The 44,879-nt window shown below is 70.3% G+C and carries 38 protein-coding genes and 1 pseudogene; 29 read left to right on the top strand and 10 right to left on the bottom strand.

From position 1 onward, the window contains the following. Nucleotides 1-148 precede the first annotated feature (148 nt). From ACWCRB_RS29235 to nusB, 3 genes are read left to right on the top strand one after another with little or no spacing between them, the layout of a single operon-like run. The gene (locus ACWCRB_RS29235) at nt 149-1,243 is read left to right on the top strand and encodes a M24 family metallopeptidase (protein WP_450998885.1); all 1,095 of its coding nucleotides are present in this window, start codon (nt 149-151) and stop codon (nt 1,241-1,243) included. A gap of 60 nt (nt 1,244-1,303) precedes the next feature. Next, a complete protein-coding gene (gene efp / locus ACWCRB_RS29230) occupies nt 1,304-1,870 on the top strand; it encodes an elongation factor P (RefSeq protein WP_053744664.1) in 567 nt (188 codons plus the stop codon). A gap of 2 nt (nt 1,871-1,872) precedes the next feature. Beyond that, nucleotides 1,873-2,313 carry a transcription antitermination factor NusB gene (gene nusB / locus ACWCRB_RS29225; protein WP_450998884.1) on the top strand — a complete coding sequence of 147 codons (441 nt, stop codon included), beginning with the start codon at nt 1,873-1,875 and terminating at the stop codon, nt 2,311-2,313. 245 nt (nt 2,314-2,558) lie between these two features. Here nusB and bldD read toward each other — a convergent pair whose 3' ends face one another. After that, entirely contained in the window at nt 2,559-3,059 is a 501-nt protein-coding gene (gene bldD, locus ACWCRB_RS29220) for a transcriptional regulator BldD (RefSeq protein ID WP_450998883.1), read from the bottom strand. A 265-nt stretch (nt 3,060-3,324) separates the two neighbouring features. On the opposite strand from bldD, the gene pyrR reads away from it, so the two are divergent. The 14 genes from pyrR (at nt 3,325) to ACWCRB_RS29150 (ending at nt 20,119) form a co-directional block, all read left to right on the top strand. Beyond that, nucleotides 3,325-3,906: a bifunctional pyr operon transcriptional regulator/uracil phosphoribosyltransferase PyrR gene (gene pyrR, locus ACWCRB_RS29215; RefSeq protein WP_369032028.1), complete on the top strand. Its 582-nt coding sequence runs from the start codon at nt 3,325-3,327 to the stop codon at nt 3,904-3,906. Between the two features lie 89 nt (nt 3,907-3,995). Further along, nucleotides 3,996-4,973 carry an aspartate carbamoyltransferase catalytic subunit gene (locus tag ACWCRB_RS29210; protein WP_450998882.1) on the top strand — a complete coding sequence of 326 codons (978 nt, stop codon included), beginning with the start codon at nt 3,996-3,998 and terminating at the stop codon, nt 4,971-4,973. A gap of 5 nt (nt 4,974-4,978) precedes the next feature. After that, nucleotides 4,979-6,265 (top strand): dihydroorotase, encoded by a 1,287-nt coding sequence (locus ACWCRB_RS29205; protein ID WP_450998881.1) that lies wholly within the window; start codon nt 4,979-4,981, stop codon nt 6,263-6,265. Then, nucleotides 6,262-6,837, top strand: coding sequence for a PH-like domain-containing protein (locus ACWCRB_RS29200; RefSeq protein WP_450998880.1), 576 nt, complete (start codon nt 6,262-6,264; stop codon nt 6,835-6,837). The genes ACWCRB_RS29205 and ACWCRB_RS29200 overlap by 4 nt, the downstream gene beginning before the upstream one ends. Then, complete coding sequence (gene carA / locus ACWCRB_RS29195; protein ID WP_450998879.1) at nt 6,834-7,976, top strand: glutamine-hydrolyzing carbamoyl-phosphate synthase small subunit; 1,143 nt, start codon at nt 6,834-6,836, stop codon at nt 7,974-7,976. The genes ACWCRB_RS29200 and carA overlap by 4 nt, the downstream gene beginning before the upstream one ends. Then, complete coding sequence (gene carB, locus ACWCRB_RS29190; RefSeq protein ID WP_450998878.1) at nt 7,969-11,277, top strand: carbamoyl-phosphate synthase large subunit; 3,309 nt, start codon at nt 7,969-7,971, stop codon at nt 11,275-11,277. Before carA ends, carB begins: the two co-directional genes overlap by 8 nt. A 64-nt stretch (nt 11,278-11,341) precedes the next feature. Next, nucleotides 11,342-12,451, top strand: coding sequence for a quinone-dependent dihydroorotate dehydrogenase (locus ACWCRB_RS29185; RefSeq protein WP_450998877.1), 1,110 nt, complete (start codon nt 11,342-11,344; stop codon nt 12,449-12,451). Then, nucleotides 12,448-13,293 carry an orotidine-5'-phosphate decarboxylase gene (pyrF, locus tag ACWCRB_RS29180; RefSeq protein WP_450998876.1) on the top strand — a complete coding sequence of 282 codons (846 nt, stop codon included), beginning with the start codon at nt 12,448-12,450 and terminating at the stop codon, nt 13,291-13,293. Before ACWCRB_RS29185 ends, pyrF begins: the two co-directional genes overlap by 4 nt. 276 nt (nt 13,294-13,569) lie before the next feature. Next, complete coding sequence (locus ACWCRB_RS29175; RefSeq protein WP_003977346.1) at nt 13,570-13,893, top strand: integration host factor; 324 nt, start codon at nt 13,570-13,572, stop codon at nt 13,891-13,893. 36 nt (nt 13,894-13,929) lie between these two features. After that, a complete protein-coding gene (gmk, locus tag ACWCRB_RS29170) occupies nt 13,930-14,523 on the top strand; it encodes a guanylate kinase (RefSeq protein ID WP_450998875.1) in 594 nt (197 codons plus the stop codon). Nucleotides 14,524-14,561: 38 nt separating this feature from the next. After that, the gene (rpoZ, locus tag ACWCRB_RS29165; protein WP_006382157.1) at nt 14,562-14,834 is read left to right on the top strand and encodes a DNA-directed RNA polymerase subunit omega; all 273 of its coding nucleotides are present in this window, start codon (nt 14,562-14,564) and stop codon (nt 14,832-14,834) included. 132 nt (nt 14,835-14,966) lie between these two features. Further along, nucleotides 14,967-16,169, top strand: a complete 1,203-nt coding sequence (gene coaBC / locus ACWCRB_RS29160) for a bifunctional phosphopantothenoylcysteine decarboxylase/phosphopantothenate--cysteine ligase CoaBC (RefSeq protein WP_450998874.1) — start codon at nt 14,967-14,969, stop codon at nt 16,167-16,169. A 292-nt stretch (nt 16,170-16,461) separates the two neighbouring features. After that, the gene (gene metK, locus ACWCRB_RS29155; protein WP_450998873.1) at nt 16,462-17,670 is read left to right on the top strand and encodes a methionine adenosyltransferase; all 1,209 of its coding nucleotides are present in this window, start codon (nt 16,462-16,464) and stop codon (nt 17,668-17,670) included. A gap of 256 nt (nt 17,671-17,926) precedes the next feature. Beyond that, complete coding sequence (locus tag ACWCRB_RS29150; protein WP_450998872.1) at nt 17,927-20,119, top strand: primosomal protein N'; 2,193 nt, start codon at nt 17,927-17,929, stop codon at nt 20,117-20,119. Nucleotides 20,120-20,416: 297 nt separating this feature from the next. On the opposite strand, the gene ACWCRB_RS29145 is transcribed toward ACWCRB_RS29150, so the two are convergent. After that, nucleotides 20,417-20,977, bottom strand: a complete 561-nt coding sequence (locus ACWCRB_RS29145; protein ID WP_450998871.1) for a hypothetical protein — start codon at nt 20,975-20,977, stop codon at nt 20,417-20,419. 213 nt (nt 20,978-21,190) lie between these two features. Between ACWCRB_RS29145 and fmt the strand changes: the two genes are divergently transcribed. Then, a complete protein-coding gene (gene fmt, locus ACWCRB_RS29140; protein WP_450998870.1) occupies nt 21,191-22,126 on the top strand; it encodes a methionyl-tRNA formyltransferase in 936 nt (311 codons plus the stop codon). Nucleotides 22,127-22,232: 106 nt separating this feature from the next. Beyond that, nucleotides 22,233-23,651: an RsmB/NOP family class I SAM-dependent RNA methyltransferase gene (locus tag ACWCRB_RS29135; RefSeq protein ID WP_450998869.1), complete on the top strand. Its 1,419-nt coding sequence runs from the start codon at nt 22,233-22,235 to the stop codon at nt 23,649-23,651. A 15-nt stretch (nt 23,652-23,666) separates the two neighbouring features. Here ACWCRB_RS29135 and ACWCRB_RS29130 read toward each other — a convergent pair whose 3' ends face one another. From ACWCRB_RS29130 to ACWCRB_RS29120, 3 genes are all read right to left on the bottom strand, one after another. Beyond that, a complete protein-coding gene (locus tag ACWCRB_RS29130) occupies nt 23,667-24,569 on the bottom strand; it encodes an AraC family transcriptional regulator (protein WP_450998868.1) in 903 nt (300 codons plus the stop codon). Nucleotides 24,570-24,706: 137 nt separating this feature from the next. After that, nucleotides 24,707-25,372 carry a hypothetical protein gene (locus ACWCRB_RS29125; protein WP_450998867.1) on the bottom strand — a complete coding sequence of 222 codons (666 nt, stop codon included), beginning with the start codon at nt 25,370-25,372 and terminating at the stop codon, nt 24,707-24,709. 172 nt (nt 25,373-25,544) lie between these two features. Further along, entirely contained in the window at nt 25,545-27,689 is a 2,145-nt protein-coding gene (locus tag ACWCRB_RS29120) for an MMPL family transporter (protein ID WP_450998866.1), read from the bottom strand. A 134-nt stretch (nt 27,690-27,823) separates the two neighbouring features. On the opposite strand from ACWCRB_RS29120, the gene rpe reads away from it, so the two are divergent. Both rpe and ACWCRB_RS29110 read left to right on the top strand, forming a co-directional pair. Further along, nucleotides 27,824-28,510 carry a ribulose-phosphate 3-epimerase gene (gene rpe, locus ACWCRB_RS29115; RefSeq protein WP_450998865.1) on the top strand — a complete coding sequence of 229 codons (687 nt, stop codon included), beginning with the start codon at nt 27,824-27,826 and terminating at the stop codon, nt 28,508-28,510. Between the two features lie 93 nt (nt 28,511-28,603). Continuing rightward, nucleotides 28,604-29,647: a sugar-binding transcriptional regulator gene (locus ACWCRB_RS29110; protein WP_105975490.1), complete on the top strand. Its 1,044-nt coding sequence runs from the start codon at nt 28,604-28,606 to the stop codon at nt 29,645-29,647. Between the two features lie 78 nt (nt 29,648-29,725). On the opposite strand, the gene ACWCRB_RS29105 is transcribed toward ACWCRB_RS29110, so the two are convergent. Together ACWCRB_RS29105 and ACWCRB_RS29100 are read right to left on the bottom strand one after the other, a co-directional pair. Continuing rightward, on the bottom strand, nt 29,726-30,661 hold the full coding sequence (locus tag ACWCRB_RS29105) for an MMPL family transporter (RefSeq protein ID WP_450998889.1): 936 nt from the start codon (nt 30,659-30,661) through the stop codon (nt 29,726-29,728). A 141-nt stretch (nt 30,662-30,802) separates the two neighbouring features. Then, nucleotides 30,803-31,954: pseudogene (locus ACWCRB_RS29100) on the bottom strand (MMPL family transporter); the annotation flags it as partial. Nucleotides 31,955-32,140: 186 nt separating this feature from the next. Between ACWCRB_RS29100 and ACWCRB_RS29095 the strand changes: the two are divergent. Both ACWCRB_RS29095 and ACWCRB_RS29090 read left to right on the top strand, forming a co-directional pair. Continuing rightward, nucleotides 32,141-32,557, top strand: a complete 417-nt coding sequence (locus tag ACWCRB_RS29095) for a barstar family protein (protein ID WP_450998864.1) — start codon at nt 32,141-32,143, stop codon at nt 32,555-32,557. A 169-nt stretch (nt 32,558-32,726) separates the two neighbouring features. Beyond that, complete coding sequence (locus ACWCRB_RS29090) at nt 32,727-34,169, top strand: GuaB1 family IMP dehydrogenase-related protein (RefSeq protein WP_450998888.1); 1,443 nt, start codon at nt 32,727-32,729, stop codon at nt 34,167-34,169. Between the two features lie 84 nt (nt 34,170-34,253). On the opposite strand, the gene ACWCRB_RS29085 is transcribed toward ACWCRB_RS29090, so the two are convergent. Both ACWCRB_RS29085 and ACWCRB_RS29080 read right to left on the bottom strand, forming a co-directional pair. After that, nucleotides 34,254-34,700 (bottom strand): hypothetical protein, encoded by a 447-nt coding sequence (locus tag ACWCRB_RS29085; protein WP_450998863.1) that lies wholly within the window; start codon nt 34,698-34,700, stop codon nt 34,254-34,256. Between the two features lie 133 nt (nt 34,701-34,833). After that, complete coding sequence (locus tag ACWCRB_RS29080) at nt 34,834-37,617, bottom strand: AAA family ATPase (RefSeq protein ID WP_450998862.1); 2,784 nt, start codon at nt 37,615-37,617, stop codon at nt 34,834-34,836. A gap of 198 nt (nt 37,618-37,815) precedes the next feature. Between ACWCRB_RS29080 and ACWCRB_RS29075 the strand changes: the two genes are divergently transcribed. After that, entirely contained in the window at nt 37,816-38,268 is a 453-nt protein-coding gene (locus ACWCRB_RS29075) for an Lrp/AsnC family transcriptional regulator (protein ID WP_369032054.1), read from the top strand. Nucleotides 38,269-38,358: 90 nt separating this feature from the next. Here ACWCRB_RS29075 and ACWCRB_RS29070 read toward each other — a convergent pair whose 3' ends face one another. Beyond that, entirely contained in the window at nt 38,359-39,111 is a 753-nt protein-coding gene (locus ACWCRB_RS29070) for a GntR family transcriptional regulator (protein ID WP_450998861.1), read from the bottom strand. 212 nt (nt 39,112-39,323) lie between these two features. On the opposite strand from ACWCRB_RS29070, the gene ACWCRB_RS29065 reads away from it, so the two are divergent. The 5 genes from ACWCRB_RS29065 (at nt 39,324) to ACWCRB_RS29045 (ending at nt 44,766) form a co-directional block, all read left to right on the top strand. Beyond that, complete coding sequence (locus tag ACWCRB_RS29065) at nt 39,324-40,481, top strand: ABC transporter substrate-binding protein (RefSeq protein WP_450998887.1); 1,158 nt, start codon at nt 39,324-39,326, stop codon at nt 40,479-40,481. Then, entirely contained in the window at nt 40,478-41,374 is an 897-nt protein-coding gene (locus tag ACWCRB_RS29060) for an ABC transporter permease (RefSeq protein ID WP_450998860.1), read from the top strand. Before ACWCRB_RS29065 ends, ACWCRB_RS29060 begins: the two co-directional genes overlap by 4 nt. Beyond that, nucleotides 41,362-42,177: an ABC transporter permease gene (locus ACWCRB_RS29055; protein ID WP_450998859.1), complete on the top strand. Its 816-nt coding sequence runs from the start codon at nt 41,362-41,364 to the stop codon at nt 42,175-42,177. Before ACWCRB_RS29060 ends, ACWCRB_RS29055 begins: the two co-directional genes overlap by 13 nt. A 5-nt stretch (nt 42,178-42,182) precedes the next feature. Beyond that, nucleotides 42,183-43,241: an ABC transporter ATP-binding protein gene (locus ACWCRB_RS29050; protein ID WP_450998858.1), complete on the top strand. Its 1,059-nt coding sequence runs from the start codon at nt 42,183-42,185 to the stop codon at nt 43,239-43,241. Between the two features lie 82 nt (nt 43,242-43,323). Continuing rightward, a complete protein-coding gene (locus ACWCRB_RS29045; RefSeq protein ID WP_450998886.1) occupies nt 43,324-44,766 on the top strand; it encodes an HAD-IA family hydrolase in 1,443 nt (480 codons plus the stop codon). The last annotated feature ends 113 nt before the right edge of the window (nt 44,767-44,879 follow it).

Here is a 44,879-nt window from a genome sequence, read left to right as displayed (position 1 = left end):
GCCGTGGCGGGGGTTCGGGGGCGGCAGCCCCCGAGGATGGGACGGGTAGGGGCGGCGGGGGCGAAGAAAGTCTGCGGTCGTGTCCAGGTGCCGCCCACTCGGCCCTCTCCGACCGGCGGCCAGCCGTTCGCGCTCTTACGCTCGGGGCATGTCAGAGGTGTACGCGGCGCGTCGAGCGCGGCTTCGGGAGCGGTGTCACGCGGGTGGTAGCGCGGGGGCGCTCGTCTCCCGTGCCGCCAATGTGCGGTACCTCGCGGGCGCGGCCCCGCAGGGAGCCGTACTGCTGCTGGGAAAGCGTGAGGATCTGCTCGTGTGCGCGGGGGCCGTCGAGGGTGGCCGCTCCGACGAGGCACTGCGCGTGCACGCACTGTCCGTGCCGGGCGGTGACCCGGCCGTCGCCGCCGCGGATCTCGCTGCCGCTCAGGGCGCTGAATCCCTCGCCGTCGAGGAGCATCACCTGACCGTGGCCCGGTATCGGGCCATCGGGTCCGTCGCGCCCAGGCTGCGGCTTGCCGACCTTGGTGGCGCCGTCGAGCAGCTCCGGGTGGTGAAGGACGAGGAGGAGATCGCCTGTCTGCGGATCGGCGCCGAGATCGCCGACCAGGCGCTCGGCGAGTTGCTGGAGTCCATCCTCGTGGGGCGTACGGAGCGGCATCTCGCCCTCGAACTGGAGCGGCGGCTCGTCGATCACGGCGCCGATGGGCCCGCTTTCGCCACCGCCGTTGCAACCGGGCCGAATTCCGGTCGCAGGGGGCATCGGCCCACGGATCGGCGGGTGGAGGAAGGCGACTTTCTCTCTGTTTGTCTTGGCGCCGTCTATCGCGGCTATCGCTGCGAGATCGGCCGTACGTTTGTCATCGGCACCTCGCCCGCCGACTGGCAGATCGAGCTGTACGACCTCGTCTTCGCAGCCCAGCGGGCCGGACGCGAGGCCCTGGCACCCGGCGCCGCCTACCGTGACGTGGACCGTGCGGCACGCCAGGTGCTGGACTCCGCGGGGCATGCGGACCGCCTTCCGGACCTCACCGGACACGGTGTCGGACTCGAAATCGAGGAGGACCCGCAGCTCGCCCCCGCAGCCATGGGTAAACTGGACGCTTGCGTGCCGGTCACCGTCGAACCGGGGGTCCACCTCCCGGGCCGGGGCGGTGTCCGGATCGATGACACGCTCGTCGTACGCCCCGAGGCGGACGGCGGACCCGAGCTACTTACCATCACGACCAAGGAACTGCTCGCGCTCTAGCCTTGAAGCTGTCGCGTCTGCCCCGGGGTCGTCCACGTCAGTCCAGGAGATTCCGCAACCGTGGCTTCCACGAACGACCTCAAGAACGGCCTGGTGCTCAAGCTCGACGGGGGCCAGCTCTGGTCCGTCGTCGAGTTCCAGCACGTCAAGCCCGGCAAGGGCCCGGCCTTCGTGCGCACCAAGCTGAAGAACGTGCTCTCCGGCAAGGTCGTCGACAAGACGTTCAACGCCGGTGTCAAGGTCGAGACGGCCACTGTCGACAAGCGCGACATGCAGTTCTCGTACATGGACGGCGAGTACTTCGTCTTCATGGACATGGAGACGTACGACCAGCTCATGGTGGACCGCAAGGCCGTCGCCGACGCCGCCAACTTCCTGATCGAGGGCTTCACCGCCACGGTCGCGCAGCACGAGGGCGAGGTGCTCTTCGTCGAGCTGCCGGCCGCCGTCGAGCTGGTCGTCCAGGAGACCGAGCCCGGTGTCCAGGGCGACCGCTCCACCGGCGGCACCAAGCCCGCCACGCTGGAGACCGGCCACCAGATCCAGGTCCCGCTCTTCATCACCACCGGTGAGAAGATCAAGGTCGACACCCGTACGAGCGACTACCTCGGCCGGGTGAACAGCTAACCGTGGCTGCCCGCAACACGGCCCGCAAGCGTGCCTTCCAGATCCTCTTCGAAGGCGACCAGCGCGGGGCCGATGTCCAGAGGGTCCTCGGGGACTGGATCCGGCTCTCCCGGGCCGACACCCGCCAGCCCCCGGTCAGCGAGTACACGATGCAGCTCGTCGAGGGGTACGCGCAGCACGCGAAGCGCATCGACGAGCTGATCTCGCAGTACTCGGTCGGCTGGACGCTCGACAGGATGCCGGTCGTCGACCGCAACATCCTGCGCCTCGGTGCCTACGAGCTGATCTGGGTCGACGAGACCCCGGACGCCGTCGTCCTCGACGAGATGGTGCAGCTGGCGAAGGAGTTCTCGACGGACGAGTCGCCCTCGTTCGTCAACGGCCTCCTCGGCCGCTTCAAGGACCTGAAGTCCTCGCTGCGCCGCGACGGCGACGAGGTCTGAGCCGCACGGCACACGCACACGGACGAACGCCGGTGGGCCCCAGCGACACACAGCTGGGGCCCACCGGCGTTCCGTACGGCGTTCGTGCGGCTTCGTAAGGCCAGGAGGGGCGCTGGGAAGTCCCGTGGCATCCGGGTGCCTGCGTGGTCCCCGAAGCCCGGAGAACGCCGTCGGGGTGGCCCGAACCCGTAGGTTCCGGCCACCCCGGCGGCACGTTTCTGCTCAACGGCTGAAGGCCGTCGGGCTCAGCCCTCCTCGTGGGAGACGGCGCGGCGCGCGTCCGCGTTCAGTACGCCCCAGCTGATCAGCTGCTCGGTCAGGACCGAGGGCGACTGGTCGTAGATGACGGCGAGGGTGCGCAGGTCGTCCTGGCGGATCGACAGCACCTTGCCGTTGTAGTCGCCGCGCTGCGACTGGATCGTCGCGGCATAGCGCTGCAGGGGGCCCGCCTTCTCGGTCGGCACATGGGCCAGCCGCTCAAGGTCGAGGACGAGCTTCGGCGGCGGCTCGGCGGCCCCGCCCGGCGTGGTGCCCGGCAGCAGCTCCTGCACGGGAACCCCGTAGAAATCCGCCAGCTCGGCGAGGCGCTGTACGGTCACGGCACGATCGCCGCGCTCGTACGAACCGACCACGACCGCCTTCCAGCGTCCCTGGGACTTCTCCTCGACACCGTGGAGGGAAAGGCCCTGCTGGGTGCGGATCGCCCGGAGCTTGGCCCCGAGCTGTTTGGCGTATTCGCTGGACATATAGCTCCCGGACACAGTGTCGACGTGCGGACGAGCCGCGCGGCTGGTGACTCACTGTGAGGTTACGCAGCGTTACTCTTCCCCGTCAAGCCGAACGGGTCGGCCCGGCTCCTCCACGGTGGGCGACATGCGGTTACGGCAGACGGGTGACGTATGGCGCCAGTGGGGTGAACAGGGATGTTGCGTGGACTGGTACCGTGGTTGGCGCAATTCCGACGTCCTTTAATGATCCGTCCTGTGAGGCGGAGAAGGAGGTCCGTTTCCTATGGACTCTGAGCAGGACAAGCAGCAGTACGAGGCCGACGCACGGCCCGTTCTGGAAGCCCCCGACATCGCGCGGGTGCTGACCCGCATCGCCCACGAGATCGTCGAACGCGCCAAGGGCGCCGACGACGTGGTGCTCCTCGGCATCCCGACCCGGGGCGTCTTCCTCGCCCAGCGGCTCGCCGCCAAGCTCGCGGAGATCACCGACCGCAAGATCCCGGTCGGCTCCCTCGACATCACCATGTACCGCGACGACCTGCGCATGCACCCGCCGCGCGCGCTGGCCCGTACGGACATCCCCGGTGACGGTCTCGACGGCAGACTCGTCGTCCTCGTCGACGACGTGCTCTTCTCCGGCCGCACCATCCGCGCCGCCCTCGACGCCCTGAACGACATCGGGCGCCCGCGCGCGGTGCAGCTCGCGGTCCTCGTCGACCGAGGCCACCGCGAACTGCCCATCCGCGCCGACTACGTCGGCAAGAACCTCCCCACGTCGTTGCGGGAGACGGTCAAGGTCCAGCTCGCCGAGGAGGACGGTCGGGACACCGTCCTGCTCGGTGCGAAGCGGACCGCCCAGCAGTAGCACGCGCGCGTGCGGCCCCGCGCCGTACGCCCCTTCGCGATGCCCCTGCCTGCCCGGAATCTCCTGAACTTCCTTACGGAGCCTGAAAGATGCAGCGTCATCTCATCTCGGCCGCCGACCTCACCCGCGACGACGCCGTCCTGATCCTCGACACCGCCGAGGAGATGGCCCGGGTCGCCGACCGGCCGATCAAGAAACTGCCGACCCTGCGCGGCCGTACCGTCGTCAACCTCTTCTTCGAGGACTCGACGCGGACCCGGATCTCCTTCGAGGCCGCCGAGAAGCGCCTCTCCGCCGACGTCATCAACTTCACCGCCAAGGGGTCGAGCGTCTCCAAGGGCGAGTCCCTGAAGGACACCGCCCAGACCCTCGAAGCCATGGGCGTCGACGCGGTCGTCATCCGGCACGGCGCCTCCGGGGCCCCGTACCGGCTCGCCACCTCCGGCTGGATCGACGCGGCCGTCATCAACGCCGGCGACGGGACGCATCAACACCCGACGCAGGCGCTGCTGGACGCCTTCACCATGCGCCGTCGGCTCGTCGGCCGGGACGCGGGCATCGGCCAGGACCTCGCCGGCAAGCGGATCACCCTGGTCGGCGACATCCTGCACAGCCGCGTCGCCCGCTCCAACGTCGACCTGCTGCACACCCTCGGCGCCGAGGTCACCCTCGTCGCCCCGCCGACCCTGGTGCCGGTCGGCGTCGAAGCCTGGCCCTGCGAGGTCTCGTACGACCTGGACAGCACCCTTCCGAAGTCCGACGCGGTGATGCTGCTGCGCGTGCAGCGGGAGCGCATGAACGCCGCGTTCTTCCCGACCGAGCGCGAGTACTCGCGGCGCTACGGTCTCGACGGCGACCGCATGGCGCGGATGCCCGAGAACTCCATCGTGATGCACCCCGGGCCGATGGTCCGCGGTATGGAGATCACCGCCGAGGTCGCCGACTCCGAGCGCTGCACGGCGATCGAACAGGTCGCCAATGGTGTCTCCATCCGGATGGCCGTGCTCTATCTGCTGCTCGGCGGCAACGAACCCGCCGTCACCCACACCCGTACCGAGGAGAAGTAAGACACATGGGCAAGATCCTTATTCGTGGTGCGCGGGTGCTCGGCGGCGAGCCGCAGGACGTCCTGATCGACGGCGAGACCATCGCCGCTGTCGGTGCCGGGCTGTCCGAGGAGGGCGCCGAGGTCGTCGAGGCCAGCGGCAAGGTGCTGCTCCCCGGGCTCGTCGATCTGCACACGCATCTGCGGGAGCCGGGGCGCGAGGACTCCGAGACCGTGCTGACCGGGACCCGGGCTGCGGCGAGCGGTGGGTTCACGGCCGTGTTCGCCATGGCCAACACCTTCCCCGTCGCCGACACCGCCGGTGTGGTCGAGCAGGTCTGGCGACTGGGCCGGGAGCACGGCTACTGCGACGTCCAGCCCATCGGGGCCGTCACGGTCGGGCTTGAAGGCAAGAAGCTTGCTGAGCTGGGCGCCATGCACGAGTCCGCCGCCGGGGTCACCGTCTTCTCCGACGACGGCAAGTGCGTCGACGACGCCGTGATCATGCGGCGCGCCCTGGAGTACGTGAAGGCCTTCGGCGGGGTCGTCGCCCAGCACGCGCAGGAGCCGCGGCTGACCGAGGGCGCCCAGATGAACGAGGGCGTCGTCTCGGCCGAGCTGGGGCTCGGGGGCTGGCCCGCGGTCGCCGAGGAGTCGGTCATCGCGCGCGATGTGCTGCTCGCCGAGCACGTCGGGTCCCGCGTCCACATCTGCCATCTGTCGACCGCAGGGTCCGTCGAGATCGTCCGCTGGGCCAAGTCCCGGGGCATCGACGTCACCGCCGAGGTGACCCCGCACCACCTCCTGCTCACCGACGAGCTGGTCCGGACGTACAACCCGGTCTACAAGGTCAACCCGCCGCTGCGCACCGAGCGCGATGTGCTGGCCCTGCGCGAGGCGCTCGCCGACGGCACGATCGACATCGTCGCCACCGACCACGCCCCGCATCCGCACGAGGACAAGGACTGCGAGTGGGCCGCCGCCGCCATGGGCATGGTCGGCCTGGAGACCGCGTTGTCAGTGGTCCAGGAGACGATGGTGGACACCGGACTCCTGGACTGGGCGACCGTCGCCGACCGTATGTCCTTCGCCCCCGCGCGCATCGGGCGGGCGACGGGCCACGGCCGCCCCGTCTCGGCAGGTGAGCCCGCCAACCTCACGCTCGTCGACACGGCATACCGTGGGTCCGTGGACCCCGCGGGCTTCGCCTCCCGCAGCCGCAACACCCCGTACGAGGGCCGTGAGCTGCCGGGCCGTGTCACGCACACGTGGCTCCGGGGCAAGGCCACGCTCGTCGACGGGAAGCTCGCGTGACATCACTGCCGGATTTGACGTACATCGCCGCCGAACAGAAGTCGGCCGAGGTGACCGACTGGGCCGCCCGGGTGGGCTGGCTGGTCGGGCTCGCGCTCTTCGTCGCGCTCATCTACTGGCTGATGCGCGAGGGCTGGAAGTGGCGCGGCACGCTCCAGGGCGACCTGCCCGAGCTGCCTGACGCGCCGGACGAGCCCGGTGAGGCGAGACTGACGATGAGCGGGCGCTACCACGGCTCCACCACCGCGGGGCAGTGGCTGGACCGCATCGTGGCGCACGGCCTCGGCACCCGCAGCCGGGTCGAGCTGACGCTGACGGATGCGGGACTGGACGTCGTACGCCCCGGGGCGGCCGACTTCTTCGTCCCCCTGGATGCCCTGCGCGAGGCCCGGCTCGACAAGGGGATCGCCGGCAAGGTCCTCACCGAGGGCGGCCTGCTGGTCGTCACCTGGGCGCACGGCGAACGGCTGATCGACTCCGGGTTCCGCTCCGACACCGCGGCCGAGCACAACGAGTGGGTCCGCACCCTGAACCAGATGATCAACAAGACGGAAACGGAAGGCGCACGATGACGACCTCCACCAGGGGAGCCAGCAAGGCTCCCGCCGTACTCGTCCTGGAGGACGGCCGGATCTTCCGCGGCCGTGCCTACGGGGCCGTGGGGGTGACCTTCGGAGAGGCCGTCTTCTCGACCGGCATGACCGGCTACCAGGAGACCCTCACCGACCCGTCGTACCACCGCCAGGTGGTCGTCATGACCGCCCCGCACGTCGGCAACACCGGCGTCAACGACGAGGACCCCGAGTCGGGGCGCATCTGGGTCGCGGGCTATGTCGTACGGGACCCCGCGCGCGTGCCCTCCAACTGGCGCTCGCAGCGATCCCTCGACGAGGAGCTGCGCAAGCAGGGCGTGGTCGGCATCTCCGGCATCGACACGCGCGCGTTGACGCGTCATCTGCGCGAGCGCGGCGCCATGCGCGTCGGCATCTTCTCCGGCAACGCGCTGCCCGACGACGGCACGATGCTCGCCGAGGTCCGCCAGGCCCCCGAGATGAAGGGCGCCGACCTCTCGGCCGAGGTCGCCACCAAGGAGACGTACGTCGTCCCCGCGATCGGCACGAAGAAGTACACGGTCGCGGCCGTCGACCTCGGCATCAAGGGCATGACCCCGCACCGGATGGCCGAGCGCGGCATCGAGGTGCACGTACTGCCCGCCACGGCGACCGTGGAGGACGTGTACGCCGTCAACCCCGACGGGGTGTTCTTCTCCAACGGGCCCGGCGACCCGGCCACCGCGGACCACCCGGTCGCCGTCATGCAGGCCGTCCTGGAGCGCGGTACGCCGCTCTTCGGTATCTGCTTCGGCAACCAGATCCTCGGGCGGGCGCTCGGCTTCGGCACGTACAAGCTGAAGTACGGCCACCGGGGCATCAACCAGCCCGTCCAGGACCGTACGACGGGCAAGGTCGAGGTCACCGCCCACAACCACGGCTTCGCCGTCGACGCACCGCTCGACAAGGTCTCCGAGACGCCGTTCGGGCGCGCCGAGGTCTCGCACGTCTGTCTGAACGACCAGGTCGTGGAAGGCCTCCAGCTGCTCGACCGGCCCGCGTTCAGCGTCCAGTACCACCCCGAGGCGGCAGCGGGCCCGCACGATGCCGCCTACCTGTTCGACCGCTTCACCGCACTGATGGAGGGCCAGCGTGCCTAAGCGCACCGATATCCAGTCCGTCCTGGTCATCGGCTCCGGCCCGATCGTCATCGGCCAGGCCGCCGAGTTCGACTACTCCGGCACCCAGGCCTGCCGCATCCTGCGCGCCGAGGGCCTCCGGGTCATCCTGGTCAACTCCAACCCGGCGACGATCATGACCGACCCGGAGATCGCCGACGCCACCTACGTCGAGCCGATCACCCCCGAGTTCGTCGAGAAGATCATCGCCAAGGAGCGCCCGGACGCCCTCCTGCCCACCCTGGGCGGTCAGACGGCCCTGAACACCGCGATCTCCATGCACGAGCAGGGTGTCCTGGAGAAGTACGGTGTCGAGCTGATCGGCGCCAACGTCGAGGCGATCAACAAGGGCGAGGACCGAGACCTCTTCAAGGGCGTCGTCGAGGCCGTCCGCGCGAAGATCGGGCACGGCGAGTCCGCCCGCTCGGTCATCTGTCACTCCATGGACGACGTCATCGCGGGCGTCGAGACGCTCGGCGGCTACCCCGTCGTCGTCCGGCCCTCCTTCACCATGGGCGGCGCCGGCTCCGGCTTCGCGCATGACGAGGAGGAGCTGCGCCGCATCGCCGGCCAGGGCCTGACCCTGTCTCCGACCACCGAGGTGCTCCTGGAGGAGTCCATCCTCGGCTGGAAGGAGTACGAGCTGGAGCTGATGCGCGACAAGAACGACAACGTCGTCGTCGTGTGTTCCATCGAGAACTTCGACCCCATGGGCGTGCACACCGGCGACTCGATCACCGTCGCGCCCTCGATGACGCTGACCGACCGCGAGTACCAGCGCCTCCGCGACATCGGCATCGCGATCATCCGCGAGGTCGGGGTCGACACCGGTGGCTGCAACATCCAGTTCGCGATCAACCCGGACGACGGCCGCATCATCGTCATCGAGATGAACCCGCGCGTGTCGCGTTCCTCGGCCCTCGCGTCGAAGGCGACCGGCTTCCCGATCGCCAAGATCGCCGCCAAGCTCGCCGTCGGCTACACGCTCGACGAGATCCCGAACGACATCACGGAGAAGACCCCGGCGTCCTTCGAACCGACGCTCGACTATGTGGTGGTGAAGGCTCCGCGCTTCGCCTTCGAGAAGTTCCCGTCCGCCGACTCCACCCTCACCACCACCATGAAGTCGGTCGGCGAGGCCATGGCCATCGGCCGCAACTTCACCGAGGCCCTCCAGAAGGCGCTGCGGTCGCTGGAGAAGAAGGGCAGTCAGTTCACCTTCGTCGGCGAGCCCGGCGACAAGGGCGAGCTGCTGGCCGAGGCCGTCCGGCCGACCGACGGGCGCGTCAACACCGTCATGCAGGCCATCCGCGCGGGCGCCACGCCCGAGGAGGTCTTCGACGCCACGAAGATCGACCCGTGGTTCGTCGACCAGCTGTTCCTGATCAAGGAGATCGCGGACGAGCTGGCGGAGGCCGAGCGGCTGAACCCCGAACTCCTGGCCGAGGCCAAGCGGCACGGCTTCTCCGACCAGCAGATCGGCGAGATCCGGGGCCTGCGCGAGGACGTCGTGCGCGAGGTACGGCACGCGCTGGGCGTGCGCCCGGTGTACAAGACGGTCGACACGTGCGCCGCCGAGTTCGCGGCCAAGACGCCGTACTTCTACTCCTCGTACGACGAGGAGACCGAGGTGGCGAGCCGCGAGAAGCCGGCCGTCATCATCCTCGGCTCCGGCCCCAACCGCATCGGCCAGGGCATCGAGTTCGACTACTCCTGTGTCCACGCCTCCTTCGCGCTGAGCGACGCGGGCTACGAGACCGTGATGGTCAACTGCAACCCCGAGACCGTCTCCACGGACTACGACACCTCCGACCGCCTGTACTTTGAGCCGCTGACGCTGGAAGACGTGCTGGAGATCGTCCACGCGGAGACGCTGGCCGGCCCGGTCGCGGGCGTGATCGTGCAGCTCGGCGGGCAGACCCCGCTGGGCCTGGCGCAGGCCCTCAAGGACAACGGCGTACCGGTCGTGGGCACCCCGCCCGAGGCCATCCACGCCGCCGAGGATCGGGGCGCCTTCGGCCGCGTCCTCGCGGAGGCCGGCCTCCCGGCCCCCAAGCACGGCACGGCGACGACGTTCGCCGAGGCCAAGGCCATCGCCGACGAGATCGGCTACCCGGTCCTCGTACGCCCGTCGTACGTCCTCGGCGGGCGCGGCATGGAGATCGTGTACGACGAGACCCGGCTGTCGTCCTACATCGCCGAGTCGACCGAGATCAGCCCCTCCCGGCCGGTCCTGGTCGACCGCTTCCTCGACGACGCGATCGAGATCGACGTCGACGCCCTGTACGACGGCGAGGAGCTGTACCTCGGCGGCGTCATGGAGCACATCGAGGAGGCCGGTATCCACTCCGGCGACTCGGCGTGCGCCCTGCCGCCGATCACGCTGGGCGGCTTCGACATCAAGCGGCTGCGGACCTCGACCGAGGCCATCGCGCGCGGGGTCGGCGTCCGCGGTCTGATCAACATCCAGTTCGCGCTGGCCGGCGACATCCTGTACGTCCTGGAGGCCAACCCGCGCGCGTCCCGTACGGTCCCCTTCACCTCGAAGGCGACCGCGGTGCCGCTGGCGAAGGCCGCCGCCCGGATCTCGCTCGGCGCGACCGTCGCCGAACTGCGGGCCGAGGGACTTCTCCCGGCGACCGGCGACGGCGGCGAACTGCCGCTGGACGCGCCGATCTCCGTCAAGGAGGCCGTCATGCCCTGGAACCGCTTCCGGGACACTTCAGGGCGGGGCGTCGACACCGTGCTCGGCCCGGAGATGCGGTCCACCGGCGAGGTCATGGGCATCGACTCCGTCTTCGGTACGGCGTACGCCAAGTCGCAGGCCGGGGCGTACGGCCCGCTGCCGACGAAGGGGCGCGCGTTCATCTCGGTCGCCAACCGGGACAAGCGTTCGATGATCTTCCCGGCGCGTGAACTGGTCGCCCACGGCTTCGAGCTGCTGGCCACCTCCGGCACGGCCGAGGTCCTCCGGCGCAACGGCCTCAACGCGAAGGTCGTCCGCAAGCAGAACGAGGGCACCGGTCCGAACGGCGAGAAGACCATCGTCCAGCTCATCCACGACGGCGAGGTCGACCTCATCGTCAACACCCCGTACGGCACCGGAGGCCGCCTCGACGGCTACGAGATCCGTACGGCCGCCGTGGCGCGCTCCGTGCCCTGCCTGACGACCGTCCAGGCGCTCGCCGCGGCCGTCCAGGGCATCGACGCCCTCAATCGGGGTGACGTGGGAGTGCGTTCACTCCAGGAACACGCCGAACATCTGACCGCGGCCCGCGACTAGCAGCCCTGAGGGGGACACCGGAAACGGTGTCCCCCTCTTCATGAGGTTCATGAGGGACACCATCATGTACAAGCTTTTCTTCCGTCTGGTCTTCACCCGGATGGACCCCGAAGAGGCCCACTACCTCGCCTTCCGCTGGATCCGCCTCGCCGCCCGCGTCCCCGTCCTGCGGACCGTCGTCGCCGCCGCCCTCGCGCCCCGGTACGAGGAACTGCGCACCGAGGCCTTCGGGCTGCGGATGCACGGCCCCTTCGGGCTCGCGGCCGGCTTCGACAAGAACGCGGTCGCGATCGACGGGATGTCGATGCTCGGCTTCGACCACGTCGAGATCGGCACCGTCACCGGCGAGCCGCAGCCAGGCAACCCCAAGAAGCGGCTGTTCCGCCTTGTGCCGGACCGCGCGCTCATCAACCGCATGGGGTTCAACAACGAGGGTTCGCTGGCCGTGGCGGCCCGTCTGGCGACCCGTGAGGCGGTCTTCCGGACCGTCGTCGGCGTCAACATCGGCAAGACCAAGGTCGTCCCCGAGGGCGAGGCCGTCGCCGACTACGTGAAGTCGACCGAGCGGCTCGCCGAGTACGCCGACTACCTCGTCGTCAACGTCAGCTCGCCCAACACGCCCGGGCTGCGCAACCTCCAGGCCACTGAGGCGCTGCGCCCGCTGCTCAGCGCCGTCCGCGAGGCCGCCGACCGCACGGTGACCTCGCGCCGGGTCCCGCTGCTGGTGAAGATCGCGCCCGACCTCGCCGACGAGGACGTGGACGCCGTCGCCGACCTCGCCGTCGAACTGGGCCTGGACGGGATCATCGCCACGAACACCACCATCGCGCGCGAGGGACTCGGTCTGACCTCCGACCCCACCCTGGTGAAGGAGGCCGGCGGCCTGTCCGGCGCACCCCTGAAGGCACGCTCCCTGGAGGTGCTGCGCCGCCTCTACGCGCGCGTGGGCGACCGGATCACCCTGGTGGGCGTCGGCGGCATCGAGAACGCCGAGGACGCCTGGCAGCGCATCCTCGCCGGTGCCACCCTCGTACAGGGCTACAGCGCGTTCGTCTACGAGGGCCCCTTCTGGGGCCGCACCATCCACAAGGGGCTCGCCGCCCGCCTCCGTACGAGCCCGTATGCCACGCTCGCCGACGCGGTCGGCGCCGACACAAGGAAGAAGACGGCATGACAGTCCTGGAACCCTTCGGCGCCCGGCTGCGCCGCGCCATGGACGAGCGCGGCCCGCTCTGCGTCGGCATCGACCCGCACTCCTCGCTGCTCCTCGACTGGGGGCTGAACGACGACGTCGCCGGTCTGGAGCGGTTCAGCCGCACCGTCGTCGAGGCGCTGGCCGGCCGGGTCGCGGTGCTCAAGCCGCAGAGCGCGTTCTTCGAGCGGTTCGGGTCGCGCGGGATCGCCGTACTGGAGAAGACGGTCCAGGAGGCGCGGGAGGCCGGCGCCCTGGTCGTGATGGACGCCAAGCGCGGTGACATCGGCTCCACCATGGCCGCGTACGCCGCCGCCTTCCTGGAGAAGGGCGCCCCGCTGTTCTCGGACGCGCTCACCGTGTCGCCGTATCTCGGCTACGGCTCGCTGAAGCCGGCGGTCGAGCTCGCGCGGGAGAGCGGCGCGGGCCTGTTCGTGCTGGCGCTGACCTCCAACCCCGAGGGCGGTCAGGTGCAGCACGCCGTCCGCGAGGACGGGCTGAACGTCGGCGCGACCATGCTGGCGTACCTCGCCGCGGAGAACGCGGGGGAGCGGCCCATGGGGTCCTTCGGGGCAGTCGTCGGGGCCACGCTCGGTGACCTCTCGTCCTACGACCTCGACATCAACGGACCTCTCCTCGCGCCCGGAGTCGGTGCCCAGGGAGCGACCCCGGCCGACCTTCCCGGGGTGTTCGGGGCTGCCCTGCGCAACGTGGTTCCGAACATCAGCCGAGGTGTTCTGCGTCACGGTCCCGAACTCGTCGCTCTGCGGGACGCGTCGGACCGGTTCGCCGACGAGATCCGGGCCGCAGTGGCCGCCACCTGAGCATTCGCACAGTTCGGCGGAGTCCTCCGATGAGTGACTCCGGGTCGCCTTGAGACTGAATACTTTCTCAAATCAGGGGCAGTATGCCTGAAATATCCGACCTGCCGAAGGCTGACCAGGACTTTTCCGCTGTTCTCGCTGACTCTGGCGGCCTTGGCCGCTAGTCTCCGACCAGAGCCAACGAGCAAGTGTGTTGTTCGTAGCTCACCAGGTGAGGGGCGACTAGGTTCCTCACCGGTCCGTATCCGACAGTTCGACATCCGAGGTGACGTAGGCGTGGCTCTTCCGCCCCTTACCCCTGAACAGCGCGCAGCCGCGCTCGAAAAGGCCGCCGCGGCTCGCCGGGAGCGGGCCGAGGTCAAGAATCGACTCAAGCACTCCGGCGCCTCCCTTCACGAGGTCATCAAGCAGGGCCAGGAGAACGACGTCATCGGCAAGATGAAGGTCTCCGCCCTGCTCGAATCGCTCCCGGGCGTGGGCAAGGTCCGCGCCAAGCAGATCATGGAGCGACTCGGTATCTCCGAGAGCCGCCGAGTGCGTGGCCTCGGGTCCAACCAGATCGCCTCCCTGGAGCGCGAGTTCGGCAGCACCGGCTCCTGAGTCCTGGCACCCCGGGATTCCTGGAATAATCGCCGCATGGCTGCAACATTCCGGGGGACGACCCCCGAGCCCCCGGACGTACGTCCGCGGCTGACCGTGCTCTCCGGCCCTTCGGGGGTCGGCAAGAGCACGGTCGTCGCCCATATGCGCAAGGCACACCCCGAGGTCTGGCTCTCGGTGTCGGCGACGACCCGAAAGCCACGCCCCGGCGAGAAGCACGGCGTCCACTACTTCTTCGTCACCGACGAGGAGATGGACAAGCTGATCGCCAACGGCGAACTCCTGGAGTGGGCCGAATTCGCCGGCAACCGCTACGGCACGCCGCGTGCGGCCGTGCTGGAGCGGCTGGAGTCCGGCGAGTCGGTCCTCCTGGAGATCGACCTCCAGGGCGCCCGGCAGGTCCGCGAGTCCATGGCTGACGCCCTGTTGGTGTTCCTGGCTCCGCCCTCCTGGGAGGAGCTGGTGCGCAGACTGACCGGGCGGGGCACCGAACTGCCCGAGGTGATCGAGCGCCGCCTGGACGCGGCCAAGATCGAACTGGCTGCCGAGCCCGAGTTCGACGAGACCCTGGTCAACACCTCCGTCGAGGATGTAGCGCGCGAGCTGCTAGCCTTGATGGAAGTTGTGTGATCGTTTCCGATCCCATCCCACCTTTCGGAAGGCAGAGCGTGTCCTCTTCCATCTCCACGCCCGAGGGCATCATCAACCCTCCGATCGACGAGCTCCTCGAAGCCACCGACTCGAAGTACAGCCTGGTGATCTACGCGGCCAAGCGTGCCCGCCAGATCAACGCGTACTACTCGCAGCTCGGCGAGGGCCTCCTTGAGTACGTCGGTCCGCTCGTCGACACCCACGTCCACGAGAAGCCGCTCTCGATCGCCCTGCGTGAGATCAACGCGGGTCTGCTGACGTCCGAGGCCGTTGAGGGCCCCGCGCAGTAGTATTTTCAACTTTCGGTTGTTTTATCCACAGGCCCGACAGCGCGACTGTCGGGCCTGTGGTGTGTCATAGACGCGTACCGAGTCGGGTGTCGGGTCGAGTATCGAGCCGCGTATCGAGTCAGGGGAGGCCCGGTGGGCAAGCCGAAGGTCGTACTGGGGGTCAGCGGCGGCATCGCCGCGTACAAGGCCTGTGAGCTGCTGCGGAGGCTGACGGAGTCGGGCCATGACGTCAGGGTCGTGCCCACCGCCTCGGCCCTGCACTTCGTCGGCGCCGCCACCTGGTCCGCGCTCTCCGGCCACCCCGTCTCGACGGAGGTCTGGGACGACGTCCAGGAGGTTCCGCACGTCCGCATCGGCCAGCAGGCGGACCTGGTGATCGTGGCCCCGGCGACGGCCGACATGCTTGCGAAGGCGGCCCACGGCCTCGCCGACGACCTGCTGACCAACACCCTCCTCACCGCCCGGTGTCCCGTCGTCTTCGCCCCCGCCATGCACACGGAGATGTGGGAGCACCCGGCCACCCAGGAGAACGTGGCGACACTGCGCCGCCGCGGCGCCCTCGTCATCGAACCCGCCGTCGGGCGTCTCACCGGCGTCGACACGGGCAAGGGGCGGCTGCCCGACCCGGCCGAGATCTTCGAGGTCTGCCGCCGTGTGCTGGCCCGTGGTGTGACGGAACCCGACCTGGTCGGCCGGCACGTCGTCGTCAGCGCCGGTGGCACCCGCGAGCCCCTCGACCCCGTCCGCTTCCTCGGCAACCGCTCCTCCGGCAAACAGGGGTACGCCCTCGCCCGTACGGCAGCCGCCCGGGGCGCCCGGGTCACCCTGATCGCCGCGAACACCGGCCTGCCGGACCCGGCCGGCGTGGACGTCGTACCCGTGGGGACGGCCGTCCAGCTGCGCGAGGCCGTGCTGAAGGCGGCCGCGGACGCCGACGCGGTGGTGATGGCCGCGGCGGTCGCCGACTTCCGACCGGCGGTCTACGCGACAGGCAAGATCAAGAAGAAGGACGGCGCGGACCCGGAACCCGTCGCCCTCGTCCGGAATCCGGACATTCTCGCGGAGATCTCGGCCGACCGCGCCAGAGCCGGCCAGGTGGTCGTCGGCTTCGCGGCCGAGACGGACGACGTCCTCGCCAACGGCCGTACGAAGCTGCGGCGCAAGGGATGCGACCTGCTGGTCGTGAACGAGGTGGGGGAGCGCCGGACCTTCGGTTCCGAGGAGAACGAGGCCGTAGTACTGGGCGCCGACGGCAGCGAGACCCCCGTGCCGCACGGGCCGAAGGAGGCATTGGCCGAGATCGTGTGGGACCTGGTTGCCGTCCGCCTGAAGTGAATGGTTCATTCGGGCGGCGGCGGATCGCACAGAGCTCTCGTGTCCCTCCGTATCCGTCCGTATCCCCTCGACTGCCCTTCCCACCTCGTACTTCGGGGCGTGGCGGCCCTGGCGTTCAGCCCTCATGATTGGGCAGAATGCCCGTGCCGCAGGTCACAGCGCTTCCGAGAGGCGAGACGGAGGGGCCGTTGGCCGAGTGCGACCGATAAACTGTTCTTGGACGGCACCGGGCGCAGCTCCCGAGCCGTCCGCCAATGATCAGCCAGCAGCCGCTGCAACCTCAGGGAGCGTTGTGTCCCGTCGCCTTTTCACCTCGGAGTCCGTGACCGAAGGTCACCCCGACAAGATCGCTGACCAGATCAGCGACACCATTCTCGACGCGCTTCTGCGCGAAGACCCCACGTCCCGCGTCGCCGTCGAGACGCTGATCACCACAGGCCTGGTGCATGTGGCCGGCGAGGTCACCACCAAGGCCTACGCGCCCATCCCGCAACTGGTGCGCGACAAGATCCTGGAGATCGGCTACGACTCCTCGAAGAAGGGCTTCGACGGCGCCTCCTGCGGTGTGTCCGTGTCGATCGGCTCGCAGTCGCCGGACATCGCGCAGGGCGTCGACACGGCGTACGAGCAGCGGGTCGAGGGTGACGAGGACGAACTCGACAAGCAGGGCGCCGGCGACCAGGGCCTCATGTTCGGCTACGCGACCGACGAGACCCCGGAGCTGATGCCGCTCCCGATCCACCTCGCGCACCGTCTCTCGCGCCGCCTGTCCGAGGTCCGCAAGAACGGGACGATCCCGTACCTGCGCCCCGACGGCAAGACCCAGGTCACCATCGAGTACGACGGCGACAAGGCGGTCCGGCTGGACACCGTCGTCGTCTCCTCGCAGCACGCGAGCGACATCGACCTGGACTCCCTCCTCGCCCCCGACATCCGCGAGTTCGTGGTCGAGGTGGAGCTGAAGGCGCTTCTCGACGACGGCATCAAGCTGGAGACCGAGGGCTACCGTCTGCTGGTCAACCCCACCGGCCGGTTCGAGATCGGCGGCCCGATGGGCGACGCGGGCCTCACCGGCCGCAAGATCATCATCGACACGTACGGCGGCATGGCCCGCCACGGCGGCGGTGCCTTCTCCGGCAAGGACCCGTCCAAGGTCGACCGTTCCGCCGCCTACGCGATGCGCTGGGTCGCGAAGAACGTCGTCGCCGCCGGCCTTGCCTCGCGCTGCGAGGTCCAGGTCGCGTACGCGATTGGCAAGGCCGAGCCGGTGGGCCTGTTCGTGGAGACCTTCGGTACGGCCAAGGTCGACGCCGAGAAGATCGAGGCCGCGATCACGACGGTCTTCGACCTGCGCCCGGCCGCGATCATCCGCGACCTCGACCTGCTCCGCCCGATCTACGCCCAGACGGCGGCGTACGGCCACTTCGGCCGTGAGCTGCCCGACTTCACGTGGGAGCGGACGGACCGGGTGGAGGCGCTGCGGAAGGCTGTCGGCCTGTAGAGCTTGTAGCGACCGACTGTTTGTCGAGGCCCGGCGTCCTGTTGAGGGGCGCCGGGCTTCGGCGTGCCGGGAAATGGATGGCGGGGGTGGGTTCCGGGTTCGTAAGGTGGCGATCTCCCGGTGCGCAGGCCGCGGTTGCTTCGGTGGAGTGCGTCCCTTGGACGTGCGGTGATTCTGGAATTTCGTGCCGCTGCCGACTTGATCTCGGGAGTTCGGGCGCCGCCCGTTGTCAGTGGCGTTTGGTAAAAATGCAAGCGTGAGCAGCGAGAACGGGCAGGGGAGCGGTGGGGCGGACGAGGCCCGGGGTGCCGAGGGGGCGCCGCCCGAGCAGCTTGCGTTGATTCGGGAGAGTGTGCGGCAGGCCAAGGCGCCGCGGGCCAAGCCGCGGACCTGGCGGGGGGCCGCGCTGGCCAAGGAGCTGCCCGTCGCTCGGGTGCTGGTCGACAAGGGTGTGCTGCATCTCGACCGGTACTTCGACTATGCCGTGCCCGAGGAACTGGACGCCGAGGCACAGCCCGGGGTGCGGGTGCGGGTCCGGTTCGGGGCCGGGCGGCATCGGGTGCGGGACGGGCGGCGTGAGGGTGGGGGGCTCATCGACGGGTTTCTCGTCGAGAGGCTTGCTGAGTCCGACTACTCCGGGCCGCTGGCCGCGCTGGCGCAGGTCGTGTCGTCCGAGGTGGTGCTGAGTGAGGAATTGCTTTCGCTTGCCCGGGCCGTCGCCGACCGGTACGCGGGGAGCCTCGCCGATGTGCTGCAACTGGCCGTACCGCCGAGGAACGCCCGGGCCGAGAAGGCGTCCTCTCCGGAGGCTCTGCCCGTGGGTGGGGTGCCGGATGCCGGGTCCTGGGGGCGGTACGACCGCGGGGGCGCGTTTCTTGAGGCGCTCGCCTCCGGGGGTGCGCCGCGTGCGGTGTGGAACGCGCTGCCCGGGCCGGAGTGGAGCGGGGAGCTGGCGCGGGCGGTCGGCGCGACTCTCGCCTCCGGGCGCGGGGCGCTCGTCGTCGTGCCGGACGGGCGTGCCGTCGCGCGGGTCGACGCTGCGCTGACCGCCCTGTTGGGGGAGGGACGGCACGCCGTGCTCACCGCGGACGCCGGGCCGGAGAAGCGGTACCGGGAGTGGCTGGCCGTGCGGCGGGGGGCCGTACGGGCCGTGGTGGGGACCCGGGCCGCCATGTTCGCGCCGGTCCGGGATCTGGGGCTCGTCGCGATCTGGGACGACGGGGACGACAGCCACAGTGAGCCGCACGCCCCGCAGCCGCATGCGCGTGAGGTGCTGTTGCTGCGGGCCGCGCAGGACAAGTGCGCCTTTCTGCTCGGGAGTTGGAGCTGCACGGTGGAGGCCGCGCAGCTCGTCGAGAGCGGCTGGGCCCGGCCGCTGGTCGCTGCGCGCGAGCAGGTGAGGGGGGCCGCTCCGCTCGTGCGGACCGTGGGGGACGGGGATCTCGCCCGGGACGAGGCCGCCCGGGCCGCACGGCTGCCTACCCTCGCCTGGCAGGTCGTGCGGGACGGGCTGAAGCACGGGCCGGTGCTGGTGCAGGTGCCGCGGCGGGGATACGTACCGAGGCTGGCTTGCGCCCGGTGTCGGGAACCCGCTCGGTGCCGGCACTGCGCCGGGCCGATGGAGGCGCGGGACGCCGGGGCGCCGTGGTGCGTGTGGTGCGGGCGGGAGGAGACCGGCTGGCACTGTCCGGAGTGCGGCGGGTTCCGGCTGCGGGCGCAGATCGTGGGCGCGCGGCGGACCGCCGAGGAGCTGGGGCGGGCGTTTCCGGCTGTGCCGGTGCGGACGTCCGGGCGTGAGCACGTGCTGGACACGGTGCCGGGGGCGCCGGCGCTCGTCGTCAGCACGCCCGGCGCGGAGCCGGTCGCCGAGGGCGGGTATGCGGCGGCCCTGCTGCTGGACGGCTGGGCGATGCTCGGGCGGCCCGATCTGCGGGCCGGGGAGGATGCACTGCGGCGGTGGATGGCTGCGGCGGCGCTCGTGCGGGGGCAGGGGGTGCGGGGGGAGGGGGCGCCCGGGGGGACGGTCGTCGTGGTTGCCGAGCCCACCTTGCGGCCTGTGCAGGCGCTGGTGCGGTGGGACCCCGTGGGGCATGCGGTGCGGGAGCTGGCGGAGCGTGCAGAGCTGGGGTTTCCGCCGGTGTCCCGGATGGCGTCCGTGTCCGGGACGGCGGAGGCCGTCGCGGGCTTCCTGGCTGCCGCCGAACTGCCGGGTGACGCCGAGGTGCTGGGGCCGGTGCCGTTGCCGGTGACTGCGGTTGGCCGACCGCGGCGGGTGGGGGCGCCGCCCCCCGGGGAGGAGTGGGAGCGGGCGCTGGTCCGGGTGCCGCCGGGTAGCGGGGCTGCCCTGGCGGGCGCCCTGAAGGCGGCTCAGGCCGCGCGGATGGCTCGGGCGGGGCGGGGTGGGGAGGAGAGCGTGTGGGTGCGGATTGATCCGCCTGATATCGGGTGAGGGGTGGGTTCTTTGGGTTCTTTGGCTGCGGGCCGGTGGGGGCTTGTCGCGCAGTTCCCCGCGCCCCTGAAAGACGTGCGGTTCCGGTGTTTCGAAGGAAGCGCAGTTCCCCGCGTCCCTGAAAGGCGTGCGGTTGCGGCGTTTCGAAGCGCAGGTCTTCGCGTCCTGAAAGGCGTGCGGTTCCCCCGTGACCCGGGGTGAGGTGAGGGTCGGTCAGGGTGGCCTGGCTCCCGCATGCCGCTGCCCTCCCGGGTGCGGTCGGGAGGGCAGCGGCAGGGGGTGGGGTGGTGGTTCGGGTCAGCCGTTTCGGGGGCCCGGGAAAGCTGTCGGGCGTACCTCGTCGCGCAGGGTTGGGCTGCCTGCTGTCGGCTGGGTCGGCATCGAGCGGGCCGCGGGGACCGTCGGGACCGTGGGGAGGGCTGTGCCTACACCGGTGACCGTGGCGACGCCCACCGTGCGGGTGCCCGAGGTCTCCGTGGCGCGTTCGGCGTCCGCCGCTGCCTGGGCGGCTGCGCGGCGGGCGCCGTAACGGCGGTGGACGGCCTGCTTGGTGACCCCGAGCGCGGAGCCCACCGCGTCCCACGAGAAGCCGAGTGAGCGGTCGAAGTCCACGGCGGCCGTGACCAGGGTTTCGACGCTGTCCCGCAGCTCCTGGGCGAGGCGGACGGTCGGGGCGGGGGCGCGTCCGTAGACGACGAAGCCCGTGGAGGGGCCGGAGCGGCGCGGGCGGTAGACATTGCCCAACTGGGCGGTGAGGGTGCGCAGTGCGTCCACCTGCCGGCGGACCCGCTCGATGTCCCGCACCAGCAAGTGCAGGCTGGCCCGAGCCTGGGCGTCGTGGGTTGCGTGGTCGGCCATGAACAAGCCTCTCGAACCGGCGTTGAAAAGGAAGGGCCGCGCGGTGTGCGGCCCGTTTTGGTCAACTCTTTCTTGACCAACGCGATTTTGCGTGAGTGGTCACGCTGCGGGGGCGTAGGGGCATATGCGTACGCCCCCCAGGGCTTGACGCCGTGCGGTCATAGACTGGTGCGCTGCACGCACGACCCCCGTCCGAGAGGCCCCCGCCCACCCATGAAGCTCGTCTTCGCTGGTACCCCTGAGGTCGCCGTTCCCGCCCTGGATGCCCTGATCGGGTCGGAACGGCATGAAGTGGTCGCCGTCGTCACCCGGCCCGACGCTCCCGCCGGGCGGGGCCGGAGGCTGGTCGCCAGTCCCGTGGCCCAGCGGGCCGAGGAGGCCGGGATCGAGGTGCTGAAGCCCGTCAAGCCGCGGGACGAGGCGTTCCTCGCGCGCTTGACGGAGATCGAGCCCGACTGCTGTCCCGTCGTCGCGTACGGCGCCCTGCTGCCCCGCGTCGCCCTCGACATCCCCGCCCACGGCTGGGTCAACCTGCACTTCTCGCTGCTGCCCGCCTGGCGTGGTGCCGCGCCCGTACAGCACTCGATCATGGCCGGCGACGAGATCACCGGAGCCTCCACCTTCCTCATCGAGGAGGGCCTCGACTCCGGCCCCGTCTACGGCACCGTGACCGAGACGATCCGGCCCACCGACACCAGCGGCGACCTGCTGACGAGGCTCGCCTTCGCCGGCTCCGGGCTGCTGGCCGCGACCATGGACGGTATCGAGGACGGCACGCTGAAGGCCGTACCGCAGCCCGCCGACGGCATCACCCTCGCGCCGAAGATCACCGTCGAGGACGCCCATGTCGACTGGTCCGTGCCCGCCCTCCGGGCCGACCGGATCGTGCGCGGATGCACTCCCGCGCCCGGTGCCTGGACGGTGTTCCGGGGCGAGCGGCTCAAGCTCATCCACGTCACGCCCGTGCCCGACCGCACGGATCTCGCGCCCGGTGTGCTCTCCGTCGGCAAGAACAACGTGTACGTCGGTACCGGGTCGTACGCCGTCGAGCTGCTGTGGGTGCAGGCCCAGGGAAAGAAGCCGATGCGCGCCGCCGACTGGGCACGCGGCGTGCGGATCGCCGACGGCGAGGTGCTCGGCGGCGCCTGAGCCGTTCTTGCGGCCCTGTTCCCGCGCGGTATCGCGAGAATCGGGTCCGCCCCGCACGACGTACGCTGGAAAACCGCACCCTTTCCCATATCCGGAGCACCTTTTCGTGAGCGAGCAGCCCCGTCGGCCCCAGAAGCCCGGCAAGCCCTACCGTCGGCCCAAGAAGGACCCCGTCCGCATCCTCGCCTTCGAGGCGCTCAGGGCCGTCGACGAGCGGGACGCGTACGCCAACCTGGTGCTGCCGCCGCTGCTGCGGGCGGCCCGGGCGAAGGGGGACTTCGACGGGCGGGACGCGGCTCTCGCGACCGAGCTGGTGTACGGGACGCTGCGCCGGCAGGGGACGTACGACGCCGTCATCAGCGAGTGTGTCGACCGGCCTCTGCGCGAGGTCGATCCGCCGGTGCTCGATGTACTGAGCCTCGGTGTGCATCAGCTGCTCGGGACGCGGATCCCGACGCACGCCGCCGTGTCCGCCTCCGTCGAGCTGGCCCGGGTCGTGCTCGGCGACGGGCGGGCCAAGTTCGTGAACGCCGTGCTGAGGAAGGTCGCCCAGCACGATCTCGACGGCTGGATCGAGCGGGTCGCGCCGCCCTACGACGAGGATCCCGAAGACCACCTGGCCGTCGTGCACTCGCATCCCCGGTGGGTCGTCTCCGCCCTGTGGGACTCCCTGGGCGGTGGCCGCGCCGGGATCGAGGAACTGCTCGCCGCCGACAACGAGCGGCCCGAGGTCACCCTGGTCGCCAGGCCCGGGCGGTCCACCACCGAGGAGCTGCTCCGCGAGGAGGCCGCGGTGCCGGGGCGCTGGTCGCCGTACGCCGTGCGGCTCGCCGAGGGCGGGGAACCCGGGGCCATCGACGCCGTACGGGACGGGCGTGCGGGCGTGCAGGACGAGGGCAGTCAGCTCGTCGCACTTGCCCTGGCCAATGCTCCGATCGACGGGCCCGACCGTGCCTGGCTCGACGGGTGTGCCGGGCCGGGCGGCAAGGCCGCGCTGCTCGCCGCTCTCGCCGCCGACCGGGGCGCGCTGCTGCTCGCCTCCGAGAAGCAGCCGCACCGGGCCGGGCTGGTCGCGAAGGCGCTGGCCGGCAATCCCGGGCCGTACCAGGTCGTCGTCGGGGACGGGACCCGGCCGCCGTGGCGGGCCGGCAGTTTCGACCGGGTGCTGATGGACGTGCCGTGCACCGGGCTCGGGGCGCTGCGCAGACGGCCCGAGGCGCGCTGGCGTCGGCGGCCCGAGGACCTGGACGGCTTCGCGCCGCTCCAGCGCGCGCTGCTCACCACCGCGCTGGAGTCGGTCCGAGTCGGCGGGATCGTCGGCTACGCCACCTGCTCACCGCACCTCGCCGAGACCCGGGCCGTCGTCGACGACGTGCTCAAGCAGCACCAGCACGCCGACCTCCTCGACGCCCGGCCCCTGTTGGAGGGCGTGACCGACCTCGGCGACGGTCCCGACGTACAGCTGTGGCCGCATCTGCACGGGACCGACGCCATGTATCTGGCGATCGTCCGCCGGACCGGGTGACCCGGCCGGGCGGGGCTACCGGGGGAGCCGTTCGCGGTAGGCGAGGGGTGATTCGCCGTAGTGGCGTTTGAAGGCGCGGGACAGATAGAGCGGGTCGTTGACGCCGATCCGGGCGGCGATCTCGCCGACGGTCAGCTCGGTGAAGCGCAGCAGGCGTGCGGCCTCCAGCATCACCCGCTCGGTGATCAGCACCCTTGGCGGGCTGCCCGTGGCGCGTGACAGCGTGCGCCACAGCGCGCCGGGTGTGACCCCCAACTCGTCGGCGTAGTGGCCGACTTCGTGATGCCGTGTGAAGTCGCGTTCGAGCACCTTCCGGAAGCGCCGGTGGAACACGACGTCGGACTCGTCCTGCCCGTGCTCCTGCGGCCGGTCGTGCTCGTGCCAGCGCTCGACCCACAGGAGCAGGGACAACAGGAGATGGCGGTGCACGTCGGCGCTGCGGGTGTCCGTGGGCCGTCGGGTCTCCTCGGCGAGTGCGTGGATCACGGCGCCGACGCGTGCGGCGTCTTCCGCGGGTACCTCGATGGCCGGGACGGCGCTCCCCGTGAACAGCCACTTCAGGTTCGCGGAGGAGGCCGGTCCGTCGTGCAGCAGCTCGTCGCCGAAGCAGACGATCGCGCCGGACAGGTTCCGCCCCTGCTCGAAGTGGTGGATCTGGCCGCGTTCGACGAGCATCACCGTGTTCGGGCCGACGACCGCGCGCTCGCCGTCCAGGAGATGATGGCCGGTTCCGCTCTCCGTCCAGATCAGCTCGTGGAACGCGTGCCGATGCGGGCTGGGGACCGGACACGCCGTGCAGACGAAGCTGGCGTTCTCGAACTGCGTCACGTGGAGCGTCGGATGGGTCACCGGCATGTGGTCGACCGGCAGTTGGCGGACGTGACGGCCGGAACGGCTGTTGCGGCTGTGCGAAGGCACGGCGGGTACGGCGGGCACTGAGGATACGGCGGACTGCGACTCGGCGGTCAAGACGGGACGCTCCTGCGATCGGCCGTCGGCCGCGGTGGCCGACGGTACGACCACGGTACGGCGCCACGCCCCGGTGCCGACGGGGCTCACTCCGCGAAGACGTACTGCTCGACGACCAGACCCCTGTCCCGCCTGGCGAAGGTGACCGTCCGCCCGCCGAGGGCGGTGCCGTGGACGGCGCAGCTCCAGCCCGGGTACACGCCGGCGGCGCGGCGGAGACCCTCGTCGTCGGGGTTGGTGAGGGTGAGTGAGGGGCGCGCGGCGGGCCGGGGTGTCTCCTCGGCGGACAGCTCCCGCATGAAGAGGATCTCGCGGACGATCTGGCCGCCCCGCCACTGCGCGACGGTCGCCATCCGGACCCCCATGCTGGGGATGCCGCCGATGGTGGCCGTCCAGTCGCCCCGCGCCACATTGGGCCGGTGGGTGACGACGAGGGCGTCGGGGGCCTCCACCTGGAACTGGTGCATGGCCTCGATGTGCGGCTCGACGCCATCGGTGCGCACCCCGCCCCACTCCACGACGACATCGGCGGCGTGGTAGTGCCGCTGCATGTCCATGTCCTTGTTGTTCCAGGCGACGAAGTCCGCGATGTGGAAGTCCTTCGTGTTCGCCAGCTCCAGCTGGAACCGGCTCCAGCCGCCCGACGACGTGGGTGACGTGGCCGCCGCCGGAGTGGCGAGCGCGGGGACGGCGAGCGCGGGAACGCCGACCGCCGCGGCGCCGATCAGTCCCCTGCGAGTGATGTCTGCCATGGCCTACTCCTGGGTCTCGAACGCGTGTCGAAGGGCGAGGAACCACCCTTCGGCCCTCGCTCTGGCCCCAGCTTCAGCCGGTCGGGTCCGGCCCACCATGGACGAAGATCGCCGATGCATGGACGTTTCCTTCTCGTGCTTGATGGCTTGAAGAGTCAAGTCAGACATCAGGTCAAGATCGGTCGGCTTGTGACTCCACAGCGGAATCCGGTGCCGTCGGTGCGCCGTCCTCGTGGGCCAGCCGGTGGGGCCACCACACCTTCGGGCCCACGTCCAGGAAGAGGGCCGGGACCAGCACCGACCGGACCACGAACGTGTCCAGGACCACGCCCAGGGCCACCGCGAAGCCGATCTCCGCGAAGGCCACCATGGGCAGTGTGCCCAGGGCCGCGAACGTGCCGGCCAGGACCAGGCCCGCCGAGGTGATGACCGCGCCCGTCGTCGACAGGCCTGTCACCACGCCCTTGCGGGTGCCCTGGCGGGCCGCCTCCTCGCGGATACGGGTGGTCAGGAAGATGTTGTAGTCGATGCCCAGCGCCACCAGGAACACGAAGACGAACAGCGGGAAGTCCGTCGACTCGCCCGCGTAGTCGAACAGGTGACGGAAGGCGAGCGCGCTGATGCCCAGCGCCGCCGCGAAGGACAGCACCACCGTGCCGATCAGCAGCAGTGGGGCGATCAGGGCCCGCAGCAGGGCGCAGAGGATCAGCAGGACCACCACCAGGACCAGCGGGATGATCAGGATGTTGTCGTGCGTGGTCGCCTTGTCCATGTCCAGCAGGGCCGCCGTACCGCCGCCCACCTGGGCGTCCGCGTCCGGCACCGCGTGCACGGCGTCCCGGACCCGCTCCACGGTCTGCTTCGCGGCCTCGCTGTCCGCAGGGGCGGTCATCGTGGCCTCGAACAGCACCTTGCCCTCGAAGGCGGGCTTCGTGCCCTCCGGCAGGCCGAGAGAGGTGGGCACCACCCCGCGTGTCTCGGCGACCGCCTGGCCGACCTGCCGGGCCTGTTCCTGGTTGCTGATGATGACGAGCGGGTCGCCGCTGCCCGCCGGGAAGTACTGCGCGGACACCTCCTGGCCGACGATCGAGTCCGGCTTGTCGGTGAACGCGTCGGCGTTGCTCAGGCCCTCGGCGCGCAGCTGCATCAGGCCGAACGAGCAGGCGATCAGCGCCGCCGTCGTGACACCCCAGACCATGCGCGGGCGAGGGGTGATGCTCCGGCCTATCCGGGCCCACACGCCGCGTTCGGTGGGATCGGGCGAGTTGTTGTGCGGGATCACCGGCCAGAAGATCCAGCGGCCGCAGATCACCAGCAGCGCGGGGAAGAGCGTGATCATGACCAGCAGGGCCACCGCCACCCCGATCGCCGCCACCGGGCCCAGGCCGCTCGTCGAGTTCATCTCGGCGGCCAGCAGCACCAGCATGCTCAATACGACCGTAGCGCCGGACGCGATGACGGCCGGGCCCGCGCGGTGCAGGGCAAGCGCCATCGCCTCGTGACGGTCCTCGTGCCGGCGCAGTTCCTCCCGGTAACGGGCGACCAGGAGCAGGGCGTAGTCCGTCCCCGCGCCGAACACCAGCACGGTCAGAATGCCGGCGCTCTGGCCGTTCACCGTCAGGCCCGCGTGCTCGGCGAGGAAGTAGATGAGTGCCTGCGCGGTGAACAGGGCCACAACCACGCCCAGCAGTGGCACCAGCAGCAGGGTCGGGCTCCGATAGGTGAGCAGGAGCATGACGATGACCACGGCCATCGCCGAGAGCAGAAGTGTCGAGTCGATGCCCTCGAAGGCCTCCGAGAAGTCCGCCGACGTACCGCCGGGCCCCGTGATGTGCACGGCCAGCCCCGCCGCACCCGCACCGGCGGCGTCCCGGATGGAGTCGACGGCGGGCGCGATCCGCTCCCAGCCCTTCTCGTCCATCGTGATGGGTACGTAGATCTGCGCGGCCCGCGGATCGACGGCCCGGTCGTACACCGGCCCCCGCGTCTCCGCACCCCGGATGCCATGGTCCCGCAGCGTCTCGATCTCCGCCTTGGCCTCGACGATCCGAGCCCGATCCGCCGCCGTAAGCCCGCTATCCCGCGCGTACACGACAACCGCAGGAATTTGCTCCGGCCTGAAATCCTCGGAGAGATGCAAGACCTGGGTGGACTCCGCAGACCCAGGCAGCCACGAAGCAGCGTCATTGTCTTGGGCATCGGTGAGCTTCTGAGCAAAGGGCGCGGTCAGAAACAGCACCACGAGCCACAACACCAACACGAGCCACTTGGCCCGCCGCCCACAAACGAGATAAGCGATCCCACGGTTCCGATTCATCGCAACCTCAGCTGTGTTTGCCTAGGGGCGCGGGGAACTGCGCGACAAGCCACAACCGACCCGCGGACTACACTCAACCCATCCCACGACGGACCCAACCGCACAACCCCCGGAGGGCATGGCAGGCTTGGGGCATGGCCGCGCAGATCAACCCAAGTATCCTGTCCGCCGACTTCGCCCGACTCGCCGACGAGGCGAGGGCCGTAGAAGGCGCCGACTGGCTTCATGTCGATGTGATGGACAACCATTTCGTACCGAACCTCACGCTCGGTGTGCCGGTCGTAGAGTCCCTGGCGCGGGCGACGGACACTCCGCTGGACTGCCACCTGATGATCGAGGACCCCGATCGATGGGCGCCGCAGTACGTGGAAGCGGGGGCGGGTTCCGTCACCTTCCATGTCGAGGCCGCCGCCGCTCCGGTACGGCTCGCCCGTGAGATCCGGGCCAAGGGTGCCCGGGCCTCCATGGCCCTCAAGCCCGCTACCCCGATCGAGCCGTACGAGGACCTGCTCCCCGAACTCGACATGCTGCTGATCATGACGGTCGAGCCGGGTTTCGGCGGCCAGGCGTTCCTCGACATCATGCTCCCCAAGATTCGCCGCACCCGCGAGTTGATCAGCAAGCACGGCCTTGAGCTGTGGCTCCAGGTGGACGGGGGCGTCGCCGCCTCCACCATCGAGCGCTGCGCCGAGGCCGGCGCGGACGTCTTCGTCGCCGGATCGGCCGTATACGGCGCCGCGGACCCGGCCGAGGCGGTACGTGCACTACGCACCCAGGCACAGACGGCGACCGCCGGTGCGAGCTGGGCGTGCGACCACTGAGCCAAGGGAACGTGAACGACGTACTTCTGGGCAGATCAAGTACTCGGGATCTGACAGGATGAACGGCGAATCCAGAATGTGAACAGCAGCGATGTGAAGAGCAGTGAGGAGATCGCCGTGTCGGGTATGTCGGCGGGCCGGTCAGCCATGCGGATGGGACCCGCTGAGCTGGTGCAGGCGGCGGCCATGGCCCGCCGCTTCTACCTAGAGGGCAAGTCCAAGATCCAGATCGCCGAGGAGTTCGGCGTCAGCCGCTTCAAGGTGGCCCGGGTCCTGGAGACCGCTCTCGAACGGGATCTGGTGCGGATCGAGATCCGTGTCCCCGCCGAACTGGACGCCGAGCGCTCGGACGCGTTGCGCGCCCGGTACGGCCTCAGGCACGCGGTCGTCGTCGAGTCCCCGGCGGATGCCGAGGAGTCGCCCGATCCCGAGAACCTCGGTGAAGTGGCCGCCGATCTGCTCGGCGAACTGGTGAACGAAGGCGATGTGCTCGGCCTCGCCTGGGGCCGGTCCACCATCCACATGGCGGCGGCGCTCGACCGGCTGCCGCCCTGCACGGTGGTGCAGCTGACGGGTGTGTACGACGCCGGAACCGCCGAGCGCGGCTCCGTCGAGGCGGTCCGCCGTGCCGCCCAGGTGTCCGGCGGGGACGCCCACCCCATCTACGCCCCGATGCTGCTGCCCGATGCGGCCACCGCCGCCGCGCTGCGCAGCCAGACCGGGATCGCCCGGGCCTTCGAGTACTTCGACAAGGTCACGGTCGCGTGTGTCTCCATCGGCTCCTGGGAGGCCGGTATCTCGACGGTGCACGACATGCTCAGCGACGAGGAACGCGGCCACTACGCGTCTCTCGGTGTCGCCGCCGAGATGTCCGCGCACCTCTTCGACGCCGACGGGCGTCGGGTCGGGCGGGACCTGGGGGAGCGGTGCATCACGGTCAAGACCGACCAGCTGCGCCGGGTCCCCGAGGTCGTCGCCATCGCGGGCGGGCAGCGCAAGGCCCCGGCGATCGACGCGGTGCTGCGTTCCGGGCTGGTCACCAGCCTGGTGACGGACACCTCGGCCGCGGACTACCTGCTGACGGCGGGCCCGTCGCCGAAGCCGTCGCTCAACAGGGCGGACCCGGACGGGATCTGACGATCAGGTGACCTGACGATCCGGTGCCCGGGTTCCCTTCGGAGCCCGGGCACCGCTCTGTTCAGTCCAGGGGGTGCCTCAGTCGCCTTCCCCGCCCTCCGGGTCCACGTGCGGCAGCATCCGGTCGAGCCAGCCGGGCGTCCACCAGGCGTGTCTGCCCAGCAGCGTCATGACCGCCGGCACCAGCAGCAGACGTACGACCGTCGCGTCGATCAGCACACTCACGGCGAGCCCCAGGCCGAGCATCTTCACCACGACGTTGTCGCTGACGATGAACGCGGCGAAGACGCTCACCATGATCAGGGCGGCGCAGGTGATCACCCGGGCGGTGATCTCCAGGGCGTGGGCCACGGAGGCCTTTGCGTTGCCGGTGCGCAGCCAGGCCTCGTGGACTCGGGAGAGCAGGAAGATCTCGTAGTCCATGCTGAGCCCGAAGATGATCGCGAACATCATCATCGGCACATAGCTCTCGATGGGCACCTTGCCGTTCACACCCAGCGCGGGCCCGCCCCAGCCCCACTGGAAGACGGCCACGACGACGCCGTACGAGGCCGCGATCGACAGGACGTTGAGCGCGGCTGCTTTCAGCGCCACCAGCAGGCCCCGGAAGACGGTCAGGATGATCAGGAAGGCGAGGGCGACGACCACGCCGATGATCAGCGGGAGGCGGCTCGCGACGATGTCGCGGAAGTCGACCTGGGCGGCGGTCGTGCCGGTGACGTAGCCGTGCGCCGCCGTTCCGGAGACGGCCTCGGGCAGGGTCGTGTCGACGAGGCGGTTCGTCAGGTCGGTGGTGGTCTCGCTCTGCGGCGACTCCTTGGAGTAGACCGTGCCGACCAGGACGTCCCCGTCCTTCGTCGCCGTGAGCGGGGTGGCGGTCGCGGCGCCCGGTACGTCCGTCAGCGCCTTGCCCGCCTTCGAGGCGAGGTCGGAGCGCTGGTCGGAGGGCACCTTCGTCTGGTCGATGACGATCGTCAGCGGGCCGTTGGAGCCGGGCCCGAACGACTGCGCCATGATGTCGTACGCCCGCCGGTCCGTGAACGACTTCGGGTCGGCGCCGTCCCCGATGTGGCCGAGCTGGATGGACAGCACCGGGATCGCCAGCACGAGGACGGTCACGACCCCGCCGGCCAGGAACCACCAGGGGCGCCGCTCGACGCGCTGCGCGTAGCGGTGCCAGGTGCCGTGTCCCTCGGCGTCGTCGGTGGCGGCCTCGGCGATCGGGCGCCGTACCTGGTAGCGGTCGATACGGCGGCCGATGAGCCCCAGCAGCGCCGGGACCAGCGTGAGGGCGCCCGCGACCGCGGAGACCACCGTCACGGCGGCGGCCACGCCCAGCAGGCCGATGAAGGACACCCCGGAGACGGACAGCCCGGCCAGCGCGACGATCACCGTGCACCCGGAGACCAGGACGGCCCGCCCGCTGGTGGCGTTGGCCCGCCCTGCCGCCCGTACCGGATCGTCGCCGTTCATCAGGTTCTGCCGGTGCCGGGTGATCAGGAACAGCGCGTAGTCGATGCCCACGCCGAGGCCGATCATCGTGGCCAGCGTGGGGGAGACCGTGGCGAAGGTGAACGCCGAGGCGAGCAGCCCGAGGCAGGCGAGGCCCCCGATCACGCTGATCAGCGCGGTCAGCAGGGGGAGGCCTGCGGCCAGCACGCTGCCGAAGCCGACCAGCAGGACGACGATCGCCACCGCGAACCCGATCAGCTCGCTGACCCGGTCGTCGGCTGCGGGCCTGGCCAGCTCGCCCAGCGGACCGCCGTACTCGACCTGCACTCCGGCCGACCGCAGCGACTGCACCGACTTGTCGACACCGTCGAGGTAGTCGTCCTGGAGGGTGGAGGGCTGGACGTCGAAACGGATGGTGATGTAGCCGGTCTTCGCGTCACTGGAGAGCGGGCCGACGGTCTGCTTGCTGGTGGTGGGCTGTGATCCCGGCGGCGGCAGCGGGTTCTGGACGGACAGGACGTGCGGGAGTTTCTGCAGGTCGGTGACCGTCTGGGACATCTGTGAGGAGTAGGAGGTCAGCGGTTTGGACGTGTCCCGCAGCACGATCTGGCTGCCGTAGCCGCCGGCCGCCGGATCGTGCTTCTTCAGTACGTCCAGGCCCTCCTGCGACTGGACCCCGGACAGCGAGAAGTTGTCGGAGTAGTCGCCGCCGAAGGAACGGTTGAGTACCTGGAGCGCGGCGAGCACCACCAGCCAGGCCACGATGACGATCACGAAGTGCCGGGCACACCACTCGCCCAGCCGGCGCAGCCGTCCACGGTTGTCCTTGCGGTCCCTCGATGCTGCTGCTGGCATTTCTGTCGGCGATGACATGCGCGGCTCCCGCCGGAGACAGGCTGGTCACTTCATTGAACGACCAGCCGATCAAGGTGTCCTGTTGGGAGGCTGCCGCCCGGCTTGTCGTTGTCATGTGGCGGGGCGTGCGATCTACTACAGCGATGATCACTCCGATCCTTCGCGACCCGTCATGGCGGTACTGAGATGACCGACCACCCGCTGGTTCCGGTGCTCGCGGGCAGCGCGCCCGCCGGTGTCCTGTCCTGGCCCGCCGCCCTGCCGGCCGAGAGCGCGCTCGAAGCCGCCCGCGAGGCCGGCTGGGAGACCGCCGATCTCGACCTCGCCGACGTCACGGACAAGGCCGGGCTGATGACGGCCTGCGCCACCGCGCTGCGGTTCCCGGACTGGTTCGGCGCGAACTGGGACGCCCTCGCGGACTGCCTCGGCGACCTGGAGTGGTGGCCCGCGACCCGCGGCCGGCTCGTCCTCGTCCGGAACTGGCAGGCGTACGCGGCGGCCCGGCCCGAGGAGTGGACGACGCTCCAGGAGATCTTCGCCGACGCCGCCGCGACCTGGCGGGAGACGGAGACGGGGCTGGCGGTGGTGATGGTGCTCGCGTGAACCCACCTGTGGCACAGGCCGTCGGAGGATGGCACGAGCGGTCCCACGAGCCGTCTGGACGATCCGACCAGGCGGTTTCAGGTCACCGGCATGGGACAATGAGGTACGTGCTCTTCCCCCTGGCTGTCCTGTCCGGGGGCCACCTCTGATCGACCGGGATGTGCAGCACGTGCGTTTCCTCAACGACATCCAGCCCCCCTACGACCTGACGTACGACGACGTGTTCATGGTCCCGAGCCGCTCCTCCGTCGGCTCCCGGCAGGGCGTGGACCTCAGCTCCCCGGACGGTTCGGGTACGACGATCCCGCTGGTCGTCGCCAACATGACCGCCATCGCGGGGCGCCGGATGGCCGAGACGGTCGCACGGCGCGGCGGGCTCGTCGTCATCCCGCAGGACATCCCGATCGAGGTCGTCACCGACGTCATCTCCTGGGTGAAGAGCCGCCACCTCGTGCTGGACACGCCGATCGTGCTGGCCCCCCACCAGACCGTCGCCGACGCCCTCGCCCTGCTGCCCAAGCGGGCGCACAACGCGGGTGTGGTCGTCGACGCCGAGCAGCGGCCGGTCGGTGTGGTCACCGACACCGACCTGTCCGGTGTCGACCGCTTCACCCAGCTCTCCGAGGTCATGTCGAAGGACCTGCTCCTCCTCGACGCCGGCATCGACCCGCGCGAGGCCTTCAACCGCCTCGACGCCGCCAACCGCCGGTACGCGCCTGCGGTCGACGCCGACGGCAAGCTCGCCGGCATCCTCACCCGCAAGGGCGCTCTGCGTGCCACCCTCTACACACCGACCACGGATGCGAACGGCAGGCTGCGGATCGCCGCCGCCGTCGGCATCAACGGCGATGTGGCCGGAAAGGCGCAGCAACTGCTCGACGCGGGCGTCGACACGCTCGTCATCGACACCGCGCACGGCCACCAGGAGTCGATGCTCAGCGCCATCAAGCTGGTCCGCGACCTCGACCCGCACGTCCCGATCGCGGCCGGCAACATCGTCGCCGCCGAGGGCGTCAAGGACCTGATCGAGGCGGGCGCCGACATCATCAAGGTCGGCGTCGGACCGGGCGCCATGTGCACCACCCGCATGATGACGGGCGTGGGCCGCCCGCAGTTCTCGGCGGTCCTGGAGTGCGCGGCCGAGGCGAAGAAGTACGGCAAGCACGTCTGGGCCGACGGCGGTGTACGCCACCCCCGTGACGTCGCGATGGCGCTGGCCGCCGGTGCGTCCAACGTCATGGTCGGCTCCTGGTTCGCGGGGACGTACGAGTCCCCGGGCGACCTCCAGCAGGACGCCGCCGGGCACCTCTACAAGGAGTCGTTCGGCATGGCGTCGGCGCGTGCGGTGCGCAACCGTACGTCGGAGGAGTCGTCGTACGACCGGGCCCGCAAGGCGCTGTTCGAGGAGGGCATCTCGACGTCCCGGATGTTCCTCGACCCGGCCCGCCCGGGCGTCGAGGACCTGATCGACTCGATCATCGCGGGCGTCCGCTCCTCCTGCACCTACGCCGGCGCCAACTCCCTTGAGGAGTTCGCCCAGAAGGCCATCGTCGGCATCCAGAGCGCGGCCGGCTACGCAGAGGGCAAGCCGCTCCACGCCAGCTGGAGCTGAGCCGACTCCCTCGCCCACGGCCTCTGTTGTCCACCCCCGTCGGACAACAGAGGCCGTTCGCGGCGGTGTTCTGGCACCGTCGGTCTAGGAGTCGCAGGATCCGGGGTAGTAGCTGTACCCGTCGAGGTAGAGAAGGCTGACGCCGAGTGCCTCCTCGTAGCCCACGGCCCATGACGACTGCCAGGGGTCGCTCCCGTCCACATGGAAGGTCATGACGTCTCCCTGGGTGACGACGTGTCCGGAGAAGCCGCTGGTCGTGTTCCTCGCCTCGACCGCGCCCTCCGAGGTGAAGACGTACGTCCAGTGGCCGTCCGGGGTGTCGTTCGCACCGCCGCACCAGACGCCCACCACGCTGTCGGGGACGGACCACTCCATGAGCAGCTCGGCGGCTTGCGTGGTTTCCAGGATGGTTTCCAGGGTGGTGTCCGCGGTGTTCTCCGGTGAGGAGCAACCACTGGTCGCCACAAGGGTCAGGCCCAGCATCAAGGCGCCGAAGAGCCTGGATGCCGAGACCGGCACAGAAAGTCGCACGATCCCCCCTACAGATCGGAACCGCCCTGTTCGGCGCGGTTTTCGTCTGCTCTGCACGCTACGGAGGAACGGCTGCGGGCACCCCGGTGAAAACCCGGGGGTTCAGCCCTGGGGTGTGCGGCGGGACCCGGTGTCAGGTCTCGTCGCCCAGCTTGCCGAACAGCCCCGTCCGTGAGGTGATGCCGAGTTTCGCGTAGGCGTTGGCGAGGTGGTACTCGATCGTCTTGACGCTGAGGACCAGTTCTTGCGCGATGCCACGGTTCGACAGACCCCGCATGGCGAGCCTGGCGACGGTCAGCTCCTGCGCGGTGAGCCCGGCATGACGGGCGCCGGGGCGGGCCGTCGGACGGCCGCAGCCCGCCAGCTCACGGGCGCACCGTTCGAGATACGGTGCGGCCCGCAGACGGAGGAAGGTCCGGTGCGCGGCCTGCAGTTCGGCCACCGCCTTCCTGCGCCGGCCGACGCGGCGCAGGAACGTGCCGTAGGAGAGGTGAAGCAGCGCTTCCTCCCAGCACTGTTGTCCCCGCTCGCCCTGCTCTTCCCGTGCGCAGTGGCGCAGCCCCGCCCGGAACGCCCGGTCGGCCGCCTCCTGGTCGCCGGACGCCTCCTCCAGCAGGCCCCGGCAACGTGCGGCTGACGCCTGTTCCAGCCAACGGTGCCGCTCGGCCGCACGGGTCTCGTACGGGACGAGTACGTCGAGAGCCTCGTCCGTGCGCCCCAGGCGGGTCAGGGATTCGGCCAGGACGGGTCGCCAGGCGACGATCCCGACCTCGTCGAGGCCGCTGCGGTGAACGATGTCCGGGCTCAGGAACGGCGTCAGCTCGGCGACCGCGCGCTCGTCGTCCCCGCGGCCGCTGTGCACCAGGGCGAGTGCCGTCGCGGCGAAGGCGGCGTCATTGACGTCACCGAGTACCTGGGCGTGCCGTATCGCTGTCCTGGCGTGGGTTTCGGCGGCCTCGAAGTCGCCCCGGCCGGCCAGGGGGAACGCCGTACAGGCGTGGACGACCGCCAGGATGGATATCTGGTCGGTGTCCTCGGCGAGCGAGACGGCCTGAGTGCCGTGCGCGACGGCCTCGTCCCACAGTCCGGCCCGGTATTCGGCGTCGGTGAGGAAGCCCAGTGCCACGAGAGCCGCGTACGGCAGCCCGCCGCGCCGGTGCGAGGAGAACGTGTCCTCCAGATCCCGGCGGGCTTCGCACAGCTGTCCGTTCCACAGCTGGAGCATGCCCCGCGCGAGCAGACCGTCCAGTTGCTCCGGGGTGGTGCGGGGCCCCGAGAGCGGGAGACGGTCGAGGGACCGCATGCCTTCGTCGTAGTCGCCGGAGATCGCCAGCCCGATGGCGAGGGAGTCGCGCAGGAAGGACGACCGCTTCGCCGGGGGGAGATCGAGCCCGCGACGCGCCCAGCCGACGATGCTCTGCGCGTCACCCTGGATCAGGCACAGCCAGGCCATCTGCTCGGCGGCCTTGCGCAGGGTCTCGGCTCCCGCGGTCGCGTCGCCGCTCTCCCAGCAGGCGGCGAGCCTTCGGCGTGCTTCGTCCAGCCGCCCCGTGGTGAGGGCGAGATGGCCCAGGACGTACTGCTGTTCGGCGTCGGGCGGCAAGTCATGGATCACCGGCTCGAGTTCGGCGGCCTGACTGACATCACCGGCGAGCAGCCGGTACTCGACGGCCTGGATCAGACAGCGCTCGCGCAGGCCGGAACGCGTGGACAGCCGGGCCGCGGTCGTCGACGCGGACGCGGCCGCCGCCCAGGCCCCTGTCTCCGCCTGCCGTGCCGCGAGACGCACGAGTTCCCCGGCGAGGTCCCCGTCCGGTGCGACGGCGGCGTGCACCCGGTGCTGGAGCGCGGCGTACTGGTCGTCCGAGCGGGCCGCCGCCAGCTGGTGCAGGCGGGAGCGCTCGGCGGGATCCAGCCCCCGGTACACGGCCGCCCGCAACAACGGATGCGGGAAGGCGACCCTGAGCATGGCACCGGCGGGAGCCTCCTCCAGCAGTTCGTGTCTCATCGCCTCCGCCAGCGCGCCCAGCGAGTCCGGCACGGCGCCCACCTCGGCGGCCTGGTGCAGGGGACTGGACATGCCGAGGACACTGGCGGCCTCGACCAGGTCGCGCGCCGGAGCGCTGCACCGCGCCAGCTGGGCCGTGACCAGCCGCTCGTATCTGCGAGGGGCGGGCAGGACGGCGTTGCCGTCGAGGACGTCCGCGGGAAACTGCTGCAGGAGCGCCTTCGTGTGCAACGGGTTGCCGTGTGTGTGCTCCCGCAGCCGGGCCACCGCCCGACGGGGCAGGGCCGACGAGCCCAGGGCCGCATGGAGCGCGACGATGTCCGAGAGGCCGAGGCCCTCCAGCGTCAGCTGGAGCGTGGCCTCGTCGTGCAGGATGCGGTGCAGCCCCTGCGGGAGCCGGGGATCGTTCACGTCACGCGTCACCAGCAGCGCCAGCACCCGGTCCTTGCGCAGCCGCCGCAGCACGAAGGTGAGTGCGTGCAGCGAGGGTGTGTCCGCCCAGTGGACGTCGTCGATCAGCAGGACGACCGGCGCTCGTCCCTGGAGTTGCCCCAGGGCGTCGAGCAACAGGGCGCCGACTGCGATCGGGTCCTGTGCGGCGGGGCTGTGGGGTCTGCCGAGGGCCGGTTCCCGCAACGCCTCGGCCGCGGCGGGCAGCTGCGGCACCAGCTGTGCGACGAGTCCGTACGCGAGTTCCGTCTCGAGTTCGTCGCCGCCGGCCTTCACGACCCGGCAGTCGGCGGCACCGGACAGGAAGCGCCGTGCCAGTGAGGTCTTGCCGATCCCGGCGGGACCGTCGACGAGGACGACCTGGGGCTCGCCTCCGGCCGCCGCGTCCAGCCGGTTTCCCAGCTTCCCCAGTTCTTCCGCTCTGCCCATGAACAACGACTCGGGTGTCTGCCGCGGCAAAATCCTGCTCCTCCCCGGCCGAGGCCGTCCGGCCGTATCCGTACGCCAACACGCGCGGCCGTCGGCAGGGGGTTCGCCGCTCTCGGTGTCTTCACTCGACCGAGTGGCTCCAGGCCGGGCTCGTGTTCTACTTCCTTTACGGCTACCGCCGCCCCCGATTCGAAGTGCCCGCACCATCTGAAGAGTGATGAACCCGCTGTGCTGAACGATCTCGACGAACGCATCGTGCACGCCCTCGCCGAGGACGCCCGCCGCTCCTACGCGGACATCGGGCAACTGGTCGGTCTGTCGGCGCCCGCCGTGAAACGGCGCGTGGACCGGCTGCGGGAGAGCGGGGCGATCACCGGGTTCACCGTGCGGGTGGATCCGGCGGCGCTGGGGTGGAAGACGGAGGGGTTCGTCGAGATCTTCTGTCGGCGGAACACGTCGCCGGAGACGATTCAGCGGGGGCTTGAGCGGTATCAGGAGGTCGTGGCCGCGTCTACCGTTACCGGGGAGGCGGATGCGGTGGTGCAGGTTTTTGCCTCGGACATGCGGCACTTCGAGCGGGTGCTGGAGCGTATTGCGGGGGAGCCGTTTGTGGAGCGGACGAAGTCCGTGTTGGTGCTGTCGCCTTTGTTGCGGCGGTTTTCTTCGGGGTCGCCTACGTAGGGGGATTCTGGGGTTCGTCGGCGGGTGCGGGTTCGTTGTGGCTTGTCGCGCAGTTCCCCGCGCCCCTTACCGGCAACTCCGCAGCGCCTCTTAGGAGTTGCCCTTGTCTGCAGTCTTTCTCGCCAGGGCGTTGTTCCCGATCGAGTTGTGGACGCTGAAGCTCACCGCGTCGCCTCTGTAGCGGTCGTCGGACCATTCCACCGGGCGGCCTTCTCTGGTTGTGGTTACTCGGCGGACCCGTAGGAGGGGGCTCGTGCGGCGGATGTCGAGGAGTTCGGCGTCCTGGGCGCCGGCCGCCACCGCGTCGATGACGTGTTCGCCGTATGCAAAGACCAAACCCGTGTCCTCGAAGAGGCGTTGGGTGACCGAGGGGCAGTCCGGTTCGACGGTTTCCACGGACGGGGCGATCCAGTCGGCGTACACCGTGCGTTCGAGGAGGACCGGTTCGCCGTCCAGGCCACGTACGCGCAGGACGTGCAACACCGGCGTCTTCTCGCGGAGTTGGAGGCGGATCGCGTCCTCCGTCGTCGCCGGGCGGTACTCCTGGTGCACCACCCGGCCCGTCGCCTCGCGGCCCATCGCGCGGGCCCACTGGGCGAAGCTGCGCAGTTCCTCGAAGGTCTGGCTGCGGCGGCTGGCCAGGACCACCCGGCGGGCGCCCTGACGGGAGCCGATCAGCCCCTCGGACGTCAGGGCCGCGACCGCCTGGCGGATCGTGCCGCGGGCCACGCCGTAGTGCGCGGCGAGTTCCGTCTCCGGGGGCAGACGGCTGCCGACCGTGTACTGCTCGCGGTCGATCGCCCGGCGCAGTTCATCGGCGATCTCCTCGTGTCGCGCCGTCATGCTTCCCCTCTGGGTTTCTCGCTGTGCACAGCGTGAGCAGCCTAATCGACATCCGGGAGTCGTCCAGGCGTGCCTGGATTGTGCAGGGAATCAGCGGTCAGCGTTTCGCCAGAGTTTACGAGCGCGATACCAGCGAAGGGCGTACTGAGGCCAACTTGTTCAGACAAGTTCTCCGCACTACCTCACCCCTCGTGCGCACCCCTGGAGAGACCGTGATCGTGTCCCTGCCGAGAACAGCCGTCCGCGGCGGCGCCCTCGCCGTCGTCGCCGCGCTCGCCCTGAGCGCCTGCGGCGCGGCCCCCGACGACACGTCGACCACCGCGGACGGCAGGAGTGCCGCCACCGCGACCTCCGCGGCCGACTTCGGCGGCATGGCCCAACTGGTCACCGCCGCCAAGAAGGAGGGCACGCTGCATGCGATCGCCCTGCCCCGCGACTGGGCCAACTACGGCGCCCTGATCGACGGTTTCCAGAAGAAGTACGGCATCAAGATCGAGGTCGAGAGCCCCGACGGGTCGAGTCAGGACGAGATCAACGCCGTCACCTCGCGCAAGGGGCAGGACCGGGCTCCCGACGTTCTCGACCTCGGCAGCTCGTTCGCGCTGAGCGCCGCCCAGCAGGGGCTGCTCGCGCCGTACAAGGTCGCCTCCTTCGCCGACATTCCCGAGGGGCAGAAGGACCCGGAAGGGCAGTGGTTCAACGACTACGGCGGCTACATCTCCATCGGCTGCGACGCCAAGCGTGTGAAGACCTGTCCCACCACCTTCGCCGATCTGCTCAAGCCGCAGTACAAGGGCCAGGTCGCCCTCAACGGCAACCCCACCAAGTCCGGTTCGGCGTTCGGCGGGGTGTACGCGGCGGCACTCGCCAGTGGCGGCTCCTTCGACGACATCCAGCCCGGCCTCGACTTCTTCGCCAAGCTGAAGAAGAACGGCAACTACACACCCGTCGAGTCGACCCCGGCCACCGTCGAGAAGGGCGAGACGCCGATCAGTATCGACTGGGACTACCTCAACGCCGGGTACGCCGAGGAGTTCAAGTCCAAGGGCCTCGACTGGCAGGTCTCGGTCCCGGAGGACGGCAAGTTCTCCCAGTACTACTCCCAGGCCATCAACAAGGACGCCCCGCATCCGGCGGCCGCCCGTCTGTGGCAGGAGTACCTCTACAGCGCCGAGGGCCAGAACCTGTGGCTCAAGGGCTTCGCCCGCCCGGTCCTGATGACCGCCATGGAGAAGGCCGGCACGATCGACAAGACCGCCGCCGCCGCGCTCCCCGAGGTCTCCGGCACGCCCGCCTTCCCGACCGAGGACCAGCAGGCCAAGGCCAAGACCGTGCTGGCCGAGGGCTGGGGCAAGGCCGTCTCCGGATGACCGCCACCCTCACGCGGGTCGACGTGGCGCCCGCCGCTTCCCTGAAGCGGCGGCGCCGCGCCCCCGGCTGGCTCGCCGTACTCCCGCTGCTCGTCTTCGTCGCGGTCGCCTTCGGGGTGCCCGCCCTGGCCATGCTGAACGGCGCCTTCACGGTCAGGAACCAGGCCACCGGCGCCACTTCGTACACCACGGCCAATCTGACCGACTCCCTCCAGGGCGCCTATCTCACCGCGCTGCTCGGCAGCGTGAAGCTGTCCGCCGTGTCGGCGCTCCTCGCGACCGTCCTCGGACTGCTGCTCGCCCAGGCCGTGGTGACCTCGCGGTTCCGGGCGCTGCGCGAGGCAGTGCTCACCGCGTCCGGGGTCCTTGCCAACTTCGGCGGGGTGCCGCTGGCCTTCGCGTTCGTCGCCACGCTCGGCAACTCCGGTGTGCTGACCCGGCACTTGGGGCTGACGGACAAGGGCTGGAGCCTCTACAGCTTCTGGGGACTGGTGATCGTCTACCTCTACTTCCTCATCCCGCTGATGGTCCTCACGATCACGCCCGCGCTCGACGGACTCCGCTCCCAGTGGCGCGAGGCCGCGCAGAACAACGGGGCCACCAACGTCCAGTACTGGCAGCACGTCGCCCTGCCCGTGCTGCTGCCCTCGCTGCTCGGCGGCTTCGTGCTGCTCTTCGGCAGCGCCTTCGCCGCGTACGCCACCGCCGCGGCCATGGTGGGCAGTTCGGTCCCGCTGGTCACCCTCCAGATCGCCGACGCCATCTCCGGCAACGTGCTGGTCGGCCAGGAGAACGTGGCGCTCGCCCTCAGCCTCGACATGGTCCTGATCGCGGGCCTGGTGATGGCCGTGTACCTGCCCCTGCAACGGAGGAGCGCGCGATGGCTCGCCTGAACGCGTGGCGCTGGCTCGTCCTCGGCGGCGCCGCGCTGTACTTCCTGGTCCCCCTCGCCGCGTCCGTGCTCTTCACGGTCGACGTACCGGGCGAGGGCATCACTTTCGACGCGTACGGCGAGATCGTCGGCGCCGACGGCTTCCTGACCGGCCTGCTGCTCTCCCTCGAACTGGCCGCCGCCACCATCGCCGTGGTCCTGCTGCTGATGGTGCCCGCGATGGTCGCCCTGCGGCTCGGCGCGCCCCGGCTGCGACCGGTCGTCGAGGTGATCTGCTCACTGCCGCTGGTGGTCCCGCCGATCGCGTTCGTGGCAGGGATCTCGACAGTCTTGAAGTGGGGACCCGAACACCTCTCCCGTACGCCCCTGTTCCAGACCTTCGTCGCCATCCAGAACCCCGACTTCCCGGTCGTCCTCGTCCTCGCGTACGTCGTGATGGCGCTGCCCTTCGTCCATCGCTCGCTGGACGCCGGGCTGCGCGCGATCGACGTCCGTACCCTGGTCGAGGCCGCCCGCAGCTGCGGTGCGAGCCCGGTGCAGGCACTGGTGACGGCCGTGCTGCCCAACCTGCGCGGGGCGCTGCTCAACGCCTCCTTCCTCACACTGGCCCTGGTCCTGGGCGAGTTCACGGTGGCCCAACTCCTCGGCTTCCAGCCGTTCGCCGTGTGGATCTACAGCGTCGGCGGCTCGCAGGCCCAGCTGTCCGTCGCCGTCTCCGTGCTCAGCCTGCTCGTCACCTGGGCCCTCCTCCTCGCGCTCGCCGGGCTCGGCGGGCGTTCCCGAACCGCCGCCGCCAAGGGATGAACCACATGACGCTCGACAAGGCCGCCACCGTCGAATTCCGGGGCCTGCGCCGGGAGTTCGGGCCGACCGTCGCCCTCGACGGACTCGACCTGGACGTCCGGCCGGGGGAGCTGCTCGCGCTGCTCGGCCCGTCCGGCTGCGGCAAGACCACCGCGCTGCGCATGCTCGCCGGGTTCGAACACCCCGACTCCGGCGAGGTGTTGGTCGACGGGGAGGATGTCACCCAGGTCCCGGCCCACCGCCGGGACGCCGGCATGGTCTTCCAGTCGTACAGCCTCTTCCCGCACCTCAGCGCCCTCGACAACGTGGCCTTCGGGCTGCGGATGCGCAAGGTGCGTACGTCCGAACGGCGGGCCCGCGCCGCCGAGTTGCTCGATCTCGTGGGCCTCGCCGACAAGGGCGAACGGTTCCCGCACCAGCTCTCCGGCGGCCAGCAGCAGCGCGTCGCACTGGCCCGCGCACTCGCCCTGCGGCCACGCGTACTCCTCCTCGACGAGCCGCTGTCGGCGCTCGACGCCAAGGTGCGCCTGAGCCTGCGCGAGGAGATACGCCGTCTGCAACAGGAACTCGGCATCACCACCCTGTTCGTGACGCACGATCAGGAGGAGGCCCTGTCCATGGCCGACCGGGTCGCCGTGATGCGTGGCGGGCGACTCGAACAGTGCGCCGCTCCCGCCGAGTTGTACGGCCGACCCGCCACGGCCTTCGTCGCCGAGTTCGTCGGCACGATGAGCCGGATTCCGGGGCGGCCGGCTGGGGGAGAGGTCGAGGTGCTCGGGCAACGGCTCCCGGTCGACGGCGAGGCGCCGGACGCCGTGGAGGTCGATGTGCTGGTCCGGCCCGAGGCGGTACGGGTGGAGGCCGATCCGGCGGGCGACGCACGCGTCGTGGCCACGGCGTTCCTCGGCGCGGTCACCCGGATCACCGTACGGCTCGTGGACGGCACGGAGGTGAAGGCCGACCTGCCCGCGCACGAGGCCGCCACGCTGGGCGCCGGAGCCGCCGTACACGTCTCGCTGCCGGAGCGGCCGGTGCTGGTGGCCGAGCGCGCGAACCGTCCGTGAGTCGAGTGAGTCCGTCGGAGAGAGATCCGTCAGAGAGAGAAACGTGACCCCCCACATCCCCCGTACTCCCGACACCCCCCACCTGCCCCAACCCCCGCTCCAGGCCGTCCTGTTCGACATGGACGGCACGCTCGTCGACACCGAGCGGCTGTGGTGGGAGGCGGTCGAGCAGATCGCCGGGAGGACGCTGACCGAGGCGGACCAGCCGGAGGTGCTCGGCCGGCCAGTCGAGCACACGGCCGACTGGCTGGCCGCCGCCACGGGCAGGGAGTCCGGGCAGTACGCCGCCGAACTGCACCGGGAGTTCGCGGCCCGCGTCCGCACCGGCATCGTGCCCCGCCCCGGCGCGCTCGACCTGCTTGACGCGCTCGCCCTGGCCGGTGTCCCCACGGCCCTGGTGACCGCCTCGCCCCGGGCCGTCGCCGACACGGTGCTGGAGGCACTCGGCGCCACCCGCTTCGCGGTCTCGGTCACCGCCGACGACACCGAGCACACCAAGCCCGCCCCCGATCCGTACCTCGCCGCCTGCCGGGCCCTGGGTGTCGACCCGGCCGCCTGCGTGGCCGTCGAGGACACCGAGACCGGTGTCACCTCGGCCGAGGCGGCGGGCTGCGCCGTGCTCGCCGTGCCGTCGCTCGCGCCGATCGAGGCGGTGCCCGGCCGGACGGTACTGCCGAGCCTGGCCGGGGTGACAGTGGCGCAGCTGGGCGCCATGGTCACCCGTGAACTCCGGGTGATGAGCTGGAACCTCTGGTGCGGCGGCACGAAGGTCGACGACCACCGGGAGAAGCAGCTCAAGGTGATCGCTGAGACGGGCGCCGACGTGGTCGGCCTCCAGGAGACGTACGGGAACTCGGCGGCGGAACTCGCCGAGGCGCTCGGCTGGCACCACCATCAGGCGGGTCCGAACCTCGGCGTCATCAGCCGCTACCCGATCACTGCCCGGCTCGGTGACCCGGACGTCGGCTTCTACGGGGGAATCGGAGTGCGGATCAGGCTGGAGACGGGGCTGGAGGTGGATGTCTGGAGCACTCATCTCGACTGCGCGCCGTACGGGCCGTACGAGGCCCACTTCGACGGGCTTCCGGAGGCTGAGCTGATCGCCCATGAGGGCGTGCGGCTGGAACAGATGCGGGAGATCCTGCGTCGGGTCGCCGACTCCACACCTGTAGTGCTCGTCGGGGACTTCAACACACCCTCGCATCTGGACTGGCCGGGGATGGAGTGGCCGGTGACGAAGGCGACGGAGGAGGCGGGTCTGCGCGACTCGTACCGGGAGGTCCACCCGGACGCGGTTTGTTCCCCCGGTCACACGTGGTCGCCGATTCATGCCGAGCACGAGGACGGGAGTGGGCGGCCGGAGCCGCAGGACCGGATCGACTTCGTGCTGTATCGGGGGAGGGCGTTGAGGGTGCTGGATTCGCGTGTGGTCGTGAGTGGCGCGGTGCGGGTGTGGCCCGAGGTGGCCGGCAATGCGTGGCCTTCGGACCATGCGGCGGTGTTGACGAGGTTCGGGCTGAGCTAGGAGGGTTCTCGCCCCCGCCGCCCTTACCCGTTCCCATCCTCGGGGGCTCCGCCCCCGAACCCCCGTTCGCGCTGAACGCGCTCGTCCTCAAACGCCGGACGGGCTGACTATCC

The organism is Streptomyces sp. NPDC002156 (assembly GCF_053593675.1).
This window is presented reverse-complemented; position numbering and strand designations above follow the sequence as displayed.

Excerpts from the sequence above, each read along its gene's own strand:
- ACWCRB_RS29235 (WP_450998885.1), top strand. The coding sequence starts at position 149 with ATGTCAGAGGTGTACGCGGCGCGTCGAGCGCGGCTTCGGGAGCGGTGT.
- bldD (WP_450998883.1), bottom strand. The coding sequence starts at position 3,059 with ATGTCCAGCGAATACGCCAAACAGCTCGGGGCCAAGCTCCGGGCGATC.
- pyrR (WP_369032028.1), top strand. The coding sequence starts at position 3,325 with ATGGACTCTGAGCAGGACAAGCAGCAGTACGAGGCCGACGCACGGCCC.
- ACWCRB_RS29210 (WP_450998882.1), top strand. The coding sequence starts at position 3,996 with ATGCAGCGTCATCTCATCTCGGCCGCCGACCTCACCCGCGACGACGCC.
- ACWCRB_RS29205 (WP_450998881.1), top strand. The coding sequence starts at position 4,979 with ATGGGCAAGATCCTTATTCGTGGTGCGCGGGTGCTCGGCGGCGAGCCG.
- carA (WP_450998879.1), top strand. The coding sequence starts at position 6,834 with ATGACGACCTCCACCAGGGGAGCCAGCAAGGCTCCCGCCGTACTCGTC.
- ACWCRB_RS29185 (WP_450998877.1), top strand. The coding sequence starts at position 11,342 with ATGTACAAGCTTTTCTTCCGTCTGGTCTTCACCCGGATGGACCCCGAA.
- pyrF (WP_450998876.1), top strand. The coding sequence starts at position 12,448 with ATGACAGTCCTGGAACCCTTCGGCGCCCGGCTGCGCCGCGCCATGGAC.
- gmk (WP_450998875.1), top strand. The coding sequence starts at position 13,930 with ATGGCTGCAACATTCCGGGGGACGACCCCCGAGCCCCCGGACGTACGT.
- ACWCRB_RS29145 (WP_450998871.1), bottom strand. The coding sequence starts at position 20,977 with ATGGCCGACCACGCAACCCACGACGCCCAGGCTCGGGCCAGCCTGCAC.
- fmt (WP_450998870.1), top strand. The coding sequence starts at position 21,191 with ATGAAGCTCGTCTTCGCTGGTACCCCTGAGGTCGCCGTTCCCGCCCTG.
- ACWCRB_RS29125 (WP_450998867.1), bottom strand. The coding sequence starts at position 25,372 with ATGGCAGACATCACTCGCAGGGGACTGATCGGCGCCGCGGCGGTCGGC.
- ACWCRB_RS29120 (WP_450998866.1), bottom strand. The coding sequence starts at position 27,689 with ATGAATCGGAACCGTGGGATCGCTTATCTCGTTTGTGGGCGGCGGGCC.
- rpe (WP_450998865.1), top strand. The coding sequence starts at position 27,824 with ATGGCCGCGCAGATCAACCCAAGTATCCTGTCCGCCGACTTCGCCCGA.
- ACWCRB_RS29105 (WP_450998889.1), bottom strand. The coding sequence starts at position 30,661 with ATGGCGCAGTCGTTCGGGCCCGGCTCCAACGGCCCGCTGACGATCGTC.
- ACWCRB_RS29095 (WP_450998864.1), top strand. The coding sequence starts at position 32,141 with ATGACCGACCACCCGCTGGTTCCGGTGCTCGCGGGCAGCGCGCCCGCC.
- ACWCRB_RS29070 (WP_450998861.1), bottom strand. The coding sequence starts at position 39,111 with ATGACGGCGCGACACGAGGAGATCGCCGATGAACTGCGCCGGGCGATC.
- ACWCRB_RS29060 (WP_450998860.1), top strand. The coding sequence starts at position 40,478 with ATGACCGCCACCCTCACGCGGGTCGACGTGGCGCCCGCCGCTTCCCTG.
- ACWCRB_RS29055 (WP_450998859.1), top strand. The coding sequence starts at position 41,362 with ATGGCTCGCCTGAACGCGTGGCGCTGGCTCGTCCTCGGCGGCGCCGCG.
- ACWCRB_RS29050 (WP_450998858.1), top strand. The coding sequence starts at position 42,183 with ATGACGCTCGACAAGGCCGCCACCGTCGAATTCCGGGGCCTGCGCCGG.